The sequence below is a fragment of the Streptomyces sp. NPDC005761 genome, assembly GCF_040630635.1.
In the GTDB taxonomy this organism is placed as follows: domain Bacteria; phylum Actinomycetota; class Actinomycetes; order Streptomycetales; family Streptomycetaceae; genus Streptomyces.
In genome coordinates, this window is sequence record NZ_JBEXXX010000005.1 from 1 (window position 1) to 57,671 (window position 57,671).

Sequence of the window (57,671 nt, forward strand, 5' to 3'; positions counted from 1 at the left end):
GGTCGCCGGGTACGACGTGACCACGCAGGGAGCCGCGGTGCGCGCCAGGATCGGCGTGACCGGGCAGTTCGCGTCGGTCGACGAGTACCTGTCCGCGGGTCAACTCCGGCCGCTGCCCAGGGCTTTGCGGCCGGTGCCCGGAGGCAGGGCCGGCCGCTCGGGAGCCTGCTGCTCGATCCGTAGCGCCAGGGCGGGACACCGGCGTACGGCACGCTGTGCGCGTCCCCGCAGGTGCATGGGAACGGCGGCGTCCGCGAGTGCCGGATATCCGTCGGGGCCGAGCCTGATCAGCTCCGGGACGATGTCCGCGCACAGGCCGTGGCCCCGGCAGAGCGTCCAGTCCACGGCGAGCTTCTCACCGCTCGGAATGGACTCCTCCACGTCCTGGTAACCAGGTGCGGGGAGAGGGAGGACGCCGAGCGTCTCGCGGCCGCAGCCGCCGTCCAGCACGTGCGCGGCCAGGTCGTCGGTGAACGCGGAGAGCGTGGAGGACAGGAATCGCGCCGAACCGTCCGGGTGCTTGCAGGCCCCCCTGCCCTTGACGGCCAGGGTCACTTCACGCAGCGCCTCCAGTGAGGCCGGCCCGCCCCCGTTCAGTACGTCGGAGAGCCCGCCCGCGGCGGCCGGCAGCCCCAGCTTGCACGGGCCGCACTGGCCCGCGGTCTCGGCGGCCAGCCAGTTCGCCACACGCAGGGATTCGCCCAGCGGACAGGTCTCCGGCCCGATCGGCAGGATCGCGCCCGCTCCCAGCGCACCTCCCGCCGCGGCCAGCGACTCCCGGGAGACGACGGCGTCATGCGTGGCGTTCGCGCTGATCCAGTTGCCGTGATAGCCGCCCGTCAGCACGCCCTGAGGCAGCGGGGGCGCACCGGCCAGCTGGAGCACGTACCGCAGCGGCACACCCGTGGGCACCTCGATGACCATCGGACGCGCGACCGCTCCGGAGAGGGTGAGCAGCACCGTTCCGGGCTCGTCGGGCAGCCCGGTGTTCCCGTAGCGGCGGGCGCCTATGCGTGCGGCGACAGCCAGTTGTGCGTACGTCTCCGCGTTCGACAGCAGGGTCGGGGCGCCGCCGACCCCCGACTCGGCGGCCCGTTCGCGGCGCCCCGGCGGCAGGGCGGGACCACCGGACGCGGCCCGGATGACGGCCGAGGCCTCCCCCGAGACCATCCGCTCCGGCGTCCGCACCACCCGGGCCCGCAGCGGCTGCCCGCGCCGGTCGGACAGGCCCCGCTCGGCCAGGGCGGAGCGCACCGAGATCTCCGTGGAGTTACGGGTGACGGCGACGATCAGGGTGCGGGCGCCGAGCGCCTCGGCGGCCAGCAGAGCGCCGTCCAGGATGAGGTGCGGTGCGCGGTTCAGCAGCACTGTGTCCTTGCGGCAGGCGGGCTCGCCCTCACTGCCGTTGATCACGACGACCGGCCGCACCCCCCGCCGGATCGACGCCTTGGCGACGGCCCGCAGCTTTCTGCCGAAGGGGAATCCGGCACCGCCGCGGCCGTTCAGCGAGATCGACTCGGCGAGTTCCGCCAGGCGTTCGCCGGTCATCGGCTCCAGCGGTCCGTGCACCTTCAGGTGCATGCCGAGGTCGAGCCGCTCCACCAGGTCGAAACCGCTGGTCAGTTGAGGGAGGCCGACAACGCGGACTTCGGGGACGTCGGGGAGGGGGATGTTCACGGTCGGTCTCCTGCGGGTGCGGTCCAGGGTTCTCCGGCCGGGGGCGGGTAGAACGGCCCCGGGAGCGGTGCGGTGTCGCCGACGGCGGGCAGCGGAGCGGTCGCTGCTCCGGCGGCGTACGGAGGTTCCTGGACGGGGACGTAGGGGGCGGCGGGCGTCGGTGCGGGTTCGAAGGACGGTGCGGGGGGCTCGTACGCGGTGTACGGGGAGCGGGCCGCCCCTTCGGGCGCGGGCGGCGTGCGCAGCGCCCGGGCCGGCGGAGCGGGTGACGGCGTCGGCCAGCGCCCGGAGGGCTCCCGCCCCGCGGCGGACGGCGAGACCGCGCGGTACCCGGCGGCGATCCCCGGCCCGGGCCCCGTGAGGCCGCCGGGCGTGCGCGGGAGCGGGCCCGTGAGGCGGTCGGAGCTCCGGGGCGGGGCCTCGTACAGCGGCGGGGCGGGAGCTGGGAGTGTGGCCCTCGGCTGCTCGAAGGACGAGGGCAGCGGGGTGCCCCGCACCTGACTGCCGCGACGGGCCCGGCCGGCGCCGCCGTCGTCCGTCCCGTACGCCCCCGGCAGGGCCGTGGTGTCCGCACCGGGCAGGGGCGCCTCGCGGATCACCGGATCCGGTTCGGCGGGCAGGGCATCCGGCTTGATCACAGCGGTGATCAGCCCGGCGATCCGCCGCTTCACCGGCGGCGGCAGCATGCGCAGGCACAGCACGGCCGCCACGGCGACCAGACACAGGCTGTACATCACGACGACCCAGACAGCGGGCGGCCGGCCCGCGTACAGGCCGTGTACCAGCGCGGAGCACCAGGCCGGGTAGGACAACGCGTGCAGTGCCCGCCAGCGCCCTGCGACCTTGCTGGGCGTGGCGAAGGCGCTGCGCAGCGCGCCCGTCGCGGCGGCCACCACCATCAGCAGCCCGGCCAGCGCGCCGAAGCCGATCAGCCCCGCCGTACCGCTGACGCCGAGGCCGAAAGGTATGACGGCGCCGAGCAGCGCCACATGCCCCAGCGAGACCTTCACCGTGACATGCAGCAACAGGAAGCCCAGCGAGGCGGCCGCGGCGGTCCGGTGGACGGCCTGACCGATCAGCCGCTGACGCGAGGAGAGGAACAGCCGGTCGGTCGCGAGCAGGCCCCAGCCCACCGCGGCGGTGAGCGAGACGAGCGAGAGGACGCCGGTCGTGAAGTCGAGCGTGGTGCGCACTCCGTCGCTGCCCGCCACGGCGAGCAGCGGCAGGAGTACCAGCACAGCGACGGTAAGTCCGCCCTGCGCGTGACGGCTCGGCCCCTGGAGTGGGGCGGCCGATGAGCGGATCTTGCGATGAGGGTTCATGGGGGGCGACTCCGAATGGCTCGGCAAAGCGGTCCCGTTGCCGCATGCTAAGTCGCTCCATACCGGCCGGTACGAGGTTTGGATGGTTGCCCCGATAGAGGGCATTACGCGGAGTAACCCCCGCTTCCCGGACGTTCTGCCGCACGATTCGCCGCCCGTGGTGTCCACGGATCGGCGGCCCCGGAGGGGGACCGGGCCTGTGCGGTACCCTGACGCCATGCGTGCCGTACGCCTTCTGCTTAGTGAGCCGCGCTGATCAGTCCCGACCGGTGAGAATGCCTGGTCGGCATCGGCGCGGCGTCCCCTCCTGTGCGAGGGGATTTTTCGTTTCCGCAGACGCGTGTCCGTAGACGTGGGCGCCCGGCAGATGACGATCGATGGAGCTTTGAGGATCATGAGCGAGACGAATTCCGCAGCCGACGTTGCTGCGCCGCACCGCTATACGGCAGCGATGGCCGCCGACATCGAGGCACGCTGGCAGGACTTCTGGGACGCCGAGGGGACGTACGAGGCGCCGAATCCGACCGGCGACCTGGCGGGCGACCCCGAGCTGGCCGCCAAGCCGAAGAAGTTCATCATGGACATGTTCCCGTACCCCTCGGGTGCGGGCCTGCATGTGGGCCACCCGCTGGGCTACATCGCCACCGACGTCTTCGCCCGTCATCAGCGGATGACCGGCCACAACGTCCTGCACACCCTGGGCTTCGACGCCTTCGGCCTGCCCGCGGAGCAGTACGCCGTCCAGACCGGCACGCACCCGCGGATCTCGACCGAGGCCAACATCGAGAACATGACGGCGCAGCTGCGCCGGCTGGGGCTGGGCCACGACAAGCGCCGCTCGTTCGCCACGATCGAGTCCGAGTACTACAAGTGGACCCAGTGGATCTTCCTGCAGATCTTCAACTCCTGGTACGACACCGAGGCGGACCGGGCCCGGCCCATCACCGAGCTGGTCGCCCAGTTCGAGTCCGGTGAGCGCGCGACCCCCGACGGCCGCGAGTGGAGTGCGCTGAGCGCTGCCGAGCGCGCCGACGTCCTGAGCGACCACCGGCTGGCCTACGCCTCCGACGCGCCCGTCAACTGGTCGCCGGGTCTGGGCACCGTCCTGGCCAACGAGGAGGTCACTGCCGACGGCCGGTCCGAGCGTGGCAACTTCCCCGTCTTCAAGGCCAAGCTGCGCCAGTGGAACATGCGCATCACGGCCTACGCCGACCGGCTGCTGAACGACCTGGACGGCCTGGACTGGCCCGAGGCCATCAAGCTGCAGCAGCGCAACTGGATCGGCCGCTCCGAAGGCGCGCGTGTCGACTTCCCCGTCGACGGCGCCGGCAGCATCACCGTCTTCACCACCCGCCAGGACACCCTGTTCGGCGCCACCTACATGGTGCTGGCGCCGGAGCACGAACTGGTCGAGCGGATCATCCCCGCCGCCTGGCCGGACGGCACCCACCCGGTCTGGACCGGCGGACACGCCACCCCTGCCGAGGCCGTCACCGCGTACCGCAAGCAGGCCGCGGCCAAGTCCGACGTGGAGCGGCAGGCCGAGGCCAAGGACAAGACGGGTGTCTTCACCGGCGCGTACGCGACCAACCCGGTCAGCGGCGAGCAGGTCCCCGTCTTCATCGCCGACTACGTGCTGATGGGCTACGGCACCGGCGCGATCATGGCCGTACCGGCTCACGACGTGCGCGACTTCGCCTTCGCGCGCGCCTTCGAGCTGCCGATGCGCTGTGTCGTCGAGCCGTCGGACGACCGCGGCACGGATCCCTCGACGTGGGAAAACGCCTTCGCCTCGTACGAAGCCAAGCTGGTCAACTCCGCGAACGACGAGATCTCGCTGGACGGCCTGGGCGTCGTCGACGCGAAGGCCCGCATCACCGACTGGCTGAAGGAGCACGGTGTCGGCGAGGGCACCGTCAACTTCCGGCTGCGCGACTGGCTGTTCAGCCGCCAGCGCTACTGGGGCGAGCCCTTCCCCATCGTGTACGACGAGGAGGGCATCGCTCACCCGCTGCCCGAGTCGATGCTGCCCCTGGAACTGCCGGAGGTCGACGACTACTCGCCGCGCACCTTCGACCCGGACGACGCCGACACCCAGCCGGAGACCCCGCTGTCGCGCAACGCCGACTGGGTCAACGTCACGCTGGACCTGGGCGACGGGCCGAAGAAGTACCGGCGCGAGACCAACACCATGCCCAACTGGGCCGGTTCCTGCTGGTACGAGCTGCGCTACCTGGACCCGAACAACGCCGACAAGCTGGTCGACCCGGCGATCGAGCAGTACTGGATGGGCCCGCGCGAGGGGCAGCCGACCGGTGGCGTCGACCTGTACGTGGGCGGTGCCGAGCACGCCGTACTGCACCTGCTGTACGCGCGCTTCTGGTCCAAGGTGCTGCACGACCTGGGCCACGTCTCCTCCGCCGAGCCCTTCCACAAGCTGTACAACCAGGGCATGATCCAGGCGTTCGTCTACCGGGACAGCCGCGGCATCGCGGTCCCGGCAGCCGAGGTCGAGGAGCGCGACGGGGCGTACTACTACGAGGGCGAGAAGGTCTCCCGCGTCCTGGGCAAGATGGGCAAGTCCCTGAAGAACGCCGTGACGCCCGACGAGATCTGCGGCGAGTACGGCGCGGACACGCTGCGCCTGTACGAGATGGCGATGGGCCCCCTGGACGTGTCGCGCCCCTGGGACACGCGCGCGGTCGTCGGCCAGTACCGGCTGCTGCAGCGGCTGTGGCGCAACATCGTCGACGAGGAGAGCGGCGAGGTCACCGTCGTCGACATCGAGCCGGCCGAGGACACGCTGCGCGCGCTGCACAAGGCGATCGACGGTGTCGGCGGGGACATGGCCGGGATGCGCTTCAACACGGCCATCGCCAAGGTCACCGAGCTGAACAACCACCTGACCAAGGCCGGCGGCCCGCTGCCGCGTTCCGTCGCCGAGGCGCTGGTGCTGCTGGTGGCGCCGCTGGCGCCACACATCGCCGAGGAGCTGTGGCGCCGGCTGGGTCACACCCGGTCGGTCGTGCACCAGGACTTCCCGGTCGCCGACCCGGCGTACGTGGTGGACGAGACCGTGACCTGCGTCGTCCAGATCAAGGGCAAGGTCAGGGCGCGCCTGGAGATCTCCCCGTCGATCACCGACGCGGAGCTGGAGGCCCTGGCCCTGGCGGACCCGGCAGTCGTCGCGGCACTGGACGGGGCGGGCATCCGCAAGGTGATCGTCCGGGCGCCGAAGCTGGTGAACATCGTTCCGGCCTAGCCGGTGGTCAGCGGTCAACGGCCGTCGGCAGATGGCCGGTGGCCGTCGTGTGACGGTGTGATGGGTGGGGTCCGGGGGGCCTGAGCAGCCAAAGCGGCCTGCGAGGGCTCGTGAGGGCTTTCCCCTACGGGCAGGTTGGGGGTTCCGATGGAACCCTCCGCCTGCCCGTTCCGTTTACGGTGGAGGGGCGGGTGAAACCGTGCCGTCAGCCGTCACACCATCCGAGGGGCACTCATGGAAGCCGTGATCCTGATCCTGGGGCTGCTCGTCGTCGTGTTCATGGCCCTGGGCGTCTATGCGGCCGTCAAGGTCGTCGGCGCGGCCAAGCGCGGCGTGGACCGCACGATCACCCAGGCCCGCCGCACCGTGGAGGACACCACGCTGCGGGCCAAGAGCTACGGGCAGGTGGGCGTCGGCGGCGAGCTGGCGCAGCTAAGGCTCTCACTGCGCACCTCGATGCGGGCCACCCAGGAGGCGCTGCGGTCCGGCGCGGTCGAGGACGCGTCCCTCTCGGAGTCGCTGGGCCTGTTCGAGCGCCTCGGCGTGCACGGGCGCGAGCTGGACGAGGACCTGAAGCGGCTGGAGCGCGAGCCCGACAGAACGACGGTCGCCTCGCTCCTGCCGGGCCTGAAGGAGCGCACCGAACGGATCACGCGCGCCGCGGACTCCCTGCGGTGGGCGGCCCGGGACCGGGCCAGGCAGTTCGCCGACGACGACCTGGCCGCGCTGAACGTGCAGATCGACGTGGAGGCCGGGGCGCTGCGGCACTGGACCACGGAGGAGCCGGTCGCGGAGCGTCCGGCGGACCGCCCCCAGGAGCAGCCCGGTGCGGGCCCGGCTGGAGGCCCGGAGCAGCCCGGGGGGCACCCGAGGACGGCGGCCGGCCAGGACCATCCGCAGGCCATCACAGCTCCGGACCCCAGGCTGGGGACGGAGTATCCCTGGCAGAAGACGGCACGGCCGGAGACCACGAACTGAAGGCGCCCGGGTACCGGATCTTGCCGGCCCGCGGCTGGGGGAGCGGGCCGACGGCGGACCGGACCGACGCTGGGGGGATGGCCGACGGCGGACCGGCCCGTGGCTGGAGGGACGGCCGACGGGGGCCGGACCGCAGATGAACGGGGATGGTGAGATGAGGCCCGAAGCGACCGGAACTGATCATTCGGTCGGGGTCGGACTGCCGAGCCCCCTCCCCGGCAGGTAACCTCCCGCTCATGTCCCGCCATGTCGCGATCGTCACCGATTCCACGGCCTACCTGCCGCCCCAGGCGATGGAACGGCATGGCATCACCGCAGTGCCGCTCACCGTCGTTCTCGGTGATCAGGCGCTGGAGGAGGGCACCGAGATCTCCGCCCGCTCCCTCGCGCTGGCCTTGCAGAAGCGGCGTTCCGTGACCACTTCACGGCCCAGCCCCGAGGTCTTCGCCGCTGCCTACCGCGCGGCTGCCGACGGGGGCGCGAGCGCCATCGTCTCCCTCCACCTGTCGGCGGAGTTCTCCGGCACGTACGACGCCGCTCTCCTCGCCGCGAAGGACGCCCCGGTGCCGGTGCGCGTCGTGGACACCGGGATGGTCGCCATGGCCCTCGGATTCTGCGCCCTGGCCGCGGCGGAGACGGCCGAGGCGGGCGGCAGTCAGGACGACGCGGTGGCCGCCGCCGAGAAGCGGGCGGCGGGCACGTCGGCCTATTTCTACGTCGACACCCTGGACTATCTGCGCCGAGGCGGCCGGATCGGCGCCGCGCAGGCCCTGTTCGGTTCGGCCCTCGCCGTGAAACCGCTCCTTCAGCTGGACGGCGGCCGGATCGAACTGCTGGAGAAGGTGCGGACGGCCTCGAAGGCCATCGCTCGGCTGGAGGAGATCGTCGCCGATCGGGCGGGCAGCGGTCGGGTGGACATCGCTGTGCATCACCTCGCGGCCTCGGAGCGCGCCGAGCGTCTGGCCGAGCGACTGCGCGAACGGGTTCCGGGCTTGGTCGACCTGCATGTCAGCGAGGTGGGTGCGGTGATCGGCGCGCACACCGGCCCAGGGCTGCTGGGAGCGGTGATCTCGCCTCGTTGACGTCACTCTGCGGAGTGGCCGAGTTATCCACAAAGGGCAGGTTTTCCACCGGAATTCGGCGTGCTCGGCGGGATCCGGTGGAAGCGCCTAGCGTCCTGTGGCATGGCTTCCCGATCACATCGTGCAACCAATCGTTGGCTCCGCGGCGCAGATGACGGACGCGGCGGACGTGTCCGTGTCATCGGTCGTTTCGCCGGGTCCGGGCCCGACAGGTCCGGACCCGCCGGCGGGCCGGGCCGTCCTCCGTCCTCGGACGGTCCTGCCGGGGGAGGGGCGGGCTCCGGGCCGGGGAGGCGGCGGGCGCGGGGGCGCACCGCGCCGGCTGCGGCTTCGCGCAGCCGTGCGGACGCTCTGATGGCGGGCGGATACGGGGGACGGGTCGCCCGGCCGGTGATGGGTGCGGGCTCGTCGCCGGCTGGGCATCCGTCCTTGCCTGCACCGGATTTGCTCCGTTCCACCACGGCTTCTCGTCCGTCGGCGGTGGCCCGCACGGGGATGGTTTCTGCGTCTGCGTCTGCGACTGCGTCTGCGCCTCCGGCGGCGGTGGTCCGCGCGGGGGTGGTTCCTCCCGCAGGATTGGCGGCCGCCCGCACGCGGGTGACCGCCGCGTCTCCGTCTCCGGTGGTGGTGGCCCGGCCGGGCGTGGCTCCTCCCGCTCCGTCGACAGGGGCTTCCCGCTCCTCGGCACCGGTTCCGCCCTCCACAGGAGCGCCTCCGCCCGGGACTTCGCCGCCCGGGACTTCGCCCCCCGGCGCACCAGAGCCCCGGGCACGTGTGCCACGGGCGGCGATGCGCGCGCCCGCGCCCGTACCCGCGTCGGCATCCGGGGCAGCGTGGGTACCGCCCGCGCCACGGGCAGCTGACGCCCAGGACCCGTCGGTGGAGCCGGGACCGGGACCGGTGTCCGCGGGGCGGCGGGGGCGGGCCGTTCCTGCGCTGCGCGAGCGGCTTCCGGTGTGGCTCCAGGTCAGATGCGGCCTGGAGCCGAGGACTCTGGCCGCGCTCGGTGTCGTCCTGGTCGCGGCAGCCGTGTTGGCCGCCATGCACTTCTGGTCCGCGCGCCCCGGGTCCGTACGTGCCCCGGAGCGTGCCGGCGAGGCCGTGCACGCGCCCGTGGCGGAGACGGATGCGAGCCGGGGCACGGGCGCGAATACGGGCGTGGTGGCCGGTACGCCGGAGCCGTCGCCCGGGGCCCCACCCTCCGCCGGGGCGGGCGGGCACGTCGTGGTGGACGTGAGCGGAAAGGTGAGGCGCCCCGGGATCCACCGGCTGCCGTCCGGGGCCAGGGTCGCCGACGCGCTGGCTGCGGCGGGCGGGGCCCGGCCGGGCGTGGGCCTCGACAGCCTCAACCGGGCCCGGGTCCTCATCGACGGGGAACAGATCATCGTGGGCGCTCCGCCCGGCCCGGCTACCGCGGGCGGTGCGGGAGGAGGCACCGCCGGCCCCACAGCGGCGACCGGCCCCGCCACCGCCGGGCCGGTGAGCCTCAACACCGCGACGGTGGAACAACTCGACACCCTGCCCGGCGTCGGGCCCGTCCTCGCCCAGCACATCATCGACTACCGCACCCAGCACGCAGGGTTCCGTTCCATCGACGAGCTCCGCGAGGTCAACGGGATCGGTGACCGCCGGTTCGCCGATCTCCGCCCTTTGGTGCGACCGTGAACCCTCAGGACGTCCACGCGGCGTCGGGCCGGCGGCTGGGGGTCTCCGACCCGCGGCAGGAGGGCCCCGTCGATCTGCGGCTGGTTCCGCCGGCCCTGGCGGCCTGGGCCGGCGCCGCCCCGGCCCTGGACGTGCCCGGTCACTGGGTTGCCGTGGGGGTGGTGCTCTGTCTCGGCGCAGCCATGGTCCTCCTTGCCCTGCCCGGCTTCCCGCCCTTCCGCGCGGCGCTCGCGTCAGGGGCGGACCGTACGGGGAGCGGCGCCGACGGGCGATGGCGGTCGCACATCAGGCTGCACACCACGGCTGCTGCGGCGGTGCTGCTCTGCGCGGCGGCCGGGGCGGCCTCCGCAGGCCTGCACAGAGCCGATGCGCGGCAGGGGCCCGTGCCCGGGCTGGCCGGGCAGTTCGCGCGCATCGACGCGCAGATCACCCTGACCTCCGATGTCCGCCGCACGGCTCCCCGGGTGCGCGGGAACCACAGCGCACCCGACTCCCTGCTCCTGGACGCCGAGATCGTCCAATTGGCAAGGCCCGGCGGCGCGGTCGTCCGGTTGCGTACGCCGGTGCTGGTCATCGTCACCCCCGGTGCGGTGGCGGAACGGTGGCAGCAACTGCTCCCCTCCACGCGGCTCAGCATCAGAGGCCGGCTGGCACCGCCGCTGCACAGCGGGGAGCGCGCCACCGCCGTGCTGCGTGCCGAGGGAAAGGGCCTGCCCCGCGTCATCGGGCAGCCCACACAACTCCAGCGCACCGCAGGTGGACTACGTGCAGGCCTTCGCGCGGCGACGAAGGATCTCGGCCCCGATGCGCGGGCACTGCTGCCCGGACTGGTCGTCGGCGACACCACACGGGTCCCACCGGAACTGCAGGAGGCGTTCCGGGCGACCGACCTCACTCACCTCATGGCGGTATCGGGCGCCAACCTGGCGATCCTGCTCGTCCTGCTCATCGGGCCGCCCGGACGCGCCCTGCGCGCCGAACGTGGTGGCCTGGCACCCGCGTTGGGAATTTCCCTGCGGGGGACAGCTCTGCTCGGCGGCGGACTCACCCTCGCCTTCGTGCTCGTGTGCCGGCCGGAACCGAGTGTGCTGAGGGCCGCGGCGTGCGGTCTGATCACACTCCTGGCCATCGGCACCGGGCGGCGCAGAACACTGATTCCGGCGCTGGCGGCCGCCGTTCTGCTGCTGGTGCTCTACGACCCGTGGCTGGCGCGCAGTTACGGCTTCGTCCTGTCGGTGCTGGCGACCGGTGCCCTCCTGACCCTGGCCCCGCGGTGGAGCGAAGCCCTGCGACGACGCCGGGTGCCGCCGCGGTTGGCGGAGGCGCTGGCGGCCGCGGCCGCGGCACAAGCGGTGTGCTCGCCCGTCGTGGTGCTGCTCGCCTCCCGGGTGAGTCTGGTGGGGATCCCGTGCAATCTGCTGGCCGAGTTCGCGGTGGCGCCCGCCACAGTGCTCGGGTTCGCCGTGCTGGCCGTGGCGCCGGTGGCCATGCCGGTGGCCGAACTGCTCGCCCGGGTGGCGGGATGGCCGGCGGGGTGGATCGCGGCCGTGGCCCGTACCGGAGCCGCGCTCCCCGGGGCGGAGGCCGACTGGCCCGACGGCCGGCCGGGAGCGTTGCTGCTGGCCGCGCTGACGGTGCTGCTCGTGTTGTGTGCGCGCCGCATCGGACGCCACCCCTGGATCTGTTCGGCGGCCGCGTTATTGCTCGTCGTCGCGGTGCTCCGTCCGGTGCCCGTGACGCGGGTGCTGACCGGATGGCCGCCGCCCGGCTGGGCGTTCGCGATGTGTGACGTCGGCCAAGGAGACGCCCTGGTGCTCGCGGCCGGGCCCGGCACGGGCGTGGTCGTCGACGCGGGCCCCGATCCCCGGCTCGTCGACCGCTGCCTGCGCGACCTGGACATCACGCGCGTCCCGCTGCTGCTGCTCACCCACTTCCACGCCGACCACGTGCGAGGCCTGACCGGCGTGCTGCGGGGCAGAGGGGTGGGAGCGATCCAGACGACGAGCCTGGACGAACCCCCGGAGCAGGCCGCGTTCGTCATGAGGACTGCCGCGGCGGCCGGCATCCCCGTGGTGCGAGCGGTCCCCGGTGAGCGGCGCCGGATCGGAACGCTCGAATGGCAGGTGCTGTGGCCGCGGGGTGACGCGGCGACCGCCACAGGCCCGGCCGCCGGTCCCGAGCCGGAGGAGCCGAACGACGCCAGCGTCACCCTGTTCGTACGAACCGGCGGGCTCACGCTGCTCCTCCTCGGCGACCTCGAACCCCCAGCCCAGCAGGGCCTGCTGCGAAGCCATCCGACGCTGCCGCGCGTGGATGTCCTCAAGGTCGCCCACCATGGTTCCGCGCATCAGGACGCGGCTCTGGTACGCAGTGCGCGTCCGAGGTTCGCGCTGGTGAGCGTGGGGCGGGACAACCCGTACGGGCATCCCGCCGCGCGCACGGTCGAGGCGCTCAGGTCCGGGGGAGCGGTGGTCCTGCGGACGGACAGGGACGGCGCGATCGCGGTGACGGGTGCCGGGGCGGGGCTGCGGGCGGTGGGCCGGTCATGAAGCGTTCACTCCAGCCACCGGCCGTCGGCCATCAGTTCGCGACCGGCCAGCTCGTTCGCTTCCCGCCACGCCCTGACTGCGTACGGCGTGAAACGCAGGTACACCCAGGAGCCACGGCCCCGCACATCCCAGCCGAGCTTCGTGGCGAAGGCCTCACCCGACTCCACGGGAAGATCCGCGCCCTCGACGAGTTCTGCCGTCGCTTCGATCAGGACCACATCGCGGGTGGGCCCCAGCGCGATCCGGGCCTGCCCGGCCGGCGCCAGGTTGACCGCCGTCGGATTGGTGCGGCGGGTGGCCATCAACAGCGTCCCCCGGTCCCATACGAACGACAGCGGCACCAGAGTCGGCTCCCCGTCGGCCGAGGTGGTCGACACCCACGCGTCCGTGTCCTTCTCCAAGTGATGGAGCACATCGTGTCTGCGCTGTTCGCGGCTGCGCGCCGGCTCCTGACGGGTCATGCCCCGCACGTTAGTGAACGCGCCCCGCATCGCACCTCCGTCGCCGGTCCTAGGACCATCGGTGCTGGCCGCGGTGCCGCTCTCCGGGACAGACTGCCCTCATGGACCCCCGACTGCCGCAGACCACCGACGCCTACCTGGAGCGCATCGGCGCGAGGCGGCCCGCCCGCCCCGATGCCACGGCGCTGCGCGAGCTGCAACTGCGCCACCTCACCACCGTCCCTTTCGAGAACCTCTCGATCCACCTCGGTGAGGACATCGTGCTGGAGGAGCACGCGCTCCTCGACAAGATCGTCACTGACCGCCGCGGCGGGTTCTGCTACGAACTCAACGGCGCCTTTGCCATACTGCTGCGGGCGCTCGGCTTCCGCGTCACGCTGCTCCAGGCGCGGGTGCACGGTGAAGGGGGGCGGCTCGCGATCCCCTACGACCACATGGCGCTGCGGGTGGAGACGGACGACGGCACGGGGCCCTGGCTCGCCGATGTCGGCTTCGGTGATCATGCCGAGCGTCCGCTCCTGCTCGGCGACCGAACGGACCAGCAGGATCCGCGTGGCACATTCCGAATCGCGCAGGCCTCCGCCGAGGGCGGCGCCGACCGAGATCTCGGTGCCGACGGAGTTGCCGGCGATTACGGGGACCTCGATGTGCTGCGGGACGGCGCACCCCAGTTCCGTCTGGACCCGAGGCCGCGGGCGCTGGCCGACTTCCGGGGCGGAGCCTGGTACCACCGGACCTCACCCGACTCCGGCTTCACCCGCTCGCCGGTGTGCTCGCGTTTCACCGCCACCGGGCGGGTCACGCTCAAAGTCCGCCGGCTCCTCACGACGGTGGGTACGGAGCGCCACGAGACGCGGCTGGGCAGCGACGAGGAGGTTCTCGCCGCCTACCGCGAGCACTTCGGAGTGCGCCTCGACCGGCTTCCCCCCGAGGGAGGGGTCGGCGTCCGCATCCCCAACAGGTGACACACACAAACGGAACGATCAATTCGGACCTTCGGTAACACCTCCGCCCAAGCCCGCGCGAGGTGCTCTGTTTGCCTCGAACGCCACAAGAGTGATCGAATACATGATCGTCGGCGGGTCGCTGTTCCGACAACGACGTCCAGTTCTCCGGCCCGAGGTGAAACCGCCCCCGGGAGTGCGTGGAGATGTTCGGCCGTTGGCTCGGAAACAAGGGAGCGACGGGTGCCGCACATGGCAACGCCCTCGCCGGACTTGCCGTACCGGACTCCGCGGGTGTCCTCAGCTGCCGAGTGCTCGACCCGGTCAACGAGGCGGTGCGGCAGGCCGAGTTCGTCGTCACGGACGCCGCTGGACGCAAGGTCCTCGGTGGGGAGACGGACCCGTTCGGCAACGTCCTCGCCACGGTGCCGGCGGGCGAGTACCGGGTGGCCGTCACGGCGGAGGGGTTCACCCCGTTCCACGGCTCGGCCACGGTCGCCGAGGGCGCTCACGCGGGACTGGGCGATGTCACCCTGCAGGTCTCCGCGCCTCCGCAACTGCCCGAGCCGGGCGAGTGGGAGATCGAGCCGATGCACTCTCAGATCGGTTTCACGGCACGGCACATCGGCATGGCCCGCATCCACGGCCGGTTCAACAACTTCGCCGGCGCCGTCCGGATCGCGGACCGTATGGAGAACTCCGCCATGCACGTGATCATCGACGCCGCATCGATCGACACGAACGTCCAGATGCGCGACGATCACCTGCGCTCGGGCGACTTCCTCGATGTCGGCCGCTATCCGACGCTGGAGTTCTACAGCGACCGCTTCGTCCACCGGGGCGGCACCCGCTGGGGCGTCAGCGGCGCGCTCACCCTGCACGGAGTGAGCCGCACGGTGATGCTGGACACCCAGTACCTCGGCCTCGGCAACGGCCTGGAGGGCGAGACCCGCGCAGCGTGCCGCGCCACCACCGAGCTGCACCGCGAGGACTTCACCCTCACCTGGCAGACGATGCTGGCCCGTGGCATCGCCGCGGTCGGCTCCAGCATCTCGATCGACATGGACATCCAGATCGTTCCGAAGAGCTGACCGGGGTCGGTTCGGTTCCTGGGGCCGCCCCGGGTACCGCCGACTGGGGAACGCGGAGGCGGCTCCCGGGACAGCCCTTCGTGCCACCGGCTAGGGAGCCTCCAGCCAGCCCTCGTACTCCGCGGCGAACGCATCGAGCGCCGCGGAGTCCAGGCGCAGGTCGGGGTCCTCCACGACCAGCAGCCACTGGGCGTCCTCGGCGTCGTCCTCACCGGCCAGCGCGTCGCGTACGAGTTGCGGCTCCTCGGCGACCCCGAACCGGTCGGCCAGCTCCACGGCTGCTTCCTCCGCGGCATCGCGGTCGGGCAGCACCAGTACATGTCTCGCATCACTCACCCGCCCATTCTCGGGTACGTGCCGAAGTGCCCCGGTCGCAGCCCTGCTGTCAGTGGCCCGTGGGATGCTGGACGGCGATGGCCACCAGAAGGAATTCCACCGACGACCCGCTCGCCCCCCTCACGCTCGCCGTGGGGCAGGAGGACCTGCTCCTGGACCGTGCCGTGCAGCAGGTAGTGGCGGCGGCCCGCGCCTCGGACGCCGACACGGACGTCCGGGACCTCGCCTCCGACCAGCTCCAGCCGGGCACACTCGCCGAGCTGACGAGCCCCTCGCTCTTCGCCGAGCGCAAGGTGGTGATCGTGCGCAACGCGCAGGATCTCTCCGCGGACACGGTCAAGGACGTCAAGAAGTACCTCGACGACCCGGTCGAGGAGATCACCCTCATGCTTCTGCACGCGGGCGGTGCCAAGGGGAAGGGGCTGCTCGACGCGGCCCGCAAGGCCGGAGCGCGAGAGGTGGCGTGCCCGAAGACCACCAAGCCGGCCGAGCGCCTCTCCTTCGTGCGAGGCGAGTTCCGGACGCTGGGACGCTCCGCCACGCCCGAGGCCTGCCAGGCGCTGGTCGACTCCATCGGCAGTGATCTGCGGGAACTGGCGAGCGCGGTGTCCCAGCTCGTCGCCGACGTGGAGGGCACGATCGACGAGGCCGTCGTCGGGCGCTACTACACGGGGCGCGCGGAAGCGTCGAGCTTCACGGTCGCCGACCGGGCGGTGGAGGGACGGGCGGCAGAGGCCCTGGAGGCGCTGCGCTGGTCGCTGTCGACGGGTGTGGCCCCCGTCCTGATCACCAGCGCACTCGCGCAGGGCGTACGGGCGATCGGCAAGCTGTCCTCGGCGCGCGGCGGCCGTCCGGCCGATCTCGCGCGGGAGCTGGGCATGCCGCCCTGGAAGATCGACCGGGTCCGCCAGCAGATGCGGGGATGGACGCCGGACGGAGTAGCGGTGGCGCTCCGGGCGGTCGCGGACGCGGACGCGGGGGTCAAGGGTGGCGGGGACGACCCGGAGTACGCGCTGGAGAAGGCCGTGGTCGCGGTGGCACGGGCCGCGCGGGCGGGGCGGTAGCGGCGCCACCCGGCGGGGGGTGTGCGGCGCGGTGGGTGCGGGTGCGTCCCGCCGTTCGGGGTGTCCTCAATCGCCGGACGGGCTTGAGCTTGCCGTTCGGGGGGTGTGCGCCGCGGTGGGTGCGGGTGCGTCCCGCTGACCGGGGGCCCTCGACCGCCGGGCGGGCTTGAGCTTGCCGTTCGGGGCGTCCTCGACCGCCGGGTGGGCTTCTCCGGGTCGAGCGCCGTCATCGCGGGTGGGCTTCTCCGGGCCGAGCGCCGTCATCGCGGGTGGGCTTCTCCGGGGCGAGCGCCGTCATCGCGGGTGGGCTTCTCCGGGCCGAGTACCGTTCGCAGCCCCCACGCGGGTGCATGACGAAGGCCCCCGTCGCTTCCCTGGGGAGGGGAACGACGGGGGCCTTCGAGGTGCGCTTGGTGCGCCGCACCCGCGTGGCGAACGCAGGTTCGGTGTGCGGCGCGGGGTGCCGGTGAGGAGCGGGAGAGAGGGCCCGCTGGATCCGTACCGGCGATCACATCAGAATGCTCAGCCCTGGAGGGTGGCAACCTTGGTGGCCAGCGCCGACTTCTTGTTGGCGGCGGCGTTCTTGTGGATGACACCCTTCGAGACAGCCTTGTCGAGGGCGCGCGAAGCGTCGCGAACGGCCACGGTGGCCTTCTCGACGTCGCCCGCCACGACGGCCTCGCGGGCCTTGCGGATCGAGGTCTTGAGCGAGGACTTGACGGCCTTGTTGCGCAGGCGCGCCTTCTCGTTCGTCTTGTTCCGCTTGATCTGGGACTTGATGTTCGCCACGAAAGAGCCTTTGCAGGTTCGTTGGATCTTCGATGTGTGTCCTTGCGGCCGGAGAGCCACGAGGCACAGCTGTCCACGGTACCAGCCGCACTCGGACCGGCCCAAACCGGTCTCCGGCCCGCAGGCGTGGGACGATGGAGGCTACGTACAGATCCGACCGACCCGACATCGACCCGAGACACGGCGTTCGGCGTCTCAAGAATCAGGACCCTGCGTGCCCGCGACTCCTCTCCACGTGCCCGAGCCGAGCCGTACCGACCCGGCGCTGATCCGCAATTTCTGCATCATCGCGCACATCGACCACGGCAAGTCGACCCTTGCCGACCGGATGCTCCAGCTGACCGGTGTGGTCGATGTGCGGCAGATGCGCGCTCAGTACCTCGACCGGATGGACATCGAGCGCGAGCGCGGCATCACCATCAAGTCCCAGGCGGTGCGACTGCCCTGGGCGCCCACGACCGGCGAGGGTCAGGGCAGCACCCACATCCTCAACATGATCGACACTCCGGGACACGTCGACTTCACCTACGAGGTCTCCCGGTCGCTGGCCGCCTGTGAGGGCACGGTCCTGCTGGTCGACGCCGCGCAGGGCATCGAGGCCCAGACGCTGGCCAACCTCTACCTGGCGATGGAGAACGACCTCACCATCGTCCCGGTGCTCAACAAGATCGACCTGCCGGCCGCCCAGCCCGAGAAGTTCTCCGAGGAGCTGGCCAACCTCATCGGCTGCCAGCCCGAGGACGTCCTCAAGGTCTCGGCGAAGACCGGTGTCGGCGTGGACGCGCTGCTCGACCGGGTGGTCAGGGACGTCCCCGCACCCGTCGGCAAGGCGGACGCCCCGGCCCGCGCGATGATCTTCGACTCCGTCTACGACGCGTATCGCGGAGTCGTCACGTACGTCCGGGTGGTCGACGGCCAGCTGAACAAGCGCGAGCGCATCCGGATGATGTCGACCGGCGCGACCCACGAGCTGCTGGAGATCGGTGTCTCCTCCCCGGAGATGACCCCGTCCGACGGCATCGGCGTCGGTGAGGTCGGCTACATCATCACCGGTGTGAAGGACGTCAGGCAGTCCAAGGTCGGTGACACGATCACCTCGCTGAGCAACGGCGCGACCGAGGCGCTGGGCGGCTACAAGGACCCCAAGCCGATGGTGTTCTCGGGTCTCTACCCGCTGGACGGATCGGACTACCCGGACCTGCGCGAGGCGCTGGACAAGCTCCAGCTCAACGACGCGGCCCTGGTGTACGAGCCGGAGACCTCCGCCGCGCTCGGCTTCGGTTTCCGCGTCGGTTTCCTCGGCCTGCTCCACCTCGACGTGGTCCGCGAGCGGCTGGAGCGCGAGTTCGGTCTCGACCTCATCGCCACCGCGCCCAACGTGGTCTACCGCGTCGAGATGGAGGACGGCACCGAGCACACCGTCACCAACCCGAGTGAATTCCCCGAGGGCAAGATCGACAAGGTGCACGAGCCGGTCGTCCGGGCCACGGTCCTCGCGCCCAGCGAGTTCATCGGCGCCATCATGGAGCTCTGCCAGCAGCGGCGCGGCACGCTCCTCGGCATGGACTACCTCTCCGAGGACCGTGTCGAGATCCGCTACACCCTGCCGCTCGCCGAGATCGTCTTCGACTTCTTCGACCAGCTGAAGTCCAAGACGCGGGGTTACGCCTCCCTCGACTACGAGCCCACCGGCGAGCAGTCCGCCCAGCTCGTCAAGGTCGACATCCTGCTGCACGGCGACAAGGTCGACGCGTTCTCCGCGGTCACGCACAAGGACAAGGCGTACGCCTACGGCGTGCGGCTCGTGGCCAAGCTGCAGAAGCTCATCCCGCGGCAGAACTTCGAGGTGCCGATCCAGGCGGCCATCGGCTCCCGGGTCATCGCCCGTGAGACCGTCCGCGCCATCCGCAAGGACGTCCTCGCCAAGTGCTACGGCGGTGACATCTCCCGTAAGCGGAAGCTGCTGGAGAAGCAGAAGGAAGGCAAGAAGCGGATGAAGATGGTCGGCAACGTGGAGGTGCCGCAGGACGCGTTCATCTCCGTGCTGTCGACCGACGAGTCCGCCGGGGAGACCAAGGCCAAGAAGTAGTACGGAGGTGTGGGGCGGGGCCGGCGCGTAGTCGCGCCCCTCGCTCCTACCGGCCGGTAGACGAACGGGCCCCCGCATCGCAGAACGCTGCGCCGCGGGGGCCCGTTCGTTATGAAGCGGGGTCCCGTTGCCTCTTACGCGGGGGGCGCGGGCGCTTTACTCTGATCACGGCTTCGTAGTTACTCGCCAGTTAAACAAGCATCGTGAAGCATGCAGACGTAAGCGGAGAGCACACCCCAACCAGCAGCCCGTCGTGAAGCACTGCCGCAGGCCCGGAGGATGTCGTGAGCGACACACAGACCATGATCGAGAACCGTCCGCCCTCCGTGGCGACCCTCTTCATCGACCGGGTGGCGGCCACCCCGGACGGGGAGGCCTACCGCTATCCCGTCCCCGCGGCCAGCGGCCAGGGTCCCGACGAGTGGAGGTCGCTCAGCTGGGCGCAGGCCGCCGAGCGGGTCCACGCCGTGGCGGCGGGGCTGATCGCCCTGGGCGTGCAGCCGGAGGAGCGCGTCGCGCTCGCCGCGAGCACCCGGGTCGAGTGGATCCTGGCCGACCTCGGGGTCATGTGCGCCGGTGCCGCGACCACCACGATCTATCCCTCGACGAACGCCGAGGAGTCGGCGTTCATCCTTTCCGACTCCGAGAGCCGGGTGCTGATCGCCGAGGACGCCGTGCAGCTGGCGAAGGCCCGCGAGCGCCGGGCCGAGCTGCCGAACCTCGCGCACGTCGTCGTCATCGACGCCGAGGGTGCCGGACCGGCCGAGGGTGATCCCGAGGGCTGGGTGCTCTCGCTGGCCGCACTGGAGGCCATGGGTGCCGAGCACCTGGCCAAGAACCCGGCCGCGGTCACCGACCGGGTCGACGCGATCACGCCCGAGCAGCTCGCGACCCTCATCTACACCTCGGGCACCACCGGCCGTCCCAAGGGCGTACGGCTGCCGCACGACAACTGGTCGTACATGGCCAAGGCCACCGTTTCCACCGGGCTGATCACCAAGGACGACGTCCAGTACCTCTGGCTGCCGCTCGCACACGTCTTCGGCAAGGTGCTCACCTCCGGACAGATCGAGGTCGGGCACGTCACCGCCGTCGACGGCCGGGTCGACAAGATCATCGAGAACCTGCCGATCGTCCAGCCGACCTACATGGCTGCCGTCCCCCGGATCTTCGAGAAGGTCTACAACGGCGTCGCGGCCAAGGCCCGTGCCGGTGGCGGGGCCAAGTACAAGATCTTCCTCTGGGCGGCCGGGGTCGCCCGCGAGTACGCGAAGGTCTCCCAGGACAACTTCCGGCGCACCGGCACCGCCTCCGTGCCCTTCGGGCTCGGCGCCAAGCACAAGGTCGCCGACACTCTCGTCTTCGCGAAGATCCGCGAGGCGTTCGGCGGCAGGCTCCGCGCCTGTGTTTCCGGCTCCGCCGCGCTCGCCCCCGACATCGGCTTCTTCTTCGCCGGCGCCGGCATCCACATCCTGGAGGGCTACGGTCTCACCGAGTCGAGCGCGGCCTCCTTCGTCAACCCGGGCGAGGCCTACCGCACCGGCACCGTCGGCAAGCCGCTCCCCGGCACCGAGGTCCGCATCGCCGAAGACGGCGAGATCCTCCTGCGCGGCCCCGGCCTGATGCAGGGCTACCAGGGGCTGCCGGACAAGACGGCCGAGGTGCTGGAGGCCGACGGCTGGTTCCACACCGGCGACATCGGCGAACTGTCCGTGGACGGCTATCTGCGGATCACCGACCGCAAGAAGGACCTGATCAAGACGTCGGGCGGGAAGTACATCGCGCCGGCCGAGGTCGAGGGCCAGTTCAAGGCGGTCTGCCCGTTCGTCTCCAACATCCTGGTGCACGGCGCGGACCGTAACTTCTGCACCGCGCTCATCGCCCTCGACGAGCCGACCATCCTCGGCTGGGCCGCGGAGAACGGCATGGAGGGCAAGTCGTACGCGGACGTCGTGGCGTCCCCCCGGACCGTCGAGCTCATCGACGGTTACGTCAAGCGCCTCAACGAGGGACTGCAGCGCTGGCAGACCATCAAGCAGTTCCGGCTGCTCCCGCGTGACCTCGACATCGAGCACGGCGAGGTCACGCCCAGCCTCAAGCTGAAGCGGCCGGTCGTCGAGCGCGAGTACAAGGACCTGATCGACGACATGTACGCGGGCTCCCGCGAGGCGTGACAGCAGCCTGAGGCCCCGGCTCCGGGCCCCGGCTCCGGGCCCCGGCCCGCCCCGCCTCTCGGCCCCGGCCCCGCGCGCCCGTCGCGCGGGGCCGGGGCCGGGGCCTCAGGCATGTCCGGATCAGGCCGGGCCCACGGGGTGCGGCACGCGCGTATGCGGCGTGGTCGCCGGCCCACCAGCCCCCCCTCGTGGCCCCGAAGGCAGGGAGGCACTTCGCGTCGGCTCGAATCCTCCCTCGCGGCTGCACGCACGGACCCACTCCCTGAGCAGGCCTGATCCGCATGAAAGGCCTTGTTTCTCCAGCCACTTCGGTAACTCGACGCGTATGCGAAGGGCCGATCTGTCACTCTGTCCGTGTCGTCAGCGGTGCTCGGAGAGTCCGTCTCAACGGAGAACAGGCAGAGCGAGAACAGGTCAGGAGCCGCCCTGTGGGGTCCATTCCCTTGCAGCGGGACATCGTGCAACGTCCCGGAACCACCGGCGCGTCCACGGGCACACAGCCCGTCGCCCGCACGACTCTGCCCGGGAACCTGCTCGCGCCCTCCGCGGCACGGCGGTTCGTCGCGGCGGCGCTCGCCGAGTGGAGCGGGCTCGGACTGCCCGCGGCCGTGGGGTTCAGCGAGCGGCTGTCCGACGACGCGGCGGTCGTCGTCAGCGAACTCGTCACCAACGCCGTCGTGCACGCCGGGACCAACGTCGAACTGCTCTTCCGGCTGGAGGAGGCGACCGAGGACGAGAGCTCGGCCCTCGTCCTGGAGATCTCCGACCACCACCCGGCCCGTGCCGTGCGCAGCGACCGCCCCGAGACGGGCACCGGGGACGCCGACGCACCGGGAGAGCCCGCCGAGTACGGGCGCGGCCTGGAGCTCGTCGCCACCCTCGCCGAACGCTGGGGCATCACCTACCGCACCGGCCTCAAGACCGTCTGGGCCCGCCTCCCCGTCGACGACTGGAACCCCTTCCCCGACGCCCACCCGGAGCCGGGCTTCCGGAGCGGACTGCGCGCCGCCGAACTGCTCGCCCCCACCGCCCGCCGCGCCCTGCGCGACGACGCGGACTGGGCGGGCCGCGGAGCACTGTCGTTCCTCGCCGAGGCGTCGGACCTGCTGGCCGGCCAGCTCGACGAGGACATCGTGGCCGCGCTCGCCGGACAGTTACTCGTGCCCCGGCTCGCCGACTGGTGCGCCATCTGGCTGGAGCCCGAGACCGCCGGCCGTGCGGCCGTCCCCCGGCTCGCCAAGGTCTGGCACGTCGACGAGACCCGTATCCAGCCTCTGCGCACCCTGCTGGAGGGCGACCCCCTCCGCCTCCCCGAGCGGGTCGGGACCGGCCCCGTCTCGATGCCCTGGCCCGGCAGCGCGGAGGACGGCGGGCAGCCGGACGGGCTCGAAGGCGTCACGCTCGCCTACCGGATCACCTCGGGCGGCCGCACCCTCGGCGCCGTACTCCTGGGCCGCCAGGGCATCGCCCGCGTCCCCGACGAGGTCATCGCCCTGATCGAGGACTTCGTGCGCAGGGTCGGCCTCGCCGTCGGCGCCGCCCGCGCCTACACCCGGCAGGCCACCATCAGCCGCATCCTCCAGCGTGGGCTGCTGCCCAGCAAGGTCGCCGAGATACCGGGCGTCGCCAGCTCCCTGGTCTACGAACCCAGCGACGACGGGGTGGTCGGGGGTGATTTCTACGACATCTTCCCGTGCCCCGGCGACCGCTGGTGCTTCGTCCTCGGCGACGTGCAGGGCAGCGGCCCCGAGGCCGCCGTCGTCACCGGGCTCGCCCGCCCCTGGCTGCGGCTGCTGGCCCGGGAAGGCTTCCAGGCCGGCGAGGTACTCGTCCGCCTCAACCGGCTGCTCCTCGACGACGCGATGGAGGCCGCCGAGGCCGCCGCGCTCATGGTCGCCGCCGCCGGCGGTCAGCACTCGGCGGACAGCGGGCAGTCCCGGTTCCTGTCCCTGCTGTACGGGGAGCTGGTACCCCTGCCCGGCGGCGGAGCCCGCTGCACCCTGGCCAGCGCCGGGCACCCGTTGCCGCTGCTGCTGCGCCCCGACGGCACGGTGCGCCCGGCCGCCGAACCGCAACTGCTCCTCGGCGTCATGGACGACGCCGTCTACGAGACCCAGAGCTTCGACCTCGCCCCCGGCGACAGCCTGCTCTGTGTCACCGACGGGGTGACGGAGCGGCGCTCGGGCCCGCTGATGTTCGACGACGAGGACGGGCTGGCGCAGGCGCTCTCCGGCTGCGCCGGGCTGACCGCGGAAGGGATCGCGGACCGCATCAAGCACGCCGTGCACGCCTTCGCGGAGCGTCCGCCGGACGACGACCTGGCGCTGCTGGTCCTCCAGGCCGAGTAGCGCTGCCCAGGGCGGGGCGTCCCGGGCGTGGCGTCCGGCTGCCGGGCGGCGCGCGACAATGGACGGTATGCCTTCCGTACTGCCCGATGGTGAGCCCGTGCCCGACGACGGGGCGCTGCCCCGCCACGCCCTGGAAGGCGCCGCAGAACGCCCGCTCGGCTTCTATCTGCACGTGCCGTACTGCGCGACCCGCTGCGGCTACTGCGACTTCAACACCTACACCGCGACCGAGCTGCGCGGCTCCGGCGGTGCGCTGGCCTCCCGCGACAACTACGCCTCCCACCTCGTGGGCGAGGTCCGCCAGGCCCGCAAGGTCCTCGGCGACGACCCCCGCGAGGTCCGCACGGTGTTCGTCGGAGGCGGTACGCCGACGCTGCTGGCCGCCGCCGACCTCGTACGGATGCTGGCCGCGATCCGGGACGAGTTCGGCCTCGCGGACGACGCCGAGATCACCACCGAGGCCAACCCCGAGTCCGTCGGACCCGCCTATCTGGCCGAGCTGCGCGAAGGTGGCTTCAACCGGATCTCCTTCGGGATGCAGAGTGCCCGGCAGCACGTCCTGAAGATCCTCGACCGCACCCACACCCCCGGCCGGCCCGAGGCGTGTGTCGCCGAGGCGAGGGCGGCCGGCTTCGAGCACGTCAACCTCGACCTGATCTACGGCACCCCCGGCGAGTCCGACGACGACTGGCGCGCCTCCCTCGACGCGGCCATCGGCGCCGGGCCCGACCATGTGTCGGCGTACGCCCTGATCGTCGAGGAGGGCACCCAGCTGGCCCGCCGCATCAAGCGCGGCGAGATCCCGATGACGGACGACGACGCGCACGCCGACCGGTATCTCATCGCGGACGAGGCGATGGCCGCCGCCGGCTTCTCCTGGTACGAGGTCTCGAACTGGGCCCGGACGCCCGAGGGCCGCTGCCTGCACAACGAGCTGTACTGGCGCGGGGCCGACTGGTGGGGCGCCGGACCCGGAGCGCACAGCCACGTCGGCGGCGTGCGCTGGTGGAACGTGAAGCACCCGGGGGCGTACGCGCAGGCGCTGGCCGAGGGGCGCTCGCCCGGTGCCGGCCGCGAGATCCTGTCCGCCGAGGACCGGCGGGTCGAGCGCATCCTGCTGGAGCTCCGGCTCGTCGACGGCTGCCCGCTGTCCCTGCTCGCCCCGGCGGGGCTTGCGGCGGCGGGACGGGCGGTGGACGACGGGCTGCTGGAACCGGGCCCCTATGGGGAGGGGCGGGCGGTGCTGACCCTGCGGGGGCGGCTGCTGGCGGATGCGGTGGTGCGGGACCTGGTGGACTGAGGGGGCGGGCGTGGCGCGAGGTGCGTGCCGTGTGGCGGGGGTGGCGCCTGCGGCGGGCCCGTTGCCCTCCCCTCCCCGCCCCTTCCCGTAACCGGGGCTCCGCCCCGGACCCCGCACCTCAAACGCCGGCGGGGCTGTAAGTGCGGCCGGACCCGGTTCCTCAAGGGCTGGAACTGGGGGGTGCCGTCACGAAGTCGATCAGCTCCTCCACCCGGCCCAGCAGCTCCGGCTCCAGATCCCGGTAGGAGCGGACGGTGGACAGGATCCGCTGCCATGCCGCACCGGTGTTCTCCGGCCACCCCAGCGCACGGCACACGCCCGTCTTCCAGTCCTGTCCGCGCGGCACCACCGGCCACCCGGCGATGCCGACGGAGGACGGCTTCACCGCCTCCCACACGTCGATGTACGGATGGCCGACCACCAGGACGTTCCCGTCCGAGATCTGCGCCGCGATCCGGGACTCCTTGGAACCCGGTACGAGATGGTCGACCAGCACCCCGAGCCGCGCGTCCGGGCCCGGCGAGAACTCCCGCACGATCGCGGGCAGGTCGTCGATGCCCTCCAGGTACTCCACGACCACGCCCTCGATGCGCAGGTCGTCGCCCCAGACCCGCTCCACCAGTTCGGCGTCGTGCCGGCCCTCCACGTAGATGCGCCCCGCCCGGGCCACCCGGGCCCGCGCCCCGGGGACCGCCACCGAGCCGGAGGCCGTACGGGCGGCCCGGACCGGGCCGCCCGCCGACGGGCGCACCAGCGTGACGACCCGGCCCTCCAGCAGGAAGCCGCGCGGCGTCATCGGGAAGACGCGGTGCTTGCCGAAGCGGTCCTCCAGGGTCACCGTCGGGCCCTCGGCCGTCTTCTCGCACCGGATCACCGCACCGCAGAAACCGGTGACGGCCTCCTCCACGACCAGATCGGGCTCGGCGGGCACCTCGGGAGCGGGGGCGGACTTCTTCCACGGCGGGGTCAGGTCCGGCTGGTAGCTGCGCATCGGACGACGATATGCGGGGAGCGGGCTACGACACGCCGAACCGGACAGCGAGGTCGTCGCGCTGGGCCCGTACGAAAGCGGCGTCCACCACCGCCCCGTGACCCGGCACGTACAGCGCGTCCTCGCCGCCCAGGGTCAGCAGCCGGTCCAGCGCCGCCGGCCAGCGCGAGGGGAACGCGTCCCGTCCCGCCTGCGGCTCACCGGACTCCTCGACCAGGTCGCCGCAGAACACGATCGCGGGCGAGCCGGCCAGGCCGGGCACCAGCACCGCCAGATCGTGGCCACTGTGCCCAGGGCCCGCGTTCACGAGCAGCACCTCACGCCCGCCGCCCAGGTCCAGAGCCCATTCGGCACGCACCTCGTGATGCGGCGCCACCAGCACATCGGCGGACTCGGCCGCGTCGTGCTCGGGCAGACCGTGCCGCACCGCGTCGGTGTGCAGCTCGTCCGCCCCGCCCCGCAGCAGATCCGCCACGCCGCCCGCGCCGTACACCCGAGCCCCGGCGAAGGCCGCCGTGCCCAGCACATGGTCGAAATGGGGGTGGCTGAGTGCGATATGCGTCACCCTCCGGCCCAGTAGAGCCTGCGCCTGACCGCGTACCTCCACCGCTTCGCGGAGTGACGACCCGGTGTCACAGAGCAGCACTCCGTCCGTCCCGGCCACCAGGGCGACCGTCGCATCCCACACCGGAAGGCGTCGTCGGCCCACTCCGTGTCCGAGTCGCTCCCAGCCGAACTCTTCCCAAGAGGCGTCCATACAGCGACGCTATCGGCAACGACCTGCGCAGTCTCGCGGTAGCGTGGCCGGTCGCCCTTGCTAGGGGCCCACCTCGTCGCCGTACACTGGCCGGGGGATTGCTGGCACTCGTACGTACAGAGTGCCAGGAGCAGACCCGGGAACGGCCCGAGAACCACCGAGGTACACAGCTGGAGGTGTGCGCGATGCTCAGCGAACGCAGACTCGAAGTGCTGCGCGCCATCGTCCAGGACTATGTCGGCACCGAGGAGCCCGTCGGCTCCAAGGCGCTCACGGAGCGGCACAAGCTGGGGGTCTCCCCGGCCACCGTCCGCAACGACATGGCGGTGCTGGAGGACGAGGGCTTCATCGCCCAGCCGCACACCAGCGCGGGACGCATCCCGACGGACAAGGGTTACCGGCTCTTCGTCGACAAGCTCGCGGGCGTCAAGCCCCTGTCGTCGCCGGAGCGCCGTGCCATCCAGAATTTCCTCGACGGCGCGGTCGACCTCGACGATGTCGTGGGACGTACCGTACGGCTGCTCGCGCAGCTGACCCGGCAGGTCGCCGTCGTGCAGTACCCCTCGCTGACCCGCTCGACGGTGCGGCACGTGGAACTGCTGTCCCTGGCCCCCGCCCGGCTGATGCTCGTGCTGATCACGGACACCGGCCGGGTCGAACAGCGGCTGGTCGACTGCCCCGCGCCGTTCGGCGAGACCTCTCTCGCCGATCTGCGGGCCCGGCTCAACAGCCGGGTCGTGGGACGCCGCTTCGCGGACGTCCCGCAGCTGGTGCAGGACCTGCCGGAATCCTTCGAGAGCGAGGACCGGGGAACCGTGTCCACCGTGCTCTCGATCCTCCTCGAATGCCTCGTCGAGGAGACGGAGGAGCGGCTGATGATCGGCGGCACCTCCAACCTCACCCGCTTCGGGCACGACTTTCCTGTGATGATCCGGCCGGTGCTGGAGGCATTGGAGGAGCAGGTCGTGCTGTTGAAGCTGCTCGGCGAGGCCAAGGACTCGGGCATGACCGTACGTATCGGGCACGAGAACGCCCACGAGGGGCTCAACTCCACGTCCGTCGTCGCGGTCGGCTACGGTTCGGGCGACGAGGCAGTCGCCAAACTCGGCGTGGTCGGACCGACCCGCATGGACTACCCCGGAACGATGGGAGCGGTACGCGCAGTGGCACGTTACGTCGGACAGATCCTGGCGGAGTCGTAAGTGGCCACGGACTACTACGCCGTACTCGGCGTGCGCCGCGACGCTTCGCAGGACGAGATCAAGAAGGCCTTCCGGAGGCTCGCCCGCGAGCTGCACCCGGATGTGAACCCCGATCCGAAGACCCAGGAGCGGTTCAAGGAGATCAACGCCGCTTACGAGGTGTTGTCGGACGCTCAGAAGAAGCAGGTCTACGACCTCGGCGGCGACCCGCTGTCCGCCTCCGGAGGCGGTGGCGCGGGCGGATTCGGACAGGGCGGCTTCGGCAACTTCTCCGACATCATGGACGCGTTCTTCGGTACGTCGTCGCAGCGCGGACCCCGTTCGCGCACGCGCCGCGGCCAGGACGCCATGATCCGGCTGGAGATCGACCTCTCCGAGTCGGCCTTCGGTACGACGAAGGACATCCAGGTCGACACGGCCGTCGTCTGTACGACCTGCAGTGGCGAGGGCGCCGCACCCGGCACCTCCGCCCAGACCTGTGACATGTGCCGCGGCCGCGGCGAGGTCTCCCAGGTCACCCGGTCGTTCCTCGGCCAGGTCATGACCTCGCGGCCCTGCCCCCAGTGCCAGGGCTTCGGTACGGTCGTGCCGACCCCCTGCCCCGAGTGCGCCGGCGACGGCCGCATCCGCTCGCGGCGCACGCTCACCGTGAAGATCCCCGCCGGTGTCGACAACGGCACCCGCATCCAGCTCGCGGGCGAGGGCGAGGTCGGCCCCGGCGGCGGCCCGGCCGGTGATCTCTACGTCGAGATCCACGAGCTGCCGCACGCCGTGTTCCAGCGGCGCGGCGACGATCTGCACTGCACGGTCACCATCCCCATGACGGCGGCGGCCCTCGGCACGAAGGTGCCGCTGGAGACGCTCGACGGTCTCGAGGAGGTCGACATCCGGCCGGGCACCCAGTCCGGCCAGTCCGTGCCGCTGCACGGCCGCGGCATCACGCACCTGCGGGGCGGTGGGCGCGGCGACCTGATCGTGCACGTCGAGGTGCTCACGCCGACGAAGATGGACCCGGAGCAGGAGCGCCTCCTGCGCGAGCTGGCGAAGCTGCGCGGCGAGGAGCGGCCCACCGGCCAGTTCCAGCCCGGGCAGCAGGGCCTGTTCTCGCGGCTGAAGGACGCGTTCAACGGCCGCTAGCGCCGCGTCGGTCAAGGTTCGCCCGGCACGGGTAGACCTCGGCTGACGAGGCACCAGCTCCACGCAACGATGTCGTACGGGCCCGGTTTCCGGGCCCGTACCGCATTGCGGACAAACCGTGGCAGCGGGGTGCGCATCGCAGGACAGGGGCGACATGACACGATGCGGTCATGTCATCCGCGTTGACCGATCTCTGCCGGTATCCGATCGTGCAGGCCCCGATGGCGGGCGGACCCTCCTGTCCGCAGCTCGTCGCGGCCGTCGCCGAGGCAGGCGGACTCGGCTTCCTGGCCGCCGGGTACAAGACGGCCGACGGCATGTACAACGAGATCAAGCAGGTGCGCGGACTCACCGGCCAGCCCTTCGGCGTCAACCTGTTCATGCCGCAGCCGAACCTCGCCGACCCGGCCGCCGTCGAGGTGTACCGGCACCAGCTCGCCGGCGAGACCTCCTGGTACGAGACACCGCTCGGTGACACCGACGCCTGCGGCGACGACGGCTACGAGGCCAAGCTCGCCATCCTGCTGGAGGACCCCGTCCCGGTGGTCTCCTTCACCTTCGGCTGCCCGTCGCGCGACACCCTCGACGCGTTCGCCGCGGCAGGCACGTACACCGTCGTCACGGTCACCTCGCCCGAGGAGGCCCAGGCCGCCCAGTGGGCGGGCGCCGATGCCGTCTGCGCCCAGGGCGTCGAGGCGGGCGGCCACCAGTCCACGTTCCGCGACGACCCGCAGGCCGACGGCAGCGGCACCGGGCTGCTCTGCCTGGTGGCCCAGGTCCGCGAGACCGTGCAGATACCGGTCATCGCCGCGGGCGGGCTGATGCGCGGCTCCCAGATCGCCGCGGTGCTGGCGGCGGGAGCCGATGCCGCGCAGCTGGGCACCGCCTTTCTGGTCTGTCCCGAGTCGGGCGCCCATCTGCTGCACAAACAGGCACTGACCAACCCGCTGTTCGTCCGCACCACTCTGACCCGGGCCTTTTCCGGCCGCCCGGCCCGAGGCCTGGTCAACCGCTTCGTGCGCGAGCACGGACCGTACGCCCCCGCCGCCTACCCGCAGGTCCACCATCTGACAGCCGTGCTGCGCAAGGCGGCGGCCAAGGCGGGGGACGCGCAGGGCATGGCACTGTGGGCGGGGCAGGGGCACCGGATGGCACGCGAACTGCCCGCGGGCCGGCTGGTCAGGCTGCTCGTCGAGGAACTGGACGCCGCACGGACGGCACTGAGCACGAGGAGTACACAGTGACGGCACCCGTTTTCGTCGTCGAACAGCTGCCGGACGGGCCCGGGTTCGTGCTGGACGGCCCCGAGGGCCGGCACGCCGTCTCGGTGAAGCGACTGCGCGCCGGTGAGGACGTCGTCCTGACGGACGGAAGCGGCCGTTGGGCCGAGGGCGTCGTGATGGCGGCCGAGGGCAAGGACCGGCTGGTGATCACCGATCTGGAGTCCGTCCACGAGGAACCCCGCCCCGACGTCCGCATCACGGTCGTCCAGGCACTGCCCAAGGGCGACCGGGGCGAACTCGCCGTCGAGACGATGACGGAGACCGGTGTCGACGCGGTCGTCCCGTGGCAGGCCGCGCGCTGCATCACCCAATGGAAGGGCGACCGGGGCCTCAAGTCCCTGGCGAAGTGGCGGAGTACGGCCCGTGAGGCCGGCAAGCAGTCGCGCCGGGTCCGGTTCCCTGACGTGGCGGACGCGGCCACGACGAAGCAGGTTGCCGCACTTCTGGCCACTGCCGACTTCGCGGCGGTGCTGCACGAGGACCGGGGACACGACAGTGAGGCGCTGGCCACCGTCGCCCTGCCCGACGAGGGCGAGATCGTGCTGGTCGTGGGGCCCGAGGGAGGCGTCTCACCCGAGGAGTTGGCCGTCTTCACCGCAGCCGGCGCCCGGACCTGCCGGCTCGGACCGACCGTGCTGCGCACCTCGACGGCGGGCACCGCGGCGACAGCGCTGCTGCTGGGGCGCACGGGCCGCTGGTCGTAGGACCGGTCCTCGGGGGCAGTTGTGGCCGCAAGCGGTCTACCGCTGCGTGTGGAGCAGTGGGAAGCTGCCCGTATGGGGACATCAAGGGCATGGGGTCGCCGGGCGACCCGTCGCATTCCGGCCGCGATCTGCCTCGCGGCCACCGCTGTCGCGGGTCTCGCCGCGTGCGAACCCGCGGACGGGCTGAACACGGCGTCCATCGCCGTGACCACGGATCGCACCGCCACCCGTGCCCTGGAGCACGAGGACGTCCATGTGCAGTGGCTGACCTGCACGGCGAAGGTCGACGGGGACGAGGGGAAGCCGGCGTCCGCGCGGGCCGGTTCGGCCACCGCCTCCACGCGTCGCGTCGCCGACGTCGACTGCAGTGGCCGGACGAAGGACGGACGGGACATCAAGGTCACCGGCCAGGTCCGGAAGGCGGTCGACGGCAGGTGTGTGCAGGGTGACCTCACGGCGAAGGCCGACGGCAGGACCGTGTTCCGGGCCAGCCTCCTCGGCAACTGCGACGCGCCGCCCTCCACCCGCGCCCCGGCCAACGGCAACGGTGGGGGAGGGGCCAGGCCCACGGTCACGGTGACCGTCACGGTCACCGGACAGCCCCAGGGCAAGTGAGCGAACCTCCCGGCAACCCGGCGGGCCCACCGCACACTTGCCGGACCCTTTGCGTGTGCCGGGCACCGACCGTACGGCGGACTCCGGCCAACTCCGTTCCGCGGGCCACGGCCGCGCCCTAGGCTGATCGCTGTGACACAGCCTTCCTACCTCCGGTACCCCCATGTCCAGGGCGACTCGATCGCCTTCACCGCCGAGGACGATGTCTGGCTCGCCCCGCTCGACGGCGGCCGAGCCTGGCGTGTCAGCGCCGACAACCGTCCCGTCACCCAGCCCCGGATATCTCCCGACGGCACCCTCGTCGCCTGGACATCCACCCGGGACGGGGCACCCGAGGTGCACCTCGCCCCCGTCGACGGCGGCCCCTCCCGGCGGCTGACGCACTGGGGCGACGCGCGGACCGCCGTACGGGGCTGGACCCCCGACGGCGAGGTGCTGGTCACCAGCACCCAGGGCCAGGTCTCGCTCCGGCGCTCCTGGGCCCGCGCCGTCCCGGTCGACGGCGGACCCGCACGGACCCTCCCGTACGGCCCGGTCGGCTCCCTCGCCCACGGCCCCGGCGAACGCGTCCTGCTGCTCTCGGCCACCATGGGACGCGAGGCCGCCACCTGGAAGCGCTACCGGGGCGGCACGGCCGGCAAGCTCTGGATCGCGGCCGAGGGCGACCCGGGAGAGTTCGTACGCGTCCACGAGGGGCTCGACGGCAACATCGAGTGCCCGATGTGGGTCGGCGACCGCATCGCCTTCCTCTCCGACCACGAAGGCGTCGGAGCGCTCTACTCCTCCCTCCCCGACGGCACGGACCTGCGCCGGCACACCGGCGTCGAGGGCTTCTACGCCCGGCACGCCACCACCGACGGCACCCGCGTCGCCTACGCGTCCGCCGGTGAACTGTGGCTCCTGGACAGCCTGGAGAGCGACGCCCCCCGCCGGCTCGACGTCCGGCTCGGCGGCCAGCGCGCCGACCTCCAGCCGCACCCCGTGCACGCCGGCAGCCACCTGAGCGCCGCGTCCCCCGACCGCACCGGCCGCGGCAGCGCCGTCGGCTCCCGAGGCGCCGTCCACTGGGTCACCCACCGCGAAGGCCCGGCCCGCGCGCTCGCCGTCGAACCGGGCGTACGCGCCAGGCTGCCACACACCTTCCAGGCCGACGGCGACCAGCACGTCGTCTGGGTCACCGACGCCGAGGGCGACGACGCGCTGGAGTGCGCCCCCGCCACCGGTACCGGCCCCGGAGCCGTCCCGCGCCGCCTCGCCGCGGGACGGATCGGCCGCGTCCTCGACCTGGCCCCGGCACCGGACGGCAGCCGGTTCGCCGTCGCCGCCCACGACGGGCGCGTCCTGATCGTCGAGCGGGAGAGCGGCGAGGTCCACGAGGTGGACCGCAGCGAGCACGGCGACGCCTCCGGGCTCGTCTTCTCACCCGACTCCGCCTGGCTCGCCTGGTCGCACCCCGGCCCCGAACCGCTGAGTCAGCTCAAGCTCGCGCACCTGGCCGACCTGTCGGTCTCCGAGGCGACCCCGCTGCGGTTCCGGGACTTCGCCCCCGCCTTCACCGCCGACGGAAAGCACCTGGCCTTCCTCTCCGAGCGGGCCTTCGACCCCATCTACGACGCGCACGTGTTCGACATGGCGTTCATCGGCGCCTGCCGGCCGCACCTGCTGACGCTCGCCGCGACCACGCCCTCGCCGTTCGGCCCGCAACTCCACGGCCGCCCGACCGAGAAGGAGAAGGGCGGCGACGGCGAGGACAACCCCACCGCGCTCCCCGTCACCCGCATCGACCTGGACGGCCTCGCCGACCGGATCGTGCCGCTGCCCGTCGAGGCCGGCAGCTACTCCTCGCTGCGGGCCGCGAAGGACGGCCTGCTGTGGCTGCGTCACCCGGTGACCGGGGTGCTCGGCACGAGCGCGGCCACCCCCGACGCCCACGGGCCGGAGCCTGTCCTCGAGCGGTACGACCTGGAGAAGCTGCGCTGCGAGGAACTCGCCTCCGACGTCAGCCGGTTCGCGGTCAGCGGCGACGGCAAGCGGCTCGTCCTGCACAGCCACGGCAAACTGCGCGTGGTCCCGTCCGACAGCCGGGTGTCCGGCGGCTCCGACGACGACAGCGACGACGGCAACGTCACCGTCGACCTCTCCCGCGTCCGCCGCACCCTCGACCCGGCCGCCGAATGGCGCCAGATGTACGACGAGACCGGCCGCATCATGCGGGACAACTTCTGGCGCCCCGACATGGGAGGCGTCGACTGGGACGCCGTCCTGGACCGCTACCGGCCCGTCCTGGAGCGTGTCGCCACCCATGACGACCTCGTCGACCTCCTCTGGGAGGTCCAGGGTGAACTCGGCACCTCGCACGCCTATGTGACCCCCGCCGGCGGCTGGCGCGACGACTCCGCCCGGCAGGGCCTGCTCGGCGCCGACCTCTCCCGCGCGGACGACGGGAGCTGGCGCGTCGACCGCATCCTGCCGTCCGAGACGTCCGACCCCGCCGCCCGGGCGCCGCTCGCCGCCCCCGGCGTCGCCGTGCGTGCCGGTGACGCGATCGTGGCCGTCGACGGCCACCCGGTCGACCCGCTCACCGGCCCTGCACCGCTGCTCACCGGGTCCGCCGGCAGGCCCGTCGAGCTGACCGTCTCGCCGGTCGACGGCGGCGACCCGCGCCACGTCGTCGTCGTGCCGATCGCCGACGAGGAGGCGCTGCGCTACCACGCGTGGGTCGCCGGCCGGCGCGCCCATGTGCACGAGCAGTCAGGCGGCCGCCTGGGCTACCTCCACGTACCCGACATGGTCGGCTCGGGCTGGGCGCAGATCCACCGCGACCTGCGCACCGAGGTCGCCCGCGAGGGCCTGGTGGTGGACGTACGGGAGAACCGCGGCGGCCACACCTCGCAGCTGGTGGTGGAGAAACTGGCCCGCCGCATCGTCGGCTGGGACCTGCCCCGCGGCATGCGGCCCTCCAGCTACCCGGGCGACGCGCCGCGCGGCCCGGTCGTGGCCGTCGCGAACGAGTTCTCGGGCTCGGACGGCGACATCGTGAACGCGGCCATCAAGGCGCTGAACATCGGCCCCGTGGTCGGCGTACGGACCTGGGGCGGCGTGGTGGGCATCGACAGCCGGTACCGGCTCGTCGACGGCACGCTGGTCACCCAGCCCAAGTACGCCTTCTGGCTCGAGGGGTACGGGTGGGGCGTCGAGAACCATGGTGTCGACCCCGACGTCGAGGTCGTCATGACGCCGCAGGACCATGCGGCGGGCCGGGACCCGCAGCTGGACGAGGCGATCCGGATCGCGCTGGAGTCGCTGACGCGCGCCCCGGCGAAGGTGGCGCCGCCGTTGCCGGAGTGATGTCGAGCCCCTCCGGCGTTTGGGGAGCGGGGGTTCGGGGGGAGCGCCCCCGAAAAGGCCCGAGTGCCTGACCCCCGCCCCGGCGTCCGGGTAACCGGCGCTCCGCCCCGGACCCCGCGCCTCGAACGCCGGCGGGGCTGGAGTGTTGCCCGGCGGGGCTGGGTACGCAGCCGCGAGGGTTTCGGGACCAGCCGGGCAGATCGAGCCTCTCCGGCGTTTGAGGCGCGGGGGCGCGGGGGCAGCGCACCCGAATGCGCTCCGCACCGGCGGCCCGGCCCCGCCCGCTAGGCTGCCCCCAACGGATCACCGAGACAGAGGAGCGCACCCCATGGCAGGAGAACCGCAGCCCGACTGCCTGTTCTGCAAGATCGTCTCGGGCGAGATCCCGGCCACCATCGTCCGGGAGACCGACACCACCGTCGCCTTCCGTGACATCAACCCCCAGGCCCCCACCCACGTCCTGGTCATCCCCCGCGTCCACCACCCCGACGCCGCGTCACTCGCCGCCGCCGAACCGCAGATCCTCGCCGACGTGCTCCGCGAGGCCGGACACGTCGCCGCCGACGAGAAGGTGGACGCGACCGGGTACCGGGTCGTGTTCAACACCGGCGCCGGCGCCGGGCAGACCGTCTTCCACGCGCACGCCCACGTCATGGGCGGCCGCGGCCTCCAGTGGCCCCCCGGCTAGGTCCGGAACGAGGCATCAGCAGCCGTGTCCGTACGTGAACTCGTCGTCCTCGGCACCGCCAGCCAGGTCCCGACCCGGCACCGCAACCACAACGGCTACCTGCTCCGCTGGGACGGCGAGGGAATCCTCTTCGACCCGGGCGAGGGCACCCAGCGCCAGATGCTGCGGGCCGGGGTCGCCGCGCACGACATCGACCGGATCTGCGTCACGCACTTCCACGGCGACCACTCGCTCGGCCTGGCCGGAGTGATCCAGCGGATCAACCTCGACCAGGTCCCGCACCCCGTCACCGCGCACTACCCGGCGAGCGGACAGCACTTCTTCGACCGGCTCCGGTACGCCACCGCCTACCGCGAATCGGTCGAGCTGACCGAGGCCCCGGTCGACACCGACGGACCACTGGCCACCACTGACGCGTACACCCTCGTCAGCCACCGGCTCTCACACCCCGTCGAGTCCTACGGCTATCGCCTGGTCGAGCCCGACGGGCGGCGCATGCTGCCCGGCAAGCTCGCCGAGCACGGCATCACGGGACCGGACATCGGCCGGCTCCAGCGTGCGGGCGTCCTCGGCGGGATCACCCTCGACGACGTCTCCGAGCGCAGGCGCGGCCAGCGGTTCGCGTTCATCATGGACACGAGGCTGTGCGACGGCGTGTACGCACTCGCCGAGGGCTGCGACATGCTGGTCATCGAGTCGACCTTCCTCGACGAGGACGAGAAACTGGCCACCGACCACGGCCACCTGACCGCCGGGCAGGCGGCCCGGGTCGCGAAGGAAGCAGGCGTACGGCACCTCGTGCTCACGCACTTCTCCCAGCGCTACCCGGAGCCGGAGCTCTTCGAGGTCCAGGCCAGGGCGGCCGGGTACGAGGGCGAACTGACCGTCGCCCGGGACCTGATGCGGGTCCCGGTGCCGAGCCGCCACCCGTGACACCTGACAGCACCATCATGCGTAAGTGAGAATCCCGTGCACCTCCCCAAAGCAGAACTCCACCTCCACATCGAAGGGACCCTCGAACCCGAGCTGGCCTTCGCCCTTGCCGCACGCAACGGTGTGGCGCTGCCCTACGCGGACACCGAGGAGCTGCGCAAGGCCTACCTCTTCGACGACCTGCAGAGCTTCCTCGACCTGTACTACGCGCTGATGGCGGTGCTGCGCACCGAGGACGACTTCACCGAACTCGCCGACGCCTACCTCGCCCGCGCCGCCGAGCAGGGCGTGCGCCACGCGGAGATCTTCTTCGACCCGCAGGCGCACACCGCGCGCGGCGTCCCCATCGGCACCGTCGTCGAGGGACTCGGCCGGGCGCTGGAGCGCAGCGAGGAGAAGCACGGCATCTCCACCCAGCTGATCATGTGCTTCCTGCGCGACGAGTCCGCCGAATCGGCGCTGGAGACGCTGGAGGCGGCGAAGCCGTATCTGCACCGGATCAGCGCCGTCGGCCTGGACTCGGCCGAGGTCGGCCATCCGCCCGCCAAGTTCCGCGAGGTGTACGCGGCGGCCGAAGCGCTCGGACTGCGCAAGGTCGCCCACGCGGGCGAGGAGGGGCCGCCCGCCTACATCACCGAGGCGCTCGACGTACTGGGCGTCGAGCGCATCGACCACGGACTGCGCTGCATGGAGGACCCGGAGCTCGTGAAGCGCCTGGTCGCCGACCGGGTGCCGCTCACCCTCTGCCCCCTGTCCAACGTACGGCTGCGCGCCATCGACACGCTGGAGCAGCACCCGCTGCGCGCCATGATGGACGCCGGACTGCTCTGCACGGTGAACTCCGACGACCCCGCCTACTTCGGCGGTTACGTCGGAGACACCTTCCACGCCGTCCACGAGGCGCTCGGGCTGGAGCGCGAGCAGCTGCGCACCCTGGCCCGCAACTCCTTCGAGGCGGCCTTCCTCGACCACGACGAGGAGCGCAGGGCGCGCTATCTGTCCGAGGTCGAGGCGTACGCGTTCGACTGACCGCCACCCGACGGGCCGGCCGTCCGGAAGGCACTCCTGACCAGGCGCCTGCGACGCAGCGAGGGCAGGTTGATCTCCGTGACGGCCTGCTCGGGCGCGCCCAGCTTCGGAACCGCCCCGGGCACCGCACCGGTGGTGACCGCGAGCAGCGCCGCCGGAGCGCCGCCCCTGCGGCGCACCGAGCCCGGCACCAGCGGACGGCCACCGGTGTGCAGGGCCACCGCCGTCACCGGGACCGCGACCAGCAGGGTCACGGCGCCCAGGATCAGCCCCATGACCGGGAAGCCGGCCCCCTCGGACAGCACACTGCCGAGCACCGGGCCGCAGGCCACGCCGACGGACGAGGCCGAGCCGGCCAGGACCGCCCAGCGTCCGCGTACGTCCAGGGAGGCGGCCAGGCCGATCAGATACGACAGGACCACCGGGTAGACGGTGTTCCACAGGATCTCGCCGGTCGCGAACGAGCCGAGGCTCCCGGCCGACGAGCTGAGCACGATGCTCGCCGCGATGACCACGGTGCCCAGTCCGATGGGCACCGCCCGCCCCAGCCGCGCCCCCAGCACGCCGGCCCCCATCACACCGAGCAGACCGGCGCCCAGGGCGGCGGCGAACACGGCGCCGATGGTGACCTCGGAGAGCCCGACCTGGTCCACGCCGATGCGGCTGCTGACCCCCCACAGCGCGTTCTGCGCCATCGACCAGACGAGCATGCCGCCCGCCAGCACCAGGCCCGAGCGGCGGTGCGGCAGCCGGCCCGACGCCGGGACGGCCGGGCCGGACGGGACCGGGCTGCCGAGCCGGGAGGTGGCCGGCCAGACGAGCAGTGCGACCAGCGCGATCGACGCGAACGGCAGCCGGTGGCCGCCGCCCAGGTGCGGGATCGTCAGATACAGGGCGCCCGCCGTCGCCGAGACGCTCAACAGGCCCAGGGACGAGGTCCGGTGCGGATCACGCTGGGCGGCGATGCCCGCAGCGGCCACCGCGGTCGCCGTGCCCGAACCGAAACCGCCGACCACGGCGCCCAGGACCACCAGCGGCACGGACCCCGCCAGCGCGGCGCAGCCGTACCCCAGCACGGCCAGCACCAGTCCGAGCCGCGCCGGTCTCCGGGGGCCGTACGTCTCGACGCGGCCAGCCAGACTGAAGCCGGCCGAGGCCGAACTCAGCAGCAGGGCGCTGCCGACCAGACCGGCCTGGGCCGTGCTGAGGCCCAGATAGACGGAGAGCCGTCCCACGATGGTGGGGAGGAGATAGGCGGCGAGGTAACCGGCGGTGAACACGGCAACCAGAGGCCACGCGGCGCGAGGGCGCGAGGACATGGGCGTTCCTGAAGACATGCCAGAGGAGGCGAGAAGGCAGGGGGAGGGTAAGGCGAGGAATGCGAAGAAGGAGGGAATGCGAGAACTGCGGGAACGCTGAAAACGCGGGGGTTCGGCACACTCGTCGGTCAGAGCCCCGACGGTGGTCGCGGGCCAATTTGTATCAAGCGGTCCGGGCCCACCGAAAGTCGGCACGATGTGATCTGGATCACTTATGCGTTTGGCGCGTTTCTATGCGGGTAACAGCGCATGTTTATGCAGGTCAGCCTCTGTGCGCACAGAGCGCCCACGGACCCGGCGCGGGCCCGGCACACGCGGGCGGGAATCGGGCACACTGGCCGGAACCGCCACGACCGGGAGTGCAAGGTGAGCACCGACATTCCAGCCATCGACCCACTGGACGGGCTGCGCGCACCGCAGGACCCCGACTGCGACGTGTTCCTCACCGGCACGGTCTTCCTCGACATCATCTTCACCGGTCTGGACAGCGCCCCGGTGCGGGGCACCGAGTCCTGGGCCCGCGGCATGGGATCAAGCCCCGGCGGGGTCGCCAACATGGCCACCGCGCTCGCCCGCCTGGGCCTCCACACCTCGCTCGCCGCCGCCTTCGGCGACGACCACTACGGCGAGTACTGCTGGGATGCCCTCGAACAGGGCGAAGGCATCGACCTCTCCCTGTCGCACACCGTCCGCGGATGGCACTCCCCGGTGACCGTCTCGATGGCGTACGAGGGAGAGCGGACCATGGTCTCGCACGGCCACGAGGCGCCGCCCCCACCCGCGTTCGCGCCCCCCGGTGACCCCGCCGCCGCCTCCCCCCGGTGCCCGCCCCGGGCCCGGGCCGCCATCGCCTCGCTGGCCCCCGGCCGCAGCGAACCCTGGGTCGCCACGGCGGCCCGCCGGGGGGCCCTGGTCTTCGCCGACGTCGGCTGGGACGAGACCGGCCGCTGGGACCTCGACGGCCTGACCGACCTGGAGCACTGCCAGGCCTTCCTCCCCAACGCCGAGGAGGCCATGCGCTACACCCGCACCGACTGCCCCCGTGCCGCCGCACACGCCCTGGCCGAGCGGGTTCCGCTCGCCGTCGTCACCCTCGGTGCCGAGGGCGCGTACGCGGTCGACGCGGCCACCGGGACCACCGCCGAGGTTCCCGCGATCGCGGTCGAGGCCCTGGACCCGACCGGTGCCGGCGACGTGTTCGTGGCCGGTTTCGTCACCGGCACCCTCGCCAACTGGCCCCTCGCCGACCGCCTCGCCTTCGCCGGCCTCACCGCGGCCCTCTCGGTCCAGGAGTTCGGCGGCTCGCTCTCCGCCCCCGGCTGGGCGGAGATCGCCGCCTGGTGGCAGCGGATCCGTACCGTCAGCGGCCAGGACCCGGCCGCGCTCCAGAGGTACGCCTTCCTCCAGGACCTGCTTCCCGCGGCCGCCCGGCCCTGGCCGCTGCGCCGCGCCGTCCCGACGATCGGCTTCCGTCCGTAACCCGGCGTCCTCCTTCCGCCCGCGAAAACCTCTCGGTGTTGTCAGTACGGAGTCGTAGGCTGGGTACACCTGAGGTTTTCGAGCAGCGAGAACCCTGCAACGGGAGGTATGTGCAGGCCCGAGGGCCGGCCCATGACTCAGACACCTACACAGCCGCACGCGCGTGCCCACATCAGCATCCCGGCCGCACACCCCATGGTGATGCTGCTGGGAGCGGGCGACTCGCTGCTGCGCGTGATCGAAGCGGCGTTCCCGGCGGCCGACATCCACGTCCGGGGCAATGACATCAGCGCGACGGGTGACGCGGCGGACATCGCCCTGATCCAGCGCCTGTTCGACGAGATGGTGCTGGTGCTCCGCACCGGTCAGCCGATGACGGAGGACGCCGTGGAACGTTCGATCGCGATGCTCAAGGCCAGCGACAACGGCCAGGCGGACGGCAGCGAGACCCCGGCCGAGGTGCTCACACAGAACATCCTCTCCAGCCGCGGCCGCACGATCCGCCCCAAGACGCTCAACCAGAAGCGGTACGTCGACGCGATCGACAAGCACACGATCGTCTTCGGCATCGGTCCCGCCGGTACCGGCAAGACGTACCTCGCCATGGCCAAGGCGGTCCAGGCCCTGCAGTCCAAGCAGGTCAGCCGGATCATCCTGACCCGCCCGGCGGTCGAGGCCGGTGAGCGGCTCGGCTTCCTGCCCGGCACGCTCTTCGACAAGATCGACCCCTACCTGCGCCCGCTCTACGACGCCCTGCACGACATGCTCGACCCGGACTCGATCCCGCGGCTGATGGCGGCGGGCACGATCGAGGTGGCGCCGCTGGCATACATGAGGGGCCGGGCGCAGCCGGTCTTCACCAACGTGCTCACACCCGACGGATGGCGCCCGATCGGCGATCTTGAAGTCGGGGACCTGGTCATCGGATCCGACGGTGCGCCCACGCCAGTCCTCGGTGTGTACCCGCAGGGTGAGAAGGACATCTATCGTGTCAGTGCCCAGGACGGCTCCTGGACCCTGTGCTGCGGTGAGCACCTCTGGACCGTCCGTACGGCTTCGGACAAGCGCCGGGACAAGCCGTGGCGGGTCCTGGAGACCAAGGACATGATCGGTAATCTCCGCGCAGCGCACGCCCGGCGTTACGAGCTGCCGATGCTCACCGCACCGGTCAGCCTCCCTGAGCGCGAGGTGCCGATGGATCCGTACGCGCTGGGGCTGTTGCTCGGGGACGGATGCCTGACCGGGTCCACGACCCCCTCGTTCTCCACAGAGGATCTCGAACTTGCCAAGGCGCTGGAAGGGGCACTGCCGGGTGTCTCCGTGCGACACAAGAGCGGGCCGAACTACGTTCTGAACCGGGTGAAGGCGCCGGGGGACGTGGTTACGCTGGAGAATCCGGTGACCCGCGCGCTGCGCGAACTCGACCTGGTGGGTACCCGGTCGCATTCCAAATTTGTCCCGGATGTCTACCTTCGCAACTCCGCCGATGTCCGCCTTGCCGTGCTTCAGGGGTTGCTGGACGCGGACGGCGGACCGGTCACTCAGACGGACCGCACGTGCCGCGTTCAGTACGGGACGTCGTCCATCATGTTGCGCGACGACGTGATCGCCCTCGTTCAGTCGCTCGGGGGGACCGCGTACACGCGGCGCAGGGCCGCCGAAGGACGTGCACCGGGCTTGGCGAAGGGCCGTGAGGTCCACCCTCGCTACGACGCGCACATCGTCGAAATCCGGCTCCCCGAGGGCATCGAGCCCTTCCGCCTCACCCGCAAGACGGCGAAGTATCACTCAGCAGGCGGTGGTGGCAGGCCGATGCGCTTCATCGACAGCATCGAACCGGCGGGTCGCGAGGAGGCTGTGTGCATCCAGGTCGCCGCAGAGGACTCGCTGTACGTCACCCAGGATTACCTGCTGACGCACAACACCCTCAACGACGCGTTCATCATCCTGGACGAGGCGCAGAACACCAGCGCCGAGCAGATGAAGATGTTCCTGACCCGGCTCGGCTTCGACTCGAAGATCGTCGTCACCGGTGACGTCACCCAGGTCGACCTGCCGAACGGGACCAAGAGCGGTCTGCGCCAGGTGCAGGACATCCTCGAGGGCATCGACGACGTGCACTTCTCCCGGCTCACCTCCCAGGATGTCGTCCGGCACAAGCTGGTCGGCCGTATCGTCGACGCGTACGAGAAGTACGACAGCCAGGGCGACCAGGACGGCCAGGCCGGCAAGAGCCGGGGCCGACGCAACGGGAAGCAGTAGCAGCGCACCATGTCGATCGACGTCAACAACGAGTCCGGAACCGAGGTCGACGAGCAGGCGATCCTCGACATCGCCCGCTACGCGCTCGCGCGGATGAGGATCCACCCGCTCTCCGAGCTCTCGGTGATCGTGGTGGACACCGCCGCCATGGAACAGCTCCACATCCAGTGGATGGACCTGCCGGGCCCGACGGACGTCATGTCCTTCCCGATGGACGAGCTGCGTCCGCCGGCCAAGGACGACGAGGAGCCCCCGCAGGGGCTCCTCGGTGACATCGTGCTCTGCCCGGAGGTCGCCAAGAAGCAGGGCGAGGACGCCGAGACGCAGCACTCCATGGACGAGGAGCTCCAGCTCCTCACCGTCCACGGGGTGCTGCACCTGCTCGGCTACGACCACGAGGAGCCCGACGAGAAGGCCGAGATGTTCGGTCTCCAGGCGGCCATCGTGGACGGCTGGCGCGGCGAGCACGGGCTCACCGGTCCGTCCCCCGCCCCCACCGTCTCGTGAGCCTGCCCCTCGTCTTCGGGGTCGTCCTGCTGGTCGTCGTCGGCTGGCTCGCCGCCTGCGCCGAGGCCGGCATCGCGCGCACGTCGAGCTTCCGGGCCGCCGAGGCGGTCCGCTCGGGGCGGCGCGGCGGCGACAAGCTGGAGCAGGTCGCGGCCGATCCGACGCGCTATCTCAACGTCGCCCTGCTGGTGCGGGTCGCCTGCGAGATGGCGGCCGGGGTGCTCGTCACGTACGCCTGCCTGAGGGAGTTCCCGGAGACCTGGGAGGCGCTGGCCGTCGCCATGGGCGTGATGGTCCTCGTCTCCTACGTCGCCATCGGCGTCTCGCCGCGCACCATCGGCCGCCAGCACCCGCTGAACACGGCCACCGCGGCGGCGTACGTCCTACTGCCGCTGGCCCGGATCATGGGGCCGATCCCGCAGCTGCTGATCCTCATCGGCAACGCGCTGACGCCGGGCAAGGGGTTCCGCAAGGGCCCCTTCGCCAGCGAGGCGGAGCTGCGGGCCATGGTCGACCTCGCCGAGCAGGAGTCGCTGATCGAGGACGAGGAGCGCCGTATGGTGCACTCCGTCTTCGAGCTCGGTGACACGCTCGTGCGGGAGGTCATGGTGCCGCGCACCGACCTGGTCTGCATCGAGCGCTACAAGACGATCCGGCAGGCACTGACGCTGGCCCTGCGTTCCGGTTTCTCGCGGATCCCCGTCACCGGGGAGAACGAGGACGACATCGTCGGGATCGTCTACCTCAAGGACCTGGTCCGCAAGACCCACATCAACCGGGACTCCGAGGCCGACCTGGTCTCCACGGCGATGCGCCCGGCGGCGTTCGTGCCCGACACGAAGAACGCCGGTGACCTGCTGCGGGAGATGCAGCAGGACCGCAGCCACGTCGCCGTCGTCATCGACGAGTACGGCGGCACGGCCGGCATCGTCACCATCGAGGACATCCTGGAGGAGATCGTCGGCGAGATCACCGACGAGTACGACCGGGAGCTGCCGCCGGTCGAGCCGCTGGTGAACGGCTGTTTCCGGGTGACCGCCCGGCTGGACATCGGCGACCTCGGCGAGCTGTTCGGCCTCGACGAGTACGACGACGAGGACGTGGAGACCGTCGGCGGGCTGCTCGCGAAGGCGCTGGGACGGGTTCCGATCGCGGGAGCCTCGTCCGAGGTCGAGCTTCCCGACGGGCGCCGGCTGCGGCTGACCGCGGAGTCCCCGGCGGGCCGGCGGAACAAGATCGTCACGGTGCTGGTGGAGCCGCTGGCTCCCGAGGAGGAGGCGACGGCATGACACCGCAGCAGCTGAGGGCGTTCTGCCTGGGGTTCAACGCGAGCGCGGAGGAGTTCCCGTTCGGGCCGGAGACGTCCGTCTTCAAGGTGCTCGGCAAGATGTTCGCGCTGAGCACGCTGGACGCGAGGCCGCTGACGGTGAACCTCAAGTGCGACCCCGACGACGCGGTGCGGCTCCGGGAGGAGTACGAGGCCGTGGCGCCGGGGTGGCACATGAACAAGCGGCACTGGAACACCGTGACGGTGTCCGGTCTGCCGGACGCGAAGCTGCGTGAGCTGATCGAGGACAGTTACGACCTCGTCGTGGCGAAGCTGCCTCGGGCCGAGCGGCTGCGGCTGGACCGGGCGTAGGGCCTGCCCGGACGGTCACCTCCGCCAGAGCAGGTGGTGCACCACCCCGCTGCCCGGGCTCGGGACCTGCTCCAGGTGGAATCGGTCGGTCAGGTCCTCGGGGGTCTTCCACAGCCGTTCGCCGGCGCCGAAGTCGACCGGCGAGACGGCGACGTGCAGCGAGTCGATGAGATCGGCGTCGAGGAACTCCCGGACCGTGGCGACACCGCCGCCGATGCGCACGTCCTTGCCCTCGGCGGCCTCGAAGGCCCGGGCGAGCGCGTCCTTCGGGGACGCGTCGAGGAAGTGGAACGTGGTCTCCCCCAGGGTGATGGAGGGCCGTTCGTGATGGGTGAGGACGAACACCGGGGTGTGGAACGGGGGCTCCTCGCCCCACCAGCCCTCCCAGTCGTGGTTCTCCCACGGACCGCGCTGCGGGCCGAACTTGTTGCGCCCCATGATCTCGGCGCCGATGTTGTTGGTGAAGTCGCGGGTGAAGTAGTCGTCCAGGCCGAGGGTGCCCCCGGGGTCGGTCCGGTTGGGCCAGTGGGCGGTGGCGCCGGCCCACGAGATGATCGCGCCGGGGTCGACGTTGCCGAACGGGCGGTCGAGCGTTTGGCCCTCCCCGGCGCCGTAGCCGTCTCGGGAGACACAGAAGTTCTGGACGCGGACCAGCTGTTTCATCGGATCCCCTTCCGATTGCAATCTGCAACCGGTCCGTAAGCTATCTAGACTGCTCCCATGTTGCAACCAGTTCCGGTCGGAAAGCTGCCCGTGTCGCCGGGCCGGTCCGGCTGCCCGATCAACATGACGGTCGAGCTCCTCGGGGACCGCTGGAGCCTGATCGTGCTGCGCGACATCATGTTCGGCGGCCTCACCCACTTCCGGGAGCTGCTCAACGCCTCCATGGAACGCATCGCGTCCAACATCCTGGCCAACCGGCTCGCGAAACTGGTCGAGGCGGGGCTGCTCACCCGGGACGACGACCCGAGCCACCGCCAGAAGGTCGCGTACCACCTCACCGAGGCGGCGATCCAGCTCGTCCCGGTGATGGCCCAGCTCGGCGCCTGGGGCGCGCGCTGGCTGGACACGGCGCCGGAACTGACCGTGCGGGCCGAACTGCTGGCCGCCGGCGGCCCCCCGATGTGGGAGCGGTTCATGGCCGAACTCCGCGCCACCCACCTCGCCGGGGCACCGGCGCCCACGGACGGCGTGCTGGCGGAACTGACCGCCGCCTACGAGGACGCGCTCGCCCGGGAGAAGCGCATCCCCTAGCCAGGCCCTTCCGTGGCGGATCAGGCCGGGCTCGCGGGGGCCGGCCCGGCCCGAACGCAAGGCGTCAGGCCCGCCTCAGACCCGCGCCCACCACGCCCGCGGCGACGACCAGCAGACCCGCGGCAACCGCGACCACGGTCCGCACCCCGTCGAACAGCGAGCCCTGGGTCGTCGCCAGCACGCCGAGGAGCGGGATCCCGACCGTGAGCCCGACCTGCTGGGTCGTGGTGACCAGACCGGTCGCCAGGCCCTGCTCCTCGTTCGGCACCCCCGAGGTGACAGTGACGCCGTACGCGATGATCGCGCCGAGGTGGCACATGCTGGCCAGCGAGACCGCGACCGTGGCCAGCCAGACGCCCGAACCCGTGCCGAGGCCCAGCAGGGCCGCGATGAACAGGCCCTGGCCCAGTAGGGAGGCGGCCAGGGTGCGCCGGGCACCGAACCGGCCGATGACCTTCGGGGCGTACACACCCGCCGCCACGGAGGCGACGCCCTGCGCCCCGAAGACCAGCCCGGTCCCGAAGGCCGACAGGTCCAGGACCTCCTGGAGGTACAGGGTCAGGACGAAGACGATGGTGCTCATCATCGAGAAGGTGAGCAGCCCGCCCAGATTGCCGAAGGCCACCGTGCGCCGGCGGAGCATCGGCAGCGAGACCAGCGGGGCGGACGCGCGCGACTCGACGACCGCGAACGCGGCGAGCAGGACGAGTCCGGCGGCCAGCGAGGCCTGCACGTCCACGCGGCCGAAACCGTGCTCGGCCGCCGTGGAGAGGGCGTAGATCAGCGCGAGGAGCCCACCGGTGACGGTCACGGCGCCCGGTACGTCCAGTCGCGGCCGGTCGGGCGTACGGGACTCGGTGAGGAGCGCGGGCGCCGCCGCGAGCACGGCCACCGCGGCCACGGTCAGCAGCCCCATGGTGGAGCGCCAGCCGAGGGTTTCGGTGAGGGTGCCGCCGGCCACCATCCCCACGGTGAAGCCGAGGGAGAGCAGGGTGCCGCTGATGCCGAGCGCCCGGTCCCGCAGCGGCCCCTCCGGGAACGTGGTGGTGAGCAGGGACATCCCGGTCGGCACGATGGCTGCGGCACCGAGTCCCTGGAGCGCACGCCCGGTGAGGAAGGCGGCCGGGTTCCAGGCGAGCGTGGCCAGCAGTGAGGCCGCGCCGAAGACCACGAGGCCGGTGAGGAACAGCCGGCGGCGGCCGTAGAGGTCGGCGATCCGGCCGAAGAGCAGCAGGAAACCGCCGGACGGCAGGGCGAATGCGGTGATCGCCCACTGGAGGCCGGAGCGGCTCAGCCCGAGGTCGTCGCCGAGGACGGGCAGCGCCACGTTCAGTACGGAGAAGTCGAGCGACACCATGAACTGGGCGGCGCACAGGACGAGGAGGACGAGCCGGGCCCGGCCGGTGAGCCGGCCCTGGTCGGAAGGTGCGGGGAGGGGAGCGGTGACAGCCGCTGGGGAAGGTGAGTCGATCGCCATGGACATGAGCCTGCGGCAGCCGGAATATCCATGGGGAGCCGGTACTTATCCTGTTGGCCGCACCACCAGGCAGGCGCGGACCCGGATACCAGGGGGAGCACGTACGTGGGCACACCGGCCCGGACGGCGGGGGACGCCGGCAAGTCGCACCGCCTCGGCGAGCTGCGGGAGTTCCTGATGAGCAGGCGGGCGCGCGTCAGCCCGGCCGAGGCGGGCCTGCCGGACGGCGGGGCCCGACGGCGTACCCCCGGGCTGCGCCGCGAGGAGGTCGCGGTCCTCGCGGGGGTGGGCGTCTCCTGGTACCAATGGCTGGAGCAGGGCCGCGACATCACCGTCTCGCCCCAGGTGCTGGACTCCGTCGCCCGGGTGCTGCGGCTCAGCAGCGCCGAACGCCGTCACCTCTACGTACTGGCGGGGCTCAATCCGCCCGCCCCCGAGGTCGATCCGGCGCACACGGACATGTGTGAGGGGCTCCAGCGGCTGCTCGACGGCTGGATGCCGTTCCCGGCACACATCATGGACGCCTACTGGAACGTCATCCTCTACAACGACGCTGCCTCGATGGTGATGGGGCTGGGGCCGGACCGGCCGCAGAACTGTGTGATCGCCTTCTTCACCGACCCCGTCCACCGGGGCGGTGAGCAGCAGTGGTGGGACACCGCCGCCCGGGTCGTCGCCCAGTTCCGGGCCGCGTGTTCGGAGTGCCCCGACGACGAGGGATTCCGGGCGATCGTGGCCGAGGCGGCCGAGCGCAGCCCCGAGTTCGCCGAGCTGTGGGCGCGGCGGGACGTCGCGCCGGGCGGGCAGATGCGCAAGGAGATGTCGCATCCGGCCGTGGGGGAGCTGGTGGTGGAGGCGACCCAGCTGCGCATTCCGGCCCGTCCGGATCTCGCGGTCGTGCTGCACAACCCGTGGCCGGGCACCGGCACCGAGGAGAAGCTGCGGTGGCTGGCCTCGCCGGAGGGCCGGCGCGGCTCCATGCGCCAGGTGCGGGCATGACAGGACCGGACGCCCGCGTGCCGTAACCCTCGCCGGGCTTCGTATGCTCGGCACATGAGCGATAGCACCGACCTCGGCGCCGAGGACCGAAAGATCGTCACGCTGGCGCGCAGCGCCCGCGCCCGCAACGGTGTGCCCGAGGGCGCGGCCGTACGGGACGAGACCGGACGCACGTATGTGGCAGGCACGGTGGAGCTGGAGTCGCTGCGGCTCAGCGCGCTCCGGACGGCTGTCGCGATGGCCGTGGCCAGTGGGGCCACGTCGCTGGAGGCGGCCGCGGTCGTCTCCGAGGCGCAGACGCCGTCCGACGAGGACCGGGCCGCGGTAAGGGACCTGGGCGGGGCGGACACACCCGTCCTGCTTGCGGGGCCCGACGGAGTGCTGCGGCTCACCGTGACGGCGGGCTGAACCTCCGCAGGACCACCATCGTGTGTACGGACGCCCCGCGCCCCACCGGCGCGGGGCGTTCGTAACAGGATGTGCGGGAGTCACGGATCTTGACACCATCTGATGGGCCATCAGTCAACGCATTTCGATGCCATTGACTTCTTCCGGGCCGGAGTCATCAATGGCCCCCTGCCGGCGCGGACGAGCCGCGCGCCGGATCCGCAGGAGGGGGCTCCATGCGTTCAGCCACACGAAGATCCGACAGCCGAAGATCCTGTCGCCGGGACCGTCCGGACCGCGGCCGCCGCTGGGCCGCCGCGCTGGGTGCCGGAGCGCTCGTCGTCACCGGGGGAGGGCTGCTCGCCGGACCCGCGCAGGCCAGTGCGACGGCCTCGGCCGCGGTGGTCTTCCCGACCCACTGCATCCCGCCCGCCATCGCAGGCCTTCCGCCGATCGACGGGACGACGTCGGCCGAGATCACCGTCGACAACGCCGCGCCCGAGGTCGGTGACACGGTCACGGTGACGTACACCGTCGTCGAACCGGCCGCGAGCAACCCGGTCGACCTGGCCCTGCCCGCCGACATCATGACGCCCACCGGGAAAGTCACCGTGGGCGGCGCGCAGTCCGCCGACGTCACGGTGGCGGGACCGAAGAAGAACGAACCCGTACCGGGCAAGGGTGATTTCCCGTCCTTCTCCATGACCGGAACGTTCACCGTCACCGCGCCCGGCGAGATCACCCTCTCGCCCGGCGACTACAACATCCACACCAGCTACATCATGGAGCTGGACACACCCTGCACGGTCACCGATCCGCCCGCACCCGTCTCCCTGACCATCATCGCCACGGACGGCGGCGGCCAGGTCAACGAACGGGCCATCCAGCTCGGTACGGCCTCCGGCGCGGCCGGTGACCAGGTCACCGTGACCGGGTCGAAGTTCACCGCGGGCGCGTCCGTCACACTCGTCGGCCGGGCCGGGGACGCACCGACCGGCGACACCGCGACGGTCACGGCGGACGACGCGGGCGCCTTCACCGGGCAGCTCACCGTCGACGATCCGGCCACGACCGGCATCGTGGCCTACGAGGGCGCCGACTGGGACGCCGCCAAGGGTGCGGGCCCCCGGGCCTACACCGTCACCGGAGGCGGCGGCGAGATCCCGGACGGCAGCCAGAAGCTGACCTCGTCCGTCAGACCGGGCACGCTCTCCATGGCTCAGGCCGGGGACTCCGTCGCGCTGTCGGCGGTCGACCTCGGGCAGGGCGGCGCTTCCACCGGCGCCTTGCAGACCGTGACGGTCCAGGACTTCCGGGGCGGCCCCGCGGGCTGGTCCCTGACCGGCAGGGTCACCGACTTCAAGGGCCCGGGAGGGGCGACGATCGACGCGGCCGCGCTCGGCTGGAGCCCGGCCTGCGCGACGAAGGCCGGCAGCCCGAGCACCTGTGCGGCCGGGTCCGGGGGATCGGTCGGCAGCGCGGGGGCCACCCTGGCGTCCACGCCGGACGGGGCCTTCACCGGCGGTGAGTTCACCGTCGATGCCCAGCTGTCGCTGGACGTCCCGGCGTTCACCGCCGCGGGCGCGTACACGGGAGTGCTCACGCTCACCCTCACGTGAGCGAGCGCCACTGATCAACCGGTGGGCCGGGCGCGCACCCGGCCGGCCCACCCCGCCCGAGCGTGCACATGGGAGCCCGCACCGTGCGCAAACCCTCCGTACTCCTGTCGACCCTCGCCACCCTCCTGGCCGGAGCCCTGCTCCTGCTCGGCGCGCCCGCCGCCGACGCCGCCGACAACGGCAGCTGGTCGGTCTTCCCCACCACCGCCGACGCGGGCGCGCGGCCGTACTTCTACCTCTCCGCCGACCCCGGCGCCACCCTCACCGACCAGGTCACCGTCACCAACAAGACCGGTGAACCCCTGACCTTCCGGCTGTACGCCGCCGACGCCTACAACACCGCACGCGACGGCGGATTCGCGGTCCGGGCGCAGAACGAGAAGCAGCGCTCCGTCGGAGCCTGGGCGAAGGCCGGGCGCGACAGGGTCACCGTGAAACCGCACGGGTCGATCACCGTTCCCGTCACCATCAAGGTGCCCGAGGACGCCGAACCGGGCGACCACCCCGGCGCGCTCGTCGCCCTGGACGAGCGCCTCGACCCCGCGGACGAGGGCGCCGTCGCCGTCGGCATCCAGAAGGCTGTGGGCGCCCGGATCTATCTGCGGGTCAACGGCCCCACGATGCCCGCGCTCTCCGTCGAGGACGTGTCGGTCGAGCACTCCCAGCCCCTGGTCCCGGGCACGGGGGAGTCCCGGGCCGTCATCTCGTACACGCTCCGCAACCGCGGCAACGTCACCCTCAGCCCCAAGGTCGCGCTCAAGGCCGAGGGCCTCTTCGGCCGCACCCTGCTCACCCGCGATCTCGAGCGCATCCCCTCCGAGCTGCTGCCGCGCCAGGAGGTCCGGCTCACCGAGGAGTGGGCGGGCGCGCCCCAGGTGGAGTGGGGCGAGATCAGGCTGACCGCGAGCGCGCGCGACACCCGCGAGTCCGCTGCCGTGTCGTACTTCGCGCTGCCCTGGCTGGTCGCCGGGGTGCTCCTGGCGGTGCTCGCCGGGGGTGCGGCGCTGTGGATCCGGTCACGCCGCAGCCGTCGCCGCACGGCCTGAGAAGCGGGTCCGGTGGCCGCGGCGGGCTCCATGGTGCCCCGCGGCCGCCGGGATCGGGGACAATGGGCGCCATGAGCGCTCGACCTAACCCAGAAGCTGCTGCGCAGCAGGCTGAGAACACCGCCCCCCACCGGGCCGGTTTCGCCTGCTTCGTGGGCCGTCCCAACGCGGGCAAGTCCACCCTTACGAACGCTCTGGTCGGCCAGAAGGTGGCGATCACGTCCAACCGGCCCCAGACGACCCGGCACACCGTGCGCGGCATCGTGCACCGGCCGGACGCACAGCTGATCCTGGTCGACACCCCCGGCCTCCACAAGCCGCGCACCCTGCTGGGCGAGCGTCTCAACGACGTCGTACGCACCACCTGGGCCGAGGTCGACGTCATCGGCTTCTGCCTGCCCGCCGACCAGAAGCTCGGCCCCGGCGACAAGTACATCGTCAAGGAACTCGCGGGCATCAAGAAGACGCCCAAGATCGCGATCATCACCAAGTCCGACCTGGTCGAGTCCAAGCAGCTCGCCGAACAGCTGCTGGCCGTCTCCCGCCTCGGCGAGGAGCTCGGCTTCGAGTGGGCGGAGATCATCCCGGTCTCGGCGGTCAAGGACGATCAGGTCGGCCTGCTGGCCGACCTGATCGCCCCGCTGCTCCCCCAGAGCCCGCCGCTCTACCCGGAGGGCGACCTCACCGACGAGCCCGAGATGGTCATGGTCGCGGAGCTGATCCGGGAGGCCGCGCTCGAAGGCGTACGGGACGAGCTGCCGCACTCCATCGCGGTCGTCGTCGAGGAGATGCTGCCGCGCGAGGACCGTCCGGCGGACAAGCCGCTGCTCGACATCCACGCCAACGTCTACATCGAGCGGCCCAGCCAGAAGGGCATCATCATCGGCCCCAAGGGCAAGCGGCTGAAGGAAGTCGGCACGAAGTCGCGCAAGCACATCGAGGCCCTGCTGGGCACACCGGTCTTCCTCGATCTGCACGTGAAGGTCGCCAAGGACTGGCAGCGCGACCCCAAGCAGCTGCGCAAGCTGGGGTTCTGAGCACCCCGCCGGCGGTCTCTCACGCCGGCGCCGGCGGTCTCACGCGCCCTCCTTCAGGACGCGTGAGACCAGGGCGCGCTGGGCGTCGGTCAGCCGCGGGTCCGCGCAGTTCACGGTGCGGTCGCCGACCGTGATCCGGTAACTGAAGCCGTCCGGGACGCCGGCCGCGGGAGCCTCCCGGCCGCCGGTGAGCGCCGATTCGGCCAGCGCCTCCCACTCGTGGGCATCGGCCCGTCCAGAGGTGTCGATCTCGCGGTGGCGCGCGATGCCGGCGAAGCCGCCGGTCCTGCTCACCCTGATCCGCATGCGGTGTCCTTCCTCCTCGACGGGCCCGGACGGCTACGCGGTCGGCACGCCCACCTCCGACCAGGCCTTGAGGACCGCCTCGACCTCGTCGCCCTCGCCGAAGCGGCTGCGGGCCGCCGCCACGGTCAGCCGGGCGAAGGACGCGAAGTCCGCGTCCACCGCCAGTTCACCACCGGTGAGCACATCGAACCAGAGCTGACCCGCCCGCTCCCAGGAACTGCCACCGAGCGCGGTGGCCAGCAGGTAGAACGCACGGTTCGGGATGCCGGAGTTGAGGTGCACTCCGCCGTTGTCCTCGCCGGTGTGGATGTAGTCGTCCATCGAGGCGGGCTGCGGGTCCTTGCCGAGCACGTCGTCGTCGTACGCGGTGCCGGGTGCCTTCATCGAGCGCAGCGCCACGCCCTGGACCCGGGGCGCCAGAAGTCCCGCGCCGATCAGCCAGTCGGCCTGCGCGGCGGTCTGGCCGAGCGAGTACTGCTTGACCAGCGAGCCGAACACGTCGGACACCGACTCGTTGAGCGCGCCGGACTGGCCGTAGTAGTTCAGGTTGGCCGTGTACTGCGTCAGTCCGTGCGCCAGCTCATGGGCGATGACGTCGATGGCGACGGTGAAGTCCAGGAAGATCTCCCCGTCCCCGTCGCCGAAGACCATCTGCTCGCCGTCGAAGAAGGCGTTGTTGTACTTCTCGTCGTAGTGCACGGAGCCGATCAGCGGCAGCCCGTTGCCGTCGATCGAATTCCGGCCGTAGGCGCTGAGCAGCAGTTCGAAGGTGGCGCCGAGTCCCGCGTACGCGCGGTTGACGCTGGCGTCGGACGTGGGCTCCTCGCCCTCGGAGCGGACCTTCGTGCCGGGCAGATCCGTGCCGTGGCGGCAGTCGTAGAGCGTGCGGTCGGGTTTGCCGGAGGGTTCCCCCTCCGGCGCGGGGGTGACGGAGGGCCGGACGGCGGTGGTCACCTGGCGGCGGGTGCGCCGGGCGGCGTCGGCCTCCAGGGTGCGGCGGGCCGGGCCTGCCAGGACGGGGTCGTCGGACTGCGACAGCTTGTCGAGGACGTGGGGAGGCACGATGGTGCAGAAGACGGGACGGATTTCGTGCTGAGATCGAGGCTGCATACACACGACTGTGGCAGTGCGTGACCGCCATGTCACTGGTTGCCACCGTGATTGACGAAATAGAGTGATCCCTCACTGTTCACCCGTTACCGGTGCCCGGTCCCGCATACTGATACGGCACCGACGTCTCGGGCGCCCCTCGGTTAGTCTCTTCGCATCATGCGTTTCGGGCTGCTTCTTCTTAGCTGCCGCGGCGAGGGCCTGTAGTCGTAGGCCGACCCCCTCCCCGCGGAGTCTGGTGTTGCAGCAACACAGTCGGCCGTCCCCTTGCCGGACCCCGAGGAGCCCTACGCCATGACCGCAGTGAACCCCGCGCAGACCCCCGCCGAGAACGCCGTGGGCCGCCCCACGCCGATCACCAACTCCACGGGCCTGCAGAAGCCGTCCGGGATGCCGATCCACAAGTACGGCCGGTACGAGGCCGTCGAGATCCCCGACCGCACCTGGCCCGGCAAGCGGATCACCAAGGCGCCCCGCTGGCTCTCCACCGACCTGCGCGACGGCAACCAGGCCCTGATCGACCCGATGTCACCGGCCCGCAAGCGCGAGATGTTCGACCTGCTGGTCCGCATGGGCTACAAGGAGATCGAGGTCGGCTTCCCCTCCTCCGGCGAGACCGACTTCGCCTTCGTGCGCTCCATCATCGAAGAGGGCGCGATCCCCGAGGACGTGACGATCTCCGTCCTGACGCAGGCCCGCGAGGAGCTGATCGAGCGAACGGTCGAGTCGCTGCGCGGCGCCCACCGCGCCACCGTGCACCTGTACAACGCGACCGCCCCCACCTTCCGCCGCGTGGTCTTCCGCGGCTCCAAGGAGCAGGTCAAGCAGATCGCCGTGGACGGCACCCGGCTGGTCATGGAGTACGCCGAGAAGATCCTGGGCGAGGAGACGGTCTTCGGCTATCAGTACAGCCCCGAGATCTTCACCGACACCGAGCTGGACTTCGCCCTGGAGGTCTGCGAGGCGGTCTGCGACGTGTGGCAGCCCGAGGAGGGCCGCGAGATCATCCTCAACCTGCCCGCCACCGTGGAGCGTTCGACGCCTTCCACGCACGCGGACCGGTTCGAGTGGATGTCGCGCAACCTCTCGCGCCGCGAGTTCGTCTGCCTGTCCGTCCACCCGCACAACGACCGCGGCACCGCCGTCGCCGCCGCCGAACTGGCGCTGATGGCGGGCGCGGACCGGATCGAGGGCTGTCTGTTCGGCCAGGGCGAGCGCACCGGCAACGTCGACCTGGTCACGCTGGGCATGAACCTGTTCTCGCAGGGCGTGGACCCGCAGATCGACTTCTCGCAGATCGACGAGATCCGTCGCACCAGCGAGTACTGCAACCAGATGGAGGTCCACCCGCGCCACCCCTACGCGGGCGATCTGGTCTACACCGCCTTCTCGGGCTCCCACCAGGACGCCATCAAGAAGGGCTTCGACGCCATGGAGGCCGACGCGGCCGCCCAGGGCAAGACCGTCGACGACATCGAATGGGCGGTCCCGTACCTGCCGATCGACCCGAAGGACGTCGGCCGCTCCTACGAGGCCGTCATCCGGGTCAACTCGCAGTCCGGCAAGGGCGGAATCGCGTACGTCCTGAAGAACGACCACAAGCTGGATCTGCCGCGCCGGATGCAGATCGAGTTCTCCCGGATCATTCAGGCCAAGACCGACGCCGAGGGCGGCGAGGTCACGCCGACGCAGATCTGGACCACGTTCCAGGACGAGTACCTGCCCAACCCCGAGAACGCCTGGGGGCGCGTACAGATCCGCTCCGGCCAGACCACGACCGGTTCGGACGGCCAGGACACGATCACCGTCGAGGCGAACGTGGACGGCGCGGACACGGTGCTCACCGGAACCGGCAACGGCCCGATCTCCGCGTTCTTCGAAGCTCTGCAGGCCATCGGCATCGACGCCCGGCTGCTGGACTACACCGAGCACACGATGAGCGAGGGTGCGAGCGCGCAGGCCGCGTCGTACATCGAGTGCGCCATCGACGGAAAGGTCCTGTGGGGCATCGGCATCGACGCCAACACCACGCGGGCCTCCCTGAAGGCGGTCGTCTCCGCGGTCAACCGCGCCACCCGCTGACCCGAAAGGGCATGAAGTCGCCCGGTCCGTGAGCCCCGTCCCCCGCGATCGGGGGGCGGGGTTCGGCCATCTCCCGGCGGTTGTGACGAGCGAGGTGCTGACGCCGCTTCACGGATGTGGTTAACATCACGTCCAACACGGCAATGTTGCCGGAGCATTACGGAGGTGTGCGACGTGCGGTCAAGCCTGGGACGAAGCGCCACAAAGCTGCGTATCTGCGGCATCCGCACGCTGTGGGACACCGTCGGTGACGGCGAGTTCTTCTGCCCGGGCTGCGGTGGCGACCGCAACTACCGCCGTCTGACCGGGCGCCGCCGCTTCGCCGTTCTCGGCGTGCCGCTGCTGCGGCGCGGCACCGTGGGACCGGTCGTCGAATGCGCCGCCTGCCGCGGCCACTTCGACACCGAGGCGCTCGACCACCCCACCACCACGCGGTTCTCCGCGATGCTCAGGGACGCCGTCCACACCGTGACCCTGGGGGTCCTCGCGGCCGGCGGCAGCACCTCCCGCACGGTCCTGGAGACGGCGGTCGAGACCGTGCGCGGCGCCGGCTTCGACGACTGCACGCAGGACCAACTGGCCACCGTCGTCGAGATCCTCGCCGCCGACATCGGCCACGGCTCCGCGTTCGACCCCGCCGCCGAGGCCTGCGGTGCGGCCCTCGCCATCGAACTCCACGAGGCCCTCGAGCCCCTTGCCGCGCACCTCGCGCCCACAGGGCGCGAATCGATTCTGCTCCAGGGCGCCCGCATCGCCCTCGCCGACGGCCCGTACAGCCCCGCCGAGCGCGAGGTGCTGACCACGGTCGGCGGCGCGCTGCGCCTGCGTGACGAGGACACCGCACGGCTGCTCGCGGCCGCGGCGCGCACGCCCTCCTGATCCCTCTCCGCACCGGCCCGGTACTCCCGCGGGAGTAGGCGGGCCGCCGTGCCCTCCTCGGCAGTAGCGGGGAAGTCGGCCCCTGGTGCGACGAATCGCCCCCGGCCCGACGGGAGTCTGGACATGACCGGACACCCGTACGGAAGGGGGGCCTCCCATGCAGGCCGCAGCACAGGACAGTGGCGAGCGGACAAGCCCATGGAGCAGGTGGCGCATGCTGCCCTGGGCGGTCGTCGCGCTCTGGGTCGCCGTGATGGCGATCGCCGGCCCGCTGGCCGGCAAGCTCGGCGACGTACAGGTCAACCGCGCCGTCGACTACCTGCCGGCGAGCGCCGACTCCACGCAGGTGGCCAGGATCCAGGACAGGCTGCCCGGCGGTGAGTCGACCGACCTCGTCCTCGTCTACCACCGTGACGGCGGGCTGACCGCCGCCGACCGGGCCACGGCGGCC

At 71.7% G+C, this 57,671-nt stretch carries 47 protein-coding genes (1 of these 47 running past the window's edge); 35 read left to right on the forward strand and 12 right to left on the reverse strand.

Features of this window, described 5'->3' with window-relative positions:
* Positions 1-99: 99 nt before the first annotated feature.
* Both ABZ434_RS06580 and ABZ434_RS06585 read right to left on the reverse strand, forming a co-directional pair.
* A complete protein-coding gene (locus ABZ434_RS06580) occupies positions 100-1,677 on the reverse strand; it encodes an NADH-ubiquinone oxidoreductase-F iron-sulfur binding region domain-containing protein (RefSeq protein WP_359132603.1) in 1,578 nt (525 codons plus the stop codon).
* Positions 1,674-2,999 (reverse strand): hypothetical protein, encoded by a 1,326-nt coding sequence (locus tag ABZ434_RS06585; RefSeq protein ID WP_359132605.1) that lies wholly within the window; start codon positions 2,997-2,999, stop codon positions 1,674-1,676. Before ABZ434_RS06585 ends, ABZ434_RS06580 begins: the two co-directional genes overlap by 4 nt.
* Positions 3,000-3,393: 394 nt before the next feature.
* Between ABZ434_RS06585 and leuS the strand changes: the two genes are divergently transcribed.
* From leuS to ABZ434_RS06610, 5 genes are all read left to right on the forward strand, one after another.
* A complete protein-coding gene (leuS, locus tag ABZ434_RS06590) occupies positions 3,394-6,261 on the forward strand; it encodes a leucine--tRNA ligase (protein WP_359132607.1) in 2,868 nt (955 codons plus the stop codon).
* 234 nt (positions 6,262-6,495) lie between these two features.
* A complete protein-coding gene (locus ABZ434_RS06595; RefSeq protein ID WP_359132609.1) occupies positions 6,496-7,239 on the forward strand; it encodes a hypothetical protein in 744 nt (247 codons plus the stop codon).
* 236 nt (positions 7,240-7,475) lie between these two features.
* Positions 7,476-8,321, forward strand: a complete 846-nt coding sequence (locus tag ABZ434_RS06600) for a DegV family protein (protein WP_359132611.1) — start codon at positions 7,476-7,478, stop codon at positions 8,319-8,321.
* A gap of 789 nt (positions 8,322-9,110) precedes the next feature.
* Positions 9,111-9,986 carry a ComEA family DNA-binding protein gene (locus ABZ434_RS06605; protein ID WP_359132613.1) on the forward strand — a complete coding sequence of 292 codons (876 nt, stop codon included), beginning with the start codon at positions 9,111-9,113 and terminating at the stop codon, positions 9,984-9,986.
* Positions 9,983-12,535: a ComEC/Rec2 family competence protein gene (locus tag ABZ434_RS06610; protein ID WP_359132615.1), complete on the forward strand. Its 2,553-nt coding sequence runs from the start codon at positions 9,983-9,985 to the stop codon at positions 12,533-12,535. Before ABZ434_RS06605 ends, ABZ434_RS06610 begins: the two co-directional genes overlap by 4 nt.
* Before the next feature lie 5 nt (positions 12,536-12,540).
* On the opposite strand, the gene ABZ434_RS06615 is transcribed toward ABZ434_RS06610, so the two are convergent.
* Entirely contained in the window at positions 12,541-12,996 is a 456-nt protein-coding gene (locus ABZ434_RS06615) for a pyridoxamine 5'-phosphate oxidase family protein (RefSeq protein WP_359132617.1), read from the reverse strand.
* A 101-nt stretch (positions 12,997-13,097) separates the two neighbouring features.
* Here ABZ434_RS06615 and ABZ434_RS06620 point away from each other — a divergent pair, with 101 nt between their 5' ends.
* Both ABZ434_RS06620 and ABZ434_RS06625 read left to right on the forward strand, forming a co-directional pair.
* Positions 13,098-13,961, forward strand: coding sequence for an arylamine N-acetyltransferase (locus tag ABZ434_RS06620; protein ID WP_359132619.1), 864 nt, complete (start codon positions 13,098-13,100; stop codon positions 13,959-13,961).
* A gap of 185 nt (positions 13,962-14,146) precedes the next feature.
* Positions 14,147-15,031, forward strand: coding sequence for a YceI family protein (locus tag ABZ434_RS06625; protein ID WP_359132621.1), 885 nt, complete (start codon positions 14,147-14,149; stop codon positions 15,029-15,031).
* Positions 15,032-15,121: 90 nt separating this feature from the next.
* On the opposite strand, the gene ABZ434_RS06630 is transcribed toward ABZ434_RS06625, so the two are convergent.
* Positions 15,122-15,367, reverse strand: a complete 246-nt coding sequence (locus ABZ434_RS06630) for a hypothetical protein (protein ID WP_359132622.1) — start codon at positions 15,365-15,367, stop codon at positions 15,122-15,124.
* 77 nt (positions 15,368-15,444) lie between these two features.
* Here ABZ434_RS06630 and holA point away from each other — a divergent pair, with 77 nt between their 5' ends.
* Entirely contained in the window at positions 15,445-16,431 is a 987-nt protein-coding gene (gene holA, locus ABZ434_RS06635; protein ID WP_359132623.1) for a DNA polymerase III subunit delta, read from the forward strand.
* A gap of 522 nt (positions 16,432-16,953) precedes the next feature.
* Here the strand turns inward: holA and rpsT are convergent.
* A complete protein-coding gene (rpsT, locus tag ABZ434_RS06640) occupies positions 16,954-17,220 on the reverse strand; it encodes a 30S ribosomal protein S20 (RefSeq protein ID WP_136325190.1) in 267 nt (88 codons plus the stop codon).
* A 214-nt stretch (positions 17,221-17,434) separates the two neighbouring features.
* Here rpsT and lepA point away from each other — a divergent pair, with 214 nt between their 5' ends.
* The 4 genes from lepA to hemW all read left to right on the forward strand — a co-directional run bounded on the left by lepA (position 17,435) and on the right by hemW (position 25,131).
* A complete protein-coding gene (gene lepA / locus ABZ434_RS06645) occupies positions 17,435-19,309 on the forward strand; it encodes a translation elongation factor 4 (RefSeq protein ID WP_359132624.1) in 1,875 nt (624 codons plus the stop codon).
* Positions 19,310-19,593: 284 nt separating this feature from the next.
* A complete protein-coding gene (locus ABZ434_RS06650; RefSeq protein WP_359132625.1) occupies positions 19,594-21,483 on the forward strand; it encodes an AMP-binding protein in 1,890 nt (629 codons plus the stop codon).
* Between the two features lie 443 nt (positions 21,484-21,926).
* Positions 21,927-23,831, forward strand: coding sequence for an ATP-binding SpoIIE family protein phosphatase (locus tag ABZ434_RS06655; RefSeq protein WP_359132903.1), 1,905 nt, complete (start codon positions 21,927-21,929; stop codon positions 23,829-23,831).
* A gap of 67 nt (positions 23,832-23,898) precedes the next feature.
* Positions 23,899-25,131, forward strand: a complete 1,233-nt coding sequence (hemW, locus tag ABZ434_RS06660; protein WP_359132626.1) for a radical SAM family heme chaperone HemW — start codon at positions 23,899-23,901, stop codon at positions 25,129-25,131.
* A 160-nt stretch (positions 25,132-25,291) separates the two neighbouring features.
* Here the strand turns inward: hemW and ABZ434_RS06665 are convergent, their stop codons facing one another.
* Both ABZ434_RS06665 and ABZ434_RS06670 read right to left on the reverse strand, forming a co-directional pair.
* The gene (locus tag ABZ434_RS06665; RefSeq protein WP_359132627.1) at positions 25,292-26,122 is read right to left on the reverse strand and encodes a DUF3097 domain-containing protein; all 831 of its coding nucleotides are present in this window, start codon (positions 26,120-26,122) and stop codon (positions 25,292-25,294) included.
* Positions 26,123-26,147: 25 nt separating this feature from the next.
* Positions 26,148-26,879 (reverse strand): MBL fold metallo-hydrolase, encoded by a 732-nt coding sequence (locus ABZ434_RS06670; RefSeq protein ID WP_359132628.1) that lies wholly within the window; start codon positions 26,877-26,879, stop codon positions 26,148-26,150.
* A 185-nt stretch (positions 26,880-27,064) separates the two neighbouring features.
* Here ABZ434_RS06670 and hrcA point away from each other — a divergent pair, with 185 nt between their 5' ends.
* The 9 genes from hrcA (at position 27,065) to ABZ434_RS06715 (ending at position 37,818) form a co-directional block, all read left to right on the forward strand.
* Positions 27,065-28,081: a heat-inducible transcriptional repressor HrcA gene (gene hrcA, locus ABZ434_RS06675; protein ID WP_219573125.1), complete on the forward strand. Its 1,017-nt coding sequence runs from the start codon at positions 27,065-27,067 to the stop codon at positions 28,079-28,081.
* Positions 28,082-29,218, forward strand: a complete 1,137-nt coding sequence (dnaJ, locus tag ABZ434_RS06680; protein ID WP_359132629.1) for a molecular chaperone DnaJ — start codon at positions 28,082-28,084, stop codon at positions 29,216-29,218.
* Positions 29,219-29,388: 170 nt separating this feature from the next.
* The gene (locus ABZ434_RS06685; protein WP_359132630.1) at positions 29,389-30,462 is read left to right on the forward strand and encodes a nitronate monooxygenase; all 1,074 of its coding nucleotides are present in this window, start codon (positions 29,389-29,391) and stop codon (positions 30,460-30,462) included.
* Positions 30,459-31,205 carry a 16S rRNA (uracil(1498)-N(3))-methyltransferase gene (locus tag ABZ434_RS06690; protein ID WP_359132632.1) on the forward strand — a complete coding sequence of 249 codons (747 nt, stop codon included), beginning with the start codon at positions 30,459-30,461 and terminating at the stop codon, positions 31,203-31,205. The genes ABZ434_RS06685 and ABZ434_RS06690 overlap by 4 nt, the downstream gene beginning before the upstream one ends.
* A gap of 72 nt (positions 31,206-31,277) precedes the next feature.
* Complete coding sequence (locus ABZ434_RS06695; RefSeq protein ID WP_359132634.1) at positions 31,278-31,820, forward strand: hypothetical protein; 543 nt, start codon at positions 31,278-31,280, stop codon at positions 31,818-31,820.
* A gap of 132 nt (positions 31,821-31,952) precedes the next feature.
* Positions 31,953-35,168 carry a S41 family peptidase gene (locus tag ABZ434_RS06700; protein WP_359132636.1) on the forward strand — a complete coding sequence of 1,072 codons (3,216 nt, stop codon included), beginning with the start codon at positions 31,953-31,955 and terminating at the stop codon, positions 35,166-35,168.
* A gap of 328 nt (positions 35,169-35,496) precedes the next feature.
* A complete protein-coding gene (locus ABZ434_RS06705) occupies positions 35,497-35,856 on the forward strand; it encodes a histidine triad nucleotide-binding protein (protein ID WP_359132638.1) in 360 nt (119 codons plus the stop codon).
* Between the two features lie 24 nt (positions 35,857-35,880).
* Positions 35,881-36,789: a ribonuclease Z gene (locus tag ABZ434_RS06710; RefSeq protein ID WP_359132640.1), complete on the forward strand. Its 909-nt coding sequence runs from the start codon at positions 35,881-35,883 to the stop codon at positions 36,787-36,789.
* Between the two features lie 36 nt (positions 36,790-36,825).
* Positions 36,826-37,818 carry an adenosine deaminase gene (locus tag ABZ434_RS06715; protein ID WP_359132642.1) on the forward strand — a complete coding sequence of 331 codons (993 nt, stop codon included), beginning with the start codon at positions 36,826-36,828 and terminating at the stop codon, positions 37,816-37,818.
* On the opposite strand, the gene ABZ434_RS06720 is transcribed toward ABZ434_RS06715, so the two are convergent.
* Positions 37,782-39,137, reverse strand: coding sequence for an MFS transporter (locus ABZ434_RS06720; protein WP_359132644.1), 1,356 nt, complete (start codon positions 39,135-39,137; stop codon positions 37,782-37,784). The two genes, ABZ434_RS06715 and ABZ434_RS06720, sit on opposite strands and share 37 nt — an antisense overlap.
* Positions 39,138-39,503: 366 nt before the next feature.
* Between ABZ434_RS06720 and ABZ434_RS06725 the strand changes: the two genes are divergently transcribed.
* From ABZ434_RS06725 to ABZ434_RS06745, 5 genes are all read left to right on the forward strand, one after another.
* The gene (locus ABZ434_RS06725) at positions 39,504-40,616 is read left to right on the forward strand and encodes a PfkB family carbohydrate kinase (RefSeq protein WP_359132646.1); all 1,113 of its coding nucleotides are present in this window, start codon (positions 39,504-39,506) and stop codon (positions 40,614-40,616) included.
* A gap of 132 nt (positions 40,617-40,748) precedes the next feature.
* On the forward strand, positions 40,749-42,878 hold the full coding sequence (locus ABZ434_RS06730) for a PhoH family protein (protein ID WP_359132648.1): 2,130 nt from the start codon (positions 40,749-40,751) through the stop codon (positions 42,876-42,878).
* 9 nt (positions 42,879-42,887) lie between these two features.
* Positions 42,888-43,385 carry an rRNA maturation RNase YbeY gene (gene ybeY / locus ABZ434_RS06735; RefSeq protein WP_148018624.1) on the forward strand — a complete coding sequence of 166 codons (498 nt, stop codon included), beginning with the start codon at positions 42,888-42,890 and terminating at the stop codon, positions 43,383-43,385.
* Positions 43,382-44,674 carry a hemolysin family protein gene (locus ABZ434_RS06740; RefSeq protein ID WP_359132651.1) on the forward strand — a complete coding sequence of 431 codons (1,293 nt, stop codon included), beginning with the start codon at positions 43,382-43,384 and terminating at the stop codon, positions 44,672-44,674. Before ybeY ends, ABZ434_RS06740 begins: the two co-directional genes overlap by 4 nt.
* Positions 44,671-45,024, forward strand: coding sequence for an MmcQ/YjbR family DNA-binding protein (locus tag ABZ434_RS06745; RefSeq protein WP_359132653.1), 354 nt, complete (start codon positions 44,671-44,673; stop codon positions 45,022-45,024). The genes ABZ434_RS06740 and ABZ434_RS06745 overlap by 4 nt, the downstream gene beginning before the upstream one ends.
* Positions 45,025-45,039: 15 nt before the next feature.
* Here the strand turns inward: ABZ434_RS06745 and ABZ434_RS06750 are convergent, their stop codons facing one another.
* The gene (locus ABZ434_RS06750) at positions 45,040-45,687 is read right to left on the reverse strand and encodes a dihydrofolate reductase family protein (protein WP_359132655.1); all 648 of its coding nucleotides are present in this window, start codon (positions 45,685-45,687) and stop codon (positions 45,040-45,042) included.
* A 57-nt stretch (positions 45,688-45,744) separates the two neighbouring features.
* Between ABZ434_RS06750 and ABZ434_RS06755 the strand changes: the two genes are divergently transcribed.
* Positions 45,745-46,278, forward strand: a complete 534-nt coding sequence (locus ABZ434_RS06755) for a helix-turn-helix domain-containing protein (protein WP_359132658.1) — start codon at positions 45,745-45,747, stop codon at positions 46,276-46,278.
* A gap of 64 nt (positions 46,279-46,342) precedes the next feature.
* Here the strand turns inward: ABZ434_RS06755 and ABZ434_RS06760 are convergent, their stop codons facing one another.
* Positions 46,343-47,755 carry an MFS transporter gene (locus ABZ434_RS06760; RefSeq protein WP_359132660.1) on the reverse strand — a complete coding sequence of 471 codons (1,413 nt, stop codon included), beginning with the start codon at positions 47,753-47,755 and terminating at the stop codon, positions 46,343-46,345.
* A gap of 105 nt (positions 47,756-47,860) precedes the next feature.
* Here ABZ434_RS06760 and ABZ434_RS06765 point away from each other — a divergent pair, with 105 nt between their 5' ends.
* The 5 genes from ABZ434_RS06765 to era all read left to right on the forward strand — a co-directional run bounded on the left by ABZ434_RS06765 (position 47,861) and on the right by era (position 52,843).
* Positions 47,861-48,754, forward strand: a complete 894-nt coding sequence (locus ABZ434_RS06765) for a helix-turn-helix transcriptional regulator (protein WP_359132662.1) — start codon at positions 47,861-47,863, stop codon at positions 48,752-48,754.
* 54 nt (positions 48,755-48,808) lie between these two features.
* Positions 48,809-49,162 (forward strand): cytidine deaminase, encoded by a 354-nt coding sequence (locus tag ABZ434_RS06770; protein WP_359132664.1) that lies wholly within the window; start codon positions 48,809-48,811, stop codon positions 49,160-49,162.
* Positions 49,163-49,377: 215 nt separating this feature from the next.
* Positions 49,378-50,760, forward strand: a complete 1,383-nt coding sequence (locus tag ABZ434_RS06775) for a beta-xylosidase (protein WP_359132667.1) — start codon at positions 49,378-49,380, stop codon at positions 50,758-50,760.
* Positions 50,761-50,864: 104 nt separating this feature from the next.
* On the forward strand, positions 50,865-51,806 hold the full coding sequence (locus tag ABZ434_RS06780) for a DUF916 domain-containing protein (RefSeq protein ID WP_359132904.1): 942 nt from the start codon (positions 50,865-50,867) through the stop codon (positions 51,804-51,806).
* 62 nt (positions 51,807-51,868) lie between these two features.
* Positions 51,869-52,843, forward strand: a complete 975-nt coding sequence (gene era / locus ABZ434_RS06785) for a GTPase Era (protein WP_359132669.1) — start codon at positions 51,869-51,871, stop codon at positions 52,841-52,843.
* Positions 52,844-52,882: 39 nt separating this feature from the next.
* Here the strand turns inward: era and ABZ434_RS06790 are convergent, their stop codons facing one another.
* Both ABZ434_RS06790 and ABZ434_RS06795 read right to left on the reverse strand, forming a co-directional pair.
* On the reverse strand, positions 52,883-53,149 hold the full coding sequence (locus ABZ434_RS06790) for a protealysin inhibitor emfourin (RefSeq protein WP_359132671.1): 267 nt from the start codon (positions 53,147-53,149) through the stop codon (positions 52,883-52,885).
* A gap of 33 nt (positions 53,150-53,182) precedes the next feature.
* Positions 53,183-54,259, reverse strand: a complete 1,077-nt coding sequence (locus ABZ434_RS06795; protein ID WP_359132673.1) for a M4 family metallopeptidase — start codon at positions 54,257-54,259, stop codon at positions 53,183-53,185.
* Positions 54,260-54,553: 294 nt separating this feature from the next.
* On the opposite strand from ABZ434_RS06795, the gene leuA reads away from it, so the two are divergent.
* From leuA to ABZ434_RS06810, 3 genes are all read left to right on the forward strand, one after another.
* Positions 54,554-56,341 (forward strand): 2-isopropylmalate synthase, encoded by a 1,788-nt coding sequence (leuA, locus tag ABZ434_RS06800; protein WP_359132675.1) that lies wholly within the window; start codon positions 54,554-54,556, stop codon positions 56,339-56,341.
* A gap of 174 nt (positions 56,342-56,515) precedes the next feature.
* Positions 56,516-57,220, forward strand: coding sequence for a TerB family tellurite resistance protein (locus ABZ434_RS06805; protein WP_359132677.1), 705 nt, complete (start codon positions 56,516-56,518; stop codon positions 57,218-57,220).
* Positions 57,221-57,434: 214 nt separating this feature from the next.
* Positions 57,435-57,671, forward strand: partial view of an MMPL family transporter gene (locus ABZ434_RS06810; RefSeq protein WP_359132679.1) — the 5' end (the start) only. It continues 1,806 nt past the right edge of the window; the window shows 237 of its 2,043 coding nt (coding positions 1-237); its start codon is at positions 57,435-57,437; its stop codon lies beyond the right edge, outside the window.

Bases quoted from the DNA above. Each gene is read 5' to 3' on its own strand.
- ABZ434_RS06585 (WP_359132605.1), bottom strand. From the start codon at position 2,999: ATGAACCCTCATCGCAAGATCCGCTCATCGGCCGCCCCACTCCAGGGG.
- leuS (WP_359132607.1), top strand. From the start codon at position 3,394: ATGAGCGAGACGAATTCCGCAGCCGACGTTGCTGCGCCGCACCGCTAT.
- ABZ434_RS06595 (WP_359132609.1), top strand. From the start codon at position 6,496: ATGGAAGCCGTGATCCTGATCCTGGGGCTGCTCGTCGTCGTGTTCATG.
- ABZ434_RS06600 (WP_359132611.1), top strand. From the start codon at position 7,476: ATGTCCCGCCATGTCGCGATCGTCACCGATTCCACGGCCTACCTGCCG.
- ABZ434_RS06605 (WP_359132613.1), top strand. From the start codon at position 9,111: ATGCGCGCGCCCGCGCCCGTACCCGCGTCGGCATCCGGGGCAGCGTGG.
- ABZ434_RS06615 (WP_359132617.1), bottom strand. From the start codon at position 12,996: ATGACCCGTCAGGAGCCGGCGCGCAGCCGCGAACAGCGCAGACACGAT.
- ABZ434_RS06620 (WP_359132619.1), top strand. From the start codon at position 13,098: ATGGACCCCCGACTGCCGCAGACCACCGACGCCTACCTGGAGCGCATC.
- ABZ434_RS06625 (WP_359132621.1), top strand. From the start codon at position 14,147: ATGTTCGGCCGTTGGCTCGGAAACAAGGGAGCGACGGGTGCCGCACAT.
- holA (WP_359132623.1), top strand. From the start codon at position 15,445: ATGGCCACCAGAAGGAATTCCACCGACGACCCGCTCGCCCCCCTCACG.
- hemW (WP_359132626.1), top strand. From the start codon at position 23,899: ATGCCTTCCGTACTGCCCGATGGTGAGCCCGTGCCCGACGACGGGGCG.
- ABZ434_RS06665 (WP_359132627.1), bottom strand. From the start codon at position 26,122: ATGCGCAGCTACCAGCCGGACCTGACCCCGCCGTGGAAGAAGTCCGCC.
- ABZ434_RS06670 (WP_359132628.1), bottom strand. From the start codon at position 26,879: ATGGACGCCTCTTGGGAAGAGTTCGGCTGGGAGCGACTCGGACACGGA.
- hrcA (WP_219573125.1), top strand. From the start codon at position 27,065: ATGCTCAGCGAACGCAGACTCGAAGTGCTGCGCGCCATCGTCCAGGAC.
- ABZ434_RS06685 (WP_359132630.1), top strand. From the start codon at position 29,389: ATGTCATCCGCGTTGACCGATCTCTGCCGGTATCCGATCGTGCAGGCC.
- ABZ434_RS06695 (WP_359132634.1), top strand. From the start codon at position 31,278: ATGGGGACATCAAGGGCATGGGGTCGCCGGGCGACCCGTCGCATTCCG.
- ABZ434_RS06705 (WP_359132638.1), top strand. From the start codon at position 35,497: ATGGCAGGAGAACCGCAGCCCGACTGCCTGTTCTGCAAGATCGTCTCG.
- ABZ434_RS06720 (WP_359132644.1), bottom strand. From the start codon at position 39,137: ATGTCCTCGCGCCCTCGCGCCGCGTGGCCTCTGGTTGCCGTGTTCACC.
- ABZ434_RS06730 (WP_359132648.1), top strand. From the start codon at position 40,749: ATGACTCAGACACCTACACAGCCGCACGCGCGTGCCCACATCAGCATC.
- ybeY (WP_148018624.1), top strand. From the start codon at position 42,888: ATGTCGATCGACGTCAACAACGAGTCCGGAACCGAGGTCGACGAGCAG.
- ABZ434_RS06745 (WP_359132653.1), top strand. From the start codon at position 44,671: ATGACACCGCAGCAGCTGAGGGCGTTCTGCCTGGGGTTCAACGCGAGC.
- ABZ434_RS06750 (WP_359132655.1), bottom strand. From the start codon at position 45,687: ATGAAACAGCTGGTCCGCGTCCAGAACTTCTGTGTCTCCCGAGACGGC.
- ABZ434_RS06755 (WP_359132658.1), top strand. From the start codon at position 45,745: ATGTTGCAACCAGTTCCGGTCGGAAAGCTGCCCGTGTCGCCGGGCCGG.
- ABZ434_RS06760 (WP_359132660.1), bottom strand. From the start codon at position 47,755: ATGGCGATCGACTCACCTTCCCCAGCGGCTGTCACCGCTCCCCTCCCC.
- ABZ434_RS06770 (WP_359132664.1), top strand. From the start codon at position 48,809: ATGAGCGATAGCACCGACCTCGGCGCCGAGGACCGAAAGATCGTCACG.
- ABZ434_RS06775 (WP_359132667.1), top strand. From the start codon at position 49,378: ATGCGTTCAGCCACACGAAGATCCGACAGCCGAAGATCCTGTCGCCGG.
- era (WP_359132669.1), top strand. From the start codon at position 51,869: ATGGGCGCCATGAGCGCTCGACCTAACCCAGAAGCTGCTGCGCAGCAG.
- ABZ434_RS06790 (WP_359132671.1), bottom strand. From the start codon at position 53,149: ATGCGGATCAGGGTGAGCAGGACCGGCGGCTTCGCCGGCATCGCGCGC.
- ABZ434_RS06795 (WP_359132673.1), bottom strand. From the start codon at position 54,259: ATGCAGCCTCGATCTCAGCACGAAATCCGTCCCGTCTTCTGCACCATC.
- leuA (WP_359132675.1), top strand. From the start codon at position 54,554: ATGACCGCAGTGAACCCCGCGCAGACCCCCGCCGAGAACGCCGTGGGC.